Origin of the sequence: Skermanella aerolata KACC 11604, assembly GCF_000936425.1 — a bacterium.
GTDB lineage: Bacteria > Pseudomonadota > Alphaproteobacteria > Azospirillales > Azospirillaceae > Skermanella > Skermanella aerolata.
Genome location: NZ_AVFK01000008.1, coordinates 112,582 through 169,940 on the forward strand (window position 1 = coordinate 112,582; position 57,359 = coordinate 169,940).

Annotated in this window: 52 protein-coding genes (2 of these 52 only partly in view); 34 read left to right on the plus strand and 18 right to left on the minus strand. The window is 63.9% G+C overall.

Going from position 1 to position 57,359, the window contains the following annotated elements:
• The 5 genes from N826_RS12540 to N826_RS12560 all read left to right on the plus strand — a co-directional run.
• A protein-coding gene (locus N826_RS12540; protein WP_147040494.1) for a methyl-accepting chemotaxis protein crosses the window boundary here: on the plus strand, positions 1–210 show its end. The gene continues 1,380 nt to the left of window position 1, outside the view; 210 of the gene's 1,590 nt are visible here — the last part of the coding sequence; its start codon lies off the left edge, out of view; it ends in the stop codon at positions 208–210.
• A 108-nt stretch (positions 211–318) separates the two neighbouring features.
• Positions 319–1,584, plus strand: coding sequence for an MFS transporter (locus N826_RS12545; RefSeq protein ID WP_052831130.1), 1,266 nt, complete (start codon positions 319–321; stop codon positions 1,582–1,584).
• Positions 1,585–1,822: 238 nt separating this feature from the next.
• Positions 1,823–2,296 carry a response regulator gene (locus N826_RS12550; RefSeq protein ID WP_044429175.1) on the plus strand — a complete coding sequence of 158 codons (474 nt, stop codon included), beginning with the start codon at positions 1,823–1,825 and terminating at the stop codon, positions 2,294–2,296.
• A gap of 120 nt (positions 2,297–2,416) precedes the next feature.
• On the plus strand, positions 2,417–5,128 hold the full coding sequence (locus tag N826_RS39935; RefSeq protein WP_052831132.1) for an ATP-binding protein: 2,712 nt from the start codon (positions 2,417–2,419) through the stop codon (positions 5,126–5,128).
• 158 nt (positions 5,129–5,286) lie between these two features.
• Positions 5,287–5,649, plus strand: coding sequence for a DUF2934 domain-containing protein (locus N826_RS12560; protein ID WP_084720703.1), 363 nt, complete (start codon positions 5,287–5,289; stop codon positions 5,647–5,649).
• Between the two features lie 51 nt (positions 5,650–5,700).
• Here N826_RS12560 and N826_RS12565 read toward each other — a convergent pair whose 3' ends face one another.
• From N826_RS12565 to N826_RS12575, 3 genes are all read right to left on the minus strand, one after another.
• Positions 5,701–5,916: a hypothetical protein gene (locus tag N826_RS12565; RefSeq protein ID WP_044429177.1), complete on the minus strand. Its 216-nt coding sequence runs from the start codon at positions 5,914–5,916 to the stop codon at positions 5,701–5,703.
• A gap of 122 nt (positions 5,917–6,038) precedes the next feature.
• Entirely contained in the window at positions 6,039–7,850 is a 1,812-nt protein-coding gene (locus N826_RS12570) for a monovalent cation:proton antiporter-2 (CPA2) family protein (RefSeq protein WP_063772247.1), read from the minus strand.
• A 51-nt stretch (positions 7,851–7,901) separates the two neighbouring features.
• Positions 7,902–8,600: a Crp/Fnr family transcriptional regulator gene (locus N826_RS12575; RefSeq protein ID WP_044429179.1), complete on the minus strand. Its 699-nt coding sequence runs from the start codon at positions 8,598–8,600 to the stop codon at positions 7,902–7,904.
• A gap of 235 nt (positions 8,601–8,835) precedes the next feature.
• Here N826_RS12575 and N826_RS12580 point away from each other — a divergent pair, with 235 nt between their 5' ends.
• The gene (locus N826_RS12580; protein ID WP_063772248.1) at positions 8,836–9,585 is read left to right on the plus strand and encodes a DUF502 domain-containing protein; all 750 of its coding nucleotides are present in this window, start codon (positions 8,836–8,838) and stop codon (positions 9,583–9,585) included.
• 142 nt (positions 9,586–9,727) lie between these two features.
• Positions 9,728–11,527 (plus strand): chloride channel protein, encoded by a 1,800-nt coding sequence (locus N826_RS12585; protein ID WP_169789335.1) that lies wholly within the window; start codon positions 9,728–9,730, stop codon positions 11,525–11,527.
• 279 nt (positions 11,528–11,806) lie between these two features.
• On the opposite strand, the gene recG is transcribed toward N826_RS12585, so the two are convergent.
• Positions 11,807–13,888, minus strand: coding sequence for an ATP-dependent DNA helicase RecG (recG, locus tag N826_RS12590; RefSeq protein ID WP_044429185.1), 2,082 nt, complete (start codon positions 13,886–13,888; stop codon positions 11,807–11,809).
• A gap of 393 nt (positions 13,889–14,281) precedes the next feature.
• On the opposite strand from recG, the gene N826_RS12595 reads away from it, so the two are divergent.
• From N826_RS12595 to hmuQ, 3 genes are all read left to right on the plus strand, one after another.
• Positions 14,282–15,343, plus strand: coding sequence for an efflux RND transporter periplasmic adaptor subunit (locus N826_RS12595; protein ID WP_169789336.1), 1,062 nt, complete (start codon positions 14,282–14,284; stop codon positions 15,341–15,343).
• Between the two features lie 3 nt (positions 15,344–15,346).
• Positions 15,347–18,427 carry an efflux RND transporter permease subunit gene (locus tag N826_RS12600; protein WP_044429190.1) on the plus strand — a complete coding sequence of 1,027 codons (3,081 nt, stop codon included), beginning with the start codon at positions 15,347–15,349 and terminating at the stop codon, positions 18,425–18,427.
• 91 nt (positions 18,428–18,518) lie between these two features.
• Entirely contained in the window at positions 18,519–18,854 is a 336-nt protein-coding gene (gene hmuQ, locus N826_RS12605) for a heme-degrading protein HmuQ (RefSeq protein ID WP_044429191.1), read from the plus strand.
• 168 nt (positions 18,855–19,022) lie between these two features.
• Here the strand turns inward: hmuQ and ccoG are convergent, their stop codons facing one another.
• The 4 genes from ccoG to N826_RS12625 form a co-directional block, all read right to left on the minus strand.
• Positions 19,023–20,492 (minus strand): cytochrome c oxidase accessory protein CcoG, encoded by a 1,470-nt coding sequence (gene ccoG / locus N826_RS12610; RefSeq protein WP_044429192.1) that lies wholly within the window; start codon positions 20,490–20,492, stop codon positions 19,023–19,025.
• A 27-nt stretch (positions 20,493–20,519) separates the two neighbouring features.
• Entirely contained in the window at positions 20,520–20,717 is a 198-nt protein-coding gene (locus N826_RS12615; protein WP_147040492.1) for a YgaP family membrane protein, read from the minus strand.
• Positions 20,718–20,809: 92 nt separating this feature from the next.
• Positions 20,810–21,478 (minus strand): Crp/Fnr family transcriptional regulator, encoded by a 669-nt coding sequence (locus N826_RS12620; protein ID WP_044429404.1) that lies wholly within the window; start codon positions 21,476–21,478, stop codon positions 20,810–20,812.
• Between the two features lie 38 nt (positions 21,479–21,516).
• Positions 21,517–21,873, minus strand: coding sequence for a carboxymuconolactone decarboxylase family protein (locus N826_RS12625; RefSeq protein WP_044429195.1), 357 nt, complete (start codon positions 21,871–21,873; stop codon positions 21,517–21,519).
• 128 nt (positions 21,874–22,001) lie between these two features.
• On the opposite strand from N826_RS12625, the gene N826_RS12630 reads away from it, so the two are divergent.
• Genes N826_RS12630 through N826_RS12640 form a run of 3 tightly spaced genes read left to right on the plus strand, consistent with a single transcriptional unit; the run spans position 22,002 to position 23,281 of the window.
• Positions 22,002–22,427, plus strand: a complete 426-nt coding sequence (locus tag N826_RS12630) for a YeeE/YedE family protein (protein WP_044429198.1) — start codon at positions 22,002–22,004, stop codon at positions 22,425–22,427.
• 5 nt (positions 22,428–22,432) lie between these two features.
• Positions 22,433–22,864 (plus strand): YeeE/YedE family protein, encoded by a 432-nt coding sequence (locus N826_RS12635; RefSeq protein WP_044429201.1) that lies wholly within the window; start codon positions 22,433–22,435, stop codon positions 22,862–22,864.
• 39 nt (positions 22,865–22,903) lie between these two features.
• Complete coding sequence (locus N826_RS12640; RefSeq protein ID WP_044429203.1) at positions 22,904–23,281, plus strand: ArsR/SmtB family transcription factor; 378 nt, start codon at positions 22,904–22,906, stop codon at positions 23,279–23,281.
• Here the strand turns inward: N826_RS12640 and N826_RS12645 are convergent.
• From N826_RS12645 to N826_RS12660, 4 genes are all read right to left on the minus strand, one after another.
• Positions 23,254–25,233: a BCCT family transporter gene (locus tag N826_RS12645; RefSeq protein WP_044429205.1), complete on the minus strand. Its 1,980-nt coding sequence runs from the start codon at positions 25,231–25,233 to the stop codon at positions 23,254–23,256. The two genes, N826_RS12640 and N826_RS12645, sit on opposite strands and share 28 nt — an antisense overlap.
• 87 nt (positions 25,234–25,320) lie before the next feature.
• Positions 25,321–26,208, minus strand: coding sequence for an ABC transporter permease (locus N826_RS12650; RefSeq protein ID WP_044429208.1), 888 nt, complete (start codon positions 26,206–26,208; stop codon positions 25,321–25,323).
• Positions 26,205–27,173, minus strand: a complete 969-nt coding sequence (locus N826_RS12655) for an ABC transporter permease (protein ID WP_044429211.1) — start codon at positions 27,171–27,173, stop codon at positions 26,205–26,207. The genes N826_RS12650 and N826_RS12655 overlap by 4 nt, the downstream gene beginning before the upstream one ends.
• Before the next feature lie 14 nt (positions 27,174–27,187).
• A complete protein-coding gene (locus tag N826_RS12660) occupies positions 27,188–28,870 on the minus strand; it encodes a peptide ABC transporter substrate-binding protein (protein ID WP_147040489.1) in 1,683 nt (560 codons plus the stop codon).
• 161 nt (positions 28,871–29,031) lie between these two features.
• On the opposite strand from N826_RS12660, the gene N826_RS39940 reads away from it, so the two are divergent.
• The 6 genes from N826_RS39940 (at position 29,032) to N826_RS12690 (ending at position 35,040) form a co-directional block, all read left to right on the plus strand.
• Positions 29,032–29,565 (plus strand): invasion associated locus B family protein, encoded by a 534-nt coding sequence (locus N826_RS39940; RefSeq protein ID WP_052831136.1) that lies wholly within the window; start codon positions 29,032–29,034, stop codon positions 29,563–29,565.
• A gap of 86 nt (positions 29,566–29,651) precedes the next feature.
• Positions 29,652–31,340 carry a thiamine pyrophosphate-binding protein gene (locus tag N826_RS12670; RefSeq protein WP_044429213.1) on the plus strand — a complete coding sequence of 563 codons (1,689 nt, stop codon included), beginning with the start codon at positions 29,652–29,654 and terminating at the stop codon, positions 31,338–31,340.
• Positions 31,341–31,458: 118 nt separating this feature from the next.
• Positions 31,459–32,226: a meso-2,3-butanediol dehydrogenase gene (gene budC / locus N826_RS12675; RefSeq protein ID WP_147040487.1), complete on the plus strand. Its 768-nt coding sequence runs from the start codon at positions 31,459–31,461 to the stop codon at positions 32,224–32,226.
• Positions 32,227–32,472: 246 nt separating this feature from the next.
• Positions 32,473–32,772: a DUF2849 domain-containing protein gene (locus N826_RS12680; RefSeq protein ID WP_044429410.1), complete on the plus strand. Its 300-nt coding sequence runs from the start codon at positions 32,473–32,475 to the stop codon at positions 32,770–32,772.
• 32 nt (positions 32,773–32,804) lie between these two features.
• Positions 32,805–34,541, plus strand: coding sequence for a nitrite/sulfite reductase (locus tag N826_RS12685; RefSeq protein ID WP_084720705.1), 1,737 nt, complete (start codon positions 32,805–32,807; stop codon positions 34,539–34,541).
• Positions 34,528–35,040: a DUF934 domain-containing protein gene (locus N826_RS12690; RefSeq protein WP_044429218.1), complete on the plus strand. Its 513-nt coding sequence runs from the start codon at positions 34,528–34,530 to the stop codon at positions 35,038–35,040. The genes N826_RS12685 and N826_RS12690 overlap by 14 nt, the downstream gene beginning before the upstream one ends.
• Before the next feature lie 84 nt (positions 35,041–35,124).
• On the opposite strand, the gene N826_RS12695 is transcribed toward N826_RS12690, so the two are convergent.
• On the minus strand, positions 35,125–36,093 hold the full coding sequence (locus N826_RS12695; protein WP_044429219.1) for a pseudouridine-5'-phosphate glycosidase: 969 nt from the start codon (positions 36,091–36,093) through the stop codon (positions 35,125–35,127).
• 10 nt (positions 36,094–36,103) lie between these two features.
• Positions 36,104–37,039, minus strand: coding sequence for a carbohydrate kinase family protein (locus N826_RS12700; RefSeq protein ID WP_044429222.1), 936 nt, complete (start codon positions 37,037–37,039; stop codon positions 36,104–36,106).
• A 126-nt stretch (positions 37,040–37,165) separates the two neighbouring features.
• On the opposite strand from N826_RS12700, the gene N826_RS12705 reads away from it, so the two are divergent.
• Entirely contained in the window at positions 37,166–38,290 is a 1,125-nt protein-coding gene (locus tag N826_RS12705) for a ligase-associated DNA damage response exonuclease (RefSeq protein WP_084720721.1), read from the plus strand.
• A complete protein-coding gene (locus N826_RS12710) occupies positions 38,287–39,855 on the plus strand; it encodes a cisplatin damage response ATP-dependent DNA ligase (RefSeq protein ID WP_044429223.1) in 1,569 nt (522 codons plus the stop codon). Before N826_RS12705 ends, N826_RS12710 begins: the two co-directional genes overlap by 4 nt.
• Positions 39,856–39,918: 63 nt before the next feature.
• Here N826_RS12710 and N826_RS12715 read toward each other — a convergent pair whose 3' ends face one another.
• Positions 39,919–40,419, minus strand: coding sequence for a YciE/YciF ferroxidase family protein (locus tag N826_RS12715; RefSeq protein WP_044429225.1), 501 nt, complete (start codon positions 40,417–40,419; stop codon positions 39,919–39,921).
• Positions 40,420–40,831: 412 nt separating this feature from the next.
• Between N826_RS12715 and N826_RS12720 the strand changes: the two genes are divergently transcribed.
• A complete protein-coding gene (locus tag N826_RS12720; protein WP_244619529.1) occupies positions 40,832–41,686 on the plus strand; it encodes a transglutaminase-like domain-containing protein in 855 nt (284 codons plus the stop codon).
• A 114-nt stretch (positions 41,687–41,800) separates the two neighbouring features.
• Positions 41,801–43,159, plus strand: coding sequence for a dihydrolipoyl dehydrogenase family protein (locus tag N826_RS12725; protein WP_044429227.1), 1,359 nt, complete (start codon positions 41,801–41,803; stop codon positions 43,157–43,159).
• Between the two features lie 4 nt (positions 43,160–43,163).
• On the opposite strand, the gene N826_RS12730 is transcribed toward N826_RS12725, so the two are convergent.
• A complete protein-coding gene (locus tag N826_RS12730) occupies positions 43,164–44,477 on the minus strand; it encodes a hemolysin family protein (RefSeq protein ID WP_044429229.1) in 1,314 nt (437 codons plus the stop codon).
• A 130-nt stretch (positions 44,478–44,607) separates the two neighbouring features.
• Here N826_RS12730 and N826_RS12735 point away from each other — a divergent pair, with 130 nt between their 5' ends.
• The 7 genes from N826_RS12735 (at position 44,608) to N826_RS12765 (ending at position 52,905) form a co-directional block, all read left to right on the plus strand.
• A complete protein-coding gene (locus tag N826_RS12735) occupies positions 44,608–46,662 on the plus strand; it encodes a molybdopterin-containing oxidoreductase family protein (RefSeq protein ID WP_044429231.1) in 2,055 nt (684 codons plus the stop codon).
• Positions 46,663–46,871: 209 nt separating this feature from the next.
• On the plus strand, positions 46,872–47,588 hold the full coding sequence (locus N826_RS12740; RefSeq protein WP_044429232.1) for a vWA domain-containing protein: 717 nt from the start codon (positions 46,872–46,874) through the stop codon (positions 47,586–47,588).
• 18 nt (positions 47,589–47,606) lie between these two features.
• Entirely contained in the window at positions 47,607–48,338 is a 732-nt protein-coding gene (locus N826_RS45220; protein WP_044429233.1) for a DnaJ domain-containing protein, read from the plus strand.
• Positions 48,339–48,449: 111 nt separating this feature from the next.
• Complete coding sequence (gene galU / locus N826_RS12750; RefSeq protein ID WP_044429235.1) at positions 48,450–49,319, plus strand: UTP--glucose-1-phosphate uridylyltransferase GalU; 870 nt, start codon at positions 48,450–48,452, stop codon at positions 49,317–49,319.
• Between the two features lie 45 nt (positions 49,320–49,364).
• Positions 49,365–50,720: a UDP-glucose dehydrogenase family protein gene (locus N826_RS12755; protein WP_044429238.1), complete on the plus strand. Its 1,356-nt coding sequence runs from the start codon at positions 49,365–49,367 to the stop codon at positions 50,718–50,720.
• The gene (gene pgmG / locus N826_RS12760) at positions 50,717–52,102 is read left to right on the plus strand and encodes a phosphoglucomutase/phosphomannomutase PgmG (RefSeq protein WP_044429239.1); all 1,386 of its coding nucleotides are present in this window, start codon (positions 50,717–50,719) and stop codon (positions 52,100–52,102) included. The genes N826_RS12755 and pgmG overlap by 4 nt, the downstream gene beginning before the upstream one ends.
• A gap of 68 nt (positions 52,103–52,170) precedes the next feature.
• A complete protein-coding gene (locus tag N826_RS12765; protein WP_044429241.1) occupies positions 52,171–52,905 on the plus strand; it encodes an isochorismatase family protein in 735 nt (244 codons plus the stop codon).
• Between the two features lie 12 nt (positions 52,906–52,917).
• Here the strand turns inward: N826_RS12765 and N826_RS12770 are convergent, their stop codons facing one another.
• Positions 52,918–54,180, minus strand: a complete 1,263-nt coding sequence (locus N826_RS12770; RefSeq protein ID WP_052831139.1) for a D-alanyl-D-alanine carboxypeptidase family protein — start codon at positions 54,178–54,180, stop codon at positions 52,918–52,920.
• A 211-nt stretch (positions 54,181–54,391) separates the two neighbouring features.
• Here N826_RS12770 and N826_RS12775 point away from each other — a divergent pair, with 211 nt between their 5' ends.
• Complete coding sequence (locus tag N826_RS12775) at positions 54,392–54,991, plus strand: hypothetical protein (protein ID WP_147040485.1); 600 nt, start codon at positions 54,392–54,394, stop codon at positions 54,989–54,991.
• On the opposite strand, the gene N826_RS12780 is transcribed toward N826_RS12775, so the two are convergent.
• Entirely contained in the window at positions 54,988–55,755 is a 768-nt protein-coding gene (locus N826_RS12780; RefSeq protein ID WP_044429242.1) for a proteasome-type protease, read from the minus strand. The genes N826_RS12775 and N826_RS12780 overlap by 4 nt on opposite strands.
• A gap of 315 nt (positions 55,756–56,070) precedes the next feature.
• Between N826_RS12780 and N826_RS12785 the strand changes: the two genes are divergently transcribed.
• The 3 genes from N826_RS12785 to clpA form a co-directional block, all read left to right on the plus strand.
• Positions 56,071–56,499 (plus strand): phasin family protein, encoded by a 429-nt coding sequence (locus N826_RS12785; protein WP_044429245.1) that lies wholly within the window; start codon positions 56,071–56,073, stop codon positions 56,497–56,499.
• A 268-nt stretch (positions 56,500–56,767) separates the two neighbouring features.
• Positions 56,768–57,094: an ATP-dependent Clp protease adapter ClpS gene (gene clpS, locus N826_RS12790; protein ID WP_044429246.1), complete on the plus strand. Its 327-nt coding sequence runs from the start codon at positions 56,768–56,770 to the stop codon at positions 57,092–57,094.
• Positions 57,095–57,100: 6 nt separating this feature from the next.
• On the plus strand, positions 57,101–57,359 hold the 5' end (the start) of the coding sequence (gene clpA, locus N826_RS12795; RefSeq protein ID WP_044429248.1) for an ATP-dependent Clp protease ATP-binding subunit ClpA. The gene runs 2,042 nt beyond the window's last position; 259 of the gene's 2,301 nt are visible here — the first part of the coding sequence; it begins with the start codon at positions 57,101–57,103; its stop codon lies beyond the right edge, outside the window.

Genomic DNA, 57,359 nt, shown 5'->3' on the forward strand with positions numbered 1-57,359 from the left:
GGTGCGACGACGGAGATCGCCCTCCAGGTCAGCGGTGCGGCGGAAGGCGCCGAAACGGTCGCCGTGACGATCGGCGAGGCTGCCGGGGCGTCCCACGCCGTTTCGACCGCCGCGCGCGAGACCCTGGCGCTGGCTGCCCGGCTCCAGGAGCGATTCGTCGCTCTTCAAGGAGAAGTCAGGCAGTTCCTCGATTCGGTCAAGGCTGCATAGGCGGCGTGCATAGGATGAGATGTTTCCGTTCTCCGGATTGTTTATAACTCGTTGTGGCCCTTGGTCAGCGAGCGAGGGCAGTCCCGAAGCACCGGAGCACTCCTACCCTTGCGCAAGCCTGCTGGTCCCAGCGGCTTCGGCGGTATCGCCCGAGCCCTTCGCAATCCGAACTATGGTCTCTATACCGCCGGCAATGCCGCATCCCTGATCGGCACCTGGATGCAGCGCATCGCGGTAGGCTGGCTCACCTGGCAGTTGACCGGATCCGGCGCCTGGCTGGGCGCCATGGCATTCGCCGATCTGTTCCCGACCGTCATCATCGGTCCCATCGCCGGTGCCGCCGCCGACCGCTGGGACCGGCTCCGCGTCACGAAGATCAGTCAGGCGCTGGCGATGGCGCAATCGGTCGTCCTGTTCCTGCTGACCATCAGCGGCCTGATCACCATCGAGCTGCTGCTGGTCCTGACGGCGGCGCTGGGCGTAATCGCGGGATTCAACCAGCCGGCCCGTCTGGCGCTGATCCCCAGTTTGGTACGGCGAGAGGATTTGCCTGCCGCCGTCGCGATCAACTCGATCATCTTCAACTCGGCACGGTTCATCGGTCCGGCGGTCGCCGGACTCATGATCGTTGCAGGCGGAATTTCCGCCGCCTTTGCCGCCAACGCGGTCAGCTTCATCTTCTTCCTCGCGGCCCTGTCCCGGATCCGGCTGGAACCGGCGACGATCGAACCCCGGATGGAGCGGGGCTCGCTTCTGGGCGATGTCGCCGCCGGCATCCGCTATGCGGCCCATCATCCGGGAATAGCGCCGCTGCTTATGCTGCTGACGATCGTCTGCATCTGTGTCAGGCCGGTGGTGGAACTGCTGCCGGGCTTCGCTGCGGCTGTCTTCGCGTCCGGGGCGGAGGGTCTGGCCGTGCTGACATCGACGGTGGGAGCGGGCGCCGTGCTCGGTGGATTGTGGCTGGCGCGGCGAAGCGGCGATCCCGCCGGACTGACTACCCTTGCACTCGGAAATACCCTGGTGCTGGCGCTCGCACTGCTCGCCTTCGTCGCCAGCGACCGGTGGTGGATCGCCTTGCCGGCACTGGCGGTTCTCGGTGCCTGCATGGTTGTGACCGGCGTCGGAACGCAGACCCTGCTTCAGTTGTCGGTCGATGGATCGATGCGCGGCAGAGTGCTCAGTCTTTACGGCATCATCTTCCGTGGAGGTCCCGCGGTCGGCGCCCTCATCATGGGCATCGCATCCGAACGAGCCGGCCTGCGTCTGCCGCTGGCCGTCGGAGCGGTGGTCGCCGTGCTGGCGTGGTTGTGGACCTGGTCGTCGCGCTCAAGAATTACCGACGCGCTGGAGGAGCCGGAACACGCCGACTGAACCGAACTCGGGTTTGGCAATATAAAATTCTGATGACGGCAAAAAGATTTCAAAATCTAAGAAACTGAATTACCAAACAATTGTTTTAATTTTGGATCGCTCCATTGCAGTCATCACCTCACGCTTTAGTACAGTTCATTCCTTCAATTCCTATTGTTTTCGTCATATTCCATAAGCTATAGTCGCTCATCTCTGATCTCCCAGATTGCTCGGTTTCAGTTAGCGGTGATTGAAAACAATGCAGTTACTTTCGATCCCCTCGTCGATCTTGCCGGTCGTTTCGCCGACCCAGCCGGTCGATCAGGCAACCCGACCTTGCCGTGTCGTCGTGATCGACGATGACTGGGCGGTCGGGCAAGCGTTCGCTTGGGCGCTGGAGGACATGAATTGCCAAGTCATTGCGGCTTCACATGTAGCCGACGCCCTGGCTCAAATAAGGCGTCGGGGGTTCGTTCCGGATGCCGTGATCGTGGACTATCATCTTGACGGTGAAATGTCGGGTTTGAAGGCCATTCACCTGCTTCGTCGCTTGTTGGGTCCGGGTATTCCCGGCGTGATCATCACGGGCGACATATCCGTCAATGAGCTTGTCGAGCCGGCGGCAGAGAATATTCGATGGCTGTACAAGCCGGTCGGTTATTCAACGCTTGCTGCCATGGTCAGCGAGTTCGTGTCTGCAATGAACCGGTCGCAGGTGGCTGCCGATCATTGATACCTGGACTTCCTGGTTCGCCTCCGAACCGTCGCTCGTGAGGAATCGTCGCAAGCCGATAGTCAAATACGGATAGGCTATGCCATACCTTTGGATCTACCGGTCCTGGGAATTGGTTTGATGGCACTGAAGCTAGGCAGGATGATAGTTCGCCTGGGCAAATTACTCGGCATTCTGCGCGGTTTGCGGCTGAGGCTCGTCCTGCTGGCCACCTGCGGGATCGCTCCCCTCACCTTGCTGGTCGGCGAGATCCTGGACGCGCAGCGTCAGGAGGAATTGTCGGAAGCACGTCAGTCGGTTATCCGTCTTACCCGCGAGGCGGGACACCGACAGGCCGATCTCCTGTCGAACGTTGAGAATCTTCTGGGGATCCTGACGTCCATCCCGTCCGTCAGGAATCACGATGCGAGCATTTGCAGCGACATACTTGCCGATATCTTCTCGCACGAAAAAGGTCTGACCAATATTTGGACTGCAAGGCTGGACGGCAGCGTCTCCTGCTCCGACGATCCGGCCGGCCTCCAGCTCAGCATGAGCCAGCGGCAATACTTCCAAGATGCGCTCGATACGGGCGAATTCGTCGTCAGCAACTATATCGTCGGGCGGCTGAGCGGCCGTCCCGTCCTGGCCACGGCGCTTCCCTTCCGGTCCGACGACCGGAGACCGGATGGCGGCGGATTCGATGGCGTCGTATTCGCGAGCATCGATATCGACTGGCTGTACCACCTTGCCGGATACGAGGTCGATGGAACCGAACTGGCGCTCGTGCTGATCGATGCCAACGGCACCATTTTGGCCACGAAACCGCAACGGCCTGATCTCGTCGGCAAATCGATGCCCGATCACTCGCTCATACAGGCAATGCTGGCTTCCCCCGAAGGTCAGGGTGAACTGCCGGATATCGAAGGCGTCCAGCGGATCTTCGCTCATGTTTCCCTGACCGGAACAGGCGCCAAGCTTGCCTTGGGCATCGATCGCGCCGCGATTTTGGAGGAGGTGGATCAGCAGCGTCTGTTGAGTTTCGCCACCTTGCTTCTCGTCGCGTTCGGCTCGATCGTGATAGCGGCGCTTGCCGGCGAATTCCTGATACTCCGCTGGCTGGATGCGGTGAGGGAGGCGGCGGCACGGTTGGGCAGAGGGGACCTTTCCGTCAGGGCGCCGCTGCCCCCCGGTGGCGAACTCCGCGAACTGGCGGGCGCCTTCAACGACATGGCCGACTGTCTTGAGCAACGGGAGCGAAGCCGGATCGAGTCGGAAGCGCGGTTCCGGGACATGGCGGAGGTTTCGAGCGACTGGTTCTGGGAAACCGGAACCGACCACCGGTTTACGTATATGTCTCAAGGTATCCGCATGATCGGTGCCGACAGTTCACGTTTCATCGGGAAAATGCGGCAGGATCTGGCGACCTCCCTGCAAACCGAGGAAGAGCAGGCTGCCTGGGTCGAACTCGCCGCGACGCTGGAAGCGCGCAGGCCGTTCCGCAACTTTATCTACCGGGTCGTCGGGGCCGGCGGTACGGATCATTTTGTCGCCAGCAGTGGAAAGCCGGTCTTCGATAACGATGGCGTTTTCGTCGGCTACCGCGGGGTGGGTCGCGACATGACCGATGCGGTCGAGACATCCCGTGCGATCACCAAGGCCCGTGAACAGGCGGAGGCGGCCAACCGGGCCAAATCAAGGTTTCTGGCGGTGATGAGCCACGAGCTGCGGACTCCCATGACGGGCGTGCTCGGCACCATCGATCTGCTGGGCAGCACGCGTCTTTCAGTCGAGCAGAGCCAGTGGCTCGACATCATGAGGATCTCGGCGAAAACGCTCATGAAGGTCTTGAACGACATCCTCGATTTCTCAAAGATCGAAGCGGATCAGATAAAGTTCGAGTCGATCGACTTTCCGCTCCAGCAAGTCGTCGACGAGGTTGTCAGGCTTTTCGAGCGCTCGGCCCTCAACAAGGGTGTCGTGCTGGAACAGATGAGCGATGGCGTCGAAAACAGGATCGTTCGCGGCGACCCGACCCGCCTGCGCCAAGTGTTGCTGAATCTTGTCGGCAATGCGGTCAAGTTCACCGAGCATGGCCGCATTACGATCAGGGTTGTGGCTCAGTCCGCAGGAAAGGAGACGTTGAGCGTCCGTTTCCAGGTGCAGGATACCGGCATCGGTATCGGAGAGGCTGAACGCGCCAACCTGTTCCAGTCCTTCTCGCAGGCCGACAGTACGACGACGCGCCGATTTGGCGGCACGGGTCTTGGGCTTGCGATTTGCAAGCGCCTAGTGGAAGGCATGGGAGGGAAGATCGGACTGGACAGCAGGCCGGGCGGCGGTTCGACCTTCTGGTTTACCGTGCCTCTGGGGATCGGCAGCGTCGCGGATCGCTCCGACCTCGCCAGGAAGGGCGTTCCTGTTCCGATACCGCGCCGAATACTTCTGGCGGACGACAACGACCTGAACCGCTTGCTGCTGGTCAGCATCCTCAAGCGGGCCGGGCACAGCGTCGTGGCTGTCGAGAACGGTCTGGCCGCGGTCGAGGCTGCCGGCACTGCCCGGTTCGATGTCGTTATTCTCGACCTTCAAATGCCGGTCATGGGGGGGCAGGAGGCGGCGGCCAGAATACGTTCCATGGGCAAGGATGATGATGCAGGAACGTCCTGCGGCATTCCGCTCATCGCCTTGACGGCCGACGCCCGACCGGACGGCGCGGGAGAGGATACGATCGATGGGATTGCCGAATTCGACTGCTGGCTGACGAAGCCGATCGACTCGCTGCAACTGAACAAGGCGATCGAAGAGTGTATCCACAAGGCGGAAAAAGCTGTGCACGCCGCAATACGCTGAGGAACAGCCGCCGCGATGGCCCGTTAGCGTCGGACAGCAAATCGGCTTGGATGGCGTAATCGCGCTGTTATGGCCCGAAGAGCCTAATACGTTGATGATATCGGCGGATGATGCCGTGAACGGTTATCTCGGCTGCCGCTACAGGGGATGAGTGGGAAATGAGCCTGATCGACGACGTTGAAAAGCGGGTGAAGCAACGCGCTTACGAGATTTGGGAGCGGGAAGGGTGTCCCGAGGGGCGGGAAGCCGACCACTGGGCGCTGGCGAAGGAGGAAGTCGCCATCGAGGACAATCAGAGCCAGGCGCTGATGCCCAATCCCTCGCAAGGAGGCGATGATACCGTCGTCCACCCCGAACCGGTGGAGCCGCTGCTTGCCGCTGAAAATCTGGGCGAAGATACCGGCGGGCCGACCAATCAGTCCGAAGAGCAGCCCTTGCCGAAGAAGACGCGGGCGCGGCGGCCATCAGGTACCGAGACGGCTACGACAACGCGGACTAGGAAGGGCAAAGCCAAGGAATAACCGCCCGGCGGATGGGCAGCCTATCGAAGAAGTCCAAGCGGGCGGCGGTGCTCAGGCCGCGTCGCTGACGGCAATCAGACCGCCCAGTGCGCCGTAGGCTTTCCTGTCCGCCCTCATCAGCTCCAGCGTTTCGCGCAGGCTTTCCTGCGCGAAGACGCAGGTCTGGCGGTCAAGCTCGGCGCGGGTCAGTTCAATGAAGCTGTCGAGCAGGCGGGCATGCACGCGGCAGGCAGAACGGAGTTCGGAGGCAATCACGGGGGAACGCATGGCGGCTGGCCCTTCGGCTCATGTTGAACGTAGAGCCATTTAGCGTTTCAGCTGTTAAAGACTGGTAAATGAACGCGTTAACAAGTTCTTTGCAGAAGAACTACCTCTTTTGAGTAATCTGCTTACTCCACCATCCGTTTCTTGCCATCACTTTCCGTGTGTGAAGTAGCCGGCCCATTTAGCCCTTCATTTGGGCTCGGACCAGACGCTCCGGCTTTCGGCTCCGGCCGGGGCGGTATCAGCCCGGTAAGCCGCGCATATGCGGCTCCACGAAATTCCTCCATGACACCGGCGACTTCTTCCTGTGAGCGGCCAAGCGATCTCAGCAGCGTCCCGGCGAGGTGCAGACTACCCTCCATCATCTCGGGTACGACATGGGTGGCGCCGGCCTCCTGGAGATGGATCTGGTGCTCGTGATCGCGAGCACGGGCATGGATGTCGAGCAGAGGACACAGCCTGCGGATCGCCGCGACGGCGCGCTCGGCGGCCAACGGCTGGTCGAGCGTCACCACGGCCGCACGGGCACGGCCTATTCCAGCGGCCTTGAGGACTTCCACCCGGCTGGCGTCGCCGTAGTAGATGGGAAGGCCGCGCGCGCGGCCTTCGGCGATCCGCGAAGGTTCCAGGTCGAACGCCATATAGGGGAGCCGCTGCGCCTCCAGCAGGCGGGCGACGGTCTGGCCGACCCTGCCAAAGCCGGCGATGATGACGTGGCCCTTGAAATCGCGGGCGTCCTGTTCGGTCCTGCGCAGTTCCGCCAGTTCGTTCCTGGGAGTCAAAGCAACAGCCAGACGCCGTCCAGCCGTCATCAGGAACGGGGTCAGCGCCATGCTGAGGGCGACCACGGCAAGCATCATCTGTCCGGTTTCCATCGACAGGATGCCCAGCGTCATGGCGAGACTGAACAGCACGAAGGCGAACTCACCGCCCTGTCCCAGGCTGAGGCCGACATGGGTGGACACCGCCATCGGAAAGCCGAAGGCGCGGCACAGGCCGGTCATGACGAGTGCCTTGCCAGCCACCAGCGCCGTCACCAGCATCACGACGACGGCCGCATGCTCCACGACGAGGGAGAGGTCGATCGACATCCCGATGGTCATGAAGAACAGGGCCAGAAGGATGCCGCGGAACGGTTCGATGTCGCCTTCGACCTGGTGGCGGTACTCGGTCTCGGCGATCAGGAGACCGGCCAGGAAAGCTCCCAGGGCCATCGACAGTCCGGCCATCTCGGTGAGATAGCTGACGCCAAGGACCACCAGCAGGGTGACGCCGGTGAACAGTTCCGGCGACTTTGCCGAGGCGACGATCCGGAGAGCCGGGCGGAGGAGCAGCCGTCCGACGATCAGGATGACGACCAGGGCTCCGACCGCCTTGAGCGCCGCCAGCCCCAGCGCCCCGGCGAGGCGAGTGTCGTGGGAGGCCAGCAGCGGCACGAGCGTCAGCAGCGGCACCACCGCCAGATCCTGGAGCAGCAGGATCGCGAAGGAGACGCGGCCGTGGCGGGTCGGCAACTCGCCCCGTTCGACCAGGATCTGGAGAACGATGGCGGTCGAAGACAAGGCAAGTCCGCCGGCCAGGATTACGGCGGCCTCCCGGGGCTGGCCCAGCCAGCGCGCCGCCAGCCAGAACAGGCCGGCCGTCAGGACGACCTGCAAGGTTCCCAAGCCGAAGACGTGGCTGCGGATCGCCTTCAGGCGCTCGATCGAGAGTTCGAGTCCGATGGTGAACAGCAGGAAGACCACGCCGAAATTGGCGAGGATCGTCACGCCGGAAATGTCGGAAACGATCCCGAGGGCCGAAGGCCCGATCAGCGTTCCGGCGACGAGGTATCCGAGCACGGGGCTCGAGCGCAGCCGCTGGAAGATCGGCACGACCAGAACGGCGGCGGCAAGAATGATCAGGACATCGTGCAGGTCTTGACTGGAGGGGTGCATGCTCGCGCGCTCGGATCGGAATTCGGATGAAGAGCCGTATCGAGGAGATGCTTACTCGCCCCGGACCTCCTCCACCATATCGACCAGACGCGTATAATCCTTTACGACCAGGGTGTGGCCGCGACGTTCGACAAGGCCGCTGCGGGCGAGGTCGCTCAGGACCCGTGCAACCGTTTCGCGTGTCGTGCTGACCCGGCTGGCGATGTCGCCATGAACGGGGATCGGGGTGATTTCCGCCGTGTTGTCAGGGCGGAGGCCCGGCTTGGCGAGCCGGACGATCTCGGCATGGACCCGGTTGTTGGCACCGAGCGTGCTCAGGTCCATGATCCTTCCAGTTGCATTACGGATGACTGCGGCCATTCGCTGCATGACGATCAGCGCCACGCGCGGATGGGTCGTCACGATCTCCTGGAACAAGCGCGGCGGTACGAAGGCGATCAGCGTATCGGTCAGGGCGATGACGGTCGCCGAGCGGCGGCCACCGTCCAGAGCCGACAACTCGCCCATGTAGCCGCCGGCGGAAACGTCGTCGAAGCTGATCTCCCGGCCCGACATTGAGAACATGACGACGCGCACGCGCCCTTCCACCACGAGACAGGCGTCCCTCGTATCGCTCAGGTGATCGATGATCTGCTCATCTTCCTTGTACCGGCGCCACCGGCACTGCCGGACGATGGTCGCCCGCTCTTCCGGCGTCAGGGACGCAAACAGATCGATCTGATCGAGCGAGGCGATCTGCGCTTCCGACACTGTTGAATTCTCCTGATGAACATCGATTGGGTCGGAGGATACCTCACGCGGACCGCCGCCGCGACCCTCCAGAATTCCCCTCGAATAAGCCGCGCAGCACCGTACGGAGTTGTTGCATGCGGCTATACTCGACCGATTTATAGCAGGACGGGAAACAAGCCATTGTGCCGCAGCTTGCGGCGGCCCATCATCCGTTCCTTTGTCAGTCCAAGATTTGGAAAGTCAGGTTCAGCCCTTGCTCCCCAGCGATCCCGTCAAGACCACCGATCCAGCGGCCCTCGAAGCGGGCAAGACCGGCAAACCGTTGCGGATCGGCCTTCTGGCCCGCATCCGCGCCTATTTCCTGGCCGGCATCCTGGTAACGGCGCCAGTCGCCATCACGCTCTATCTAGCCTGGGCGGTCATCGATCTGATCGACAATTCCGTCTCCAGGCTGCTGCCGGCGCAGTACAACCCGGAAAACTACATGCCGTTCAGCGTGCCCGGACTTGGCGTGCTGATCGTCATCCTGACGCTGACGCTGATCGGCGCCTTTACGGCAGGGGTGATCGGGCGTCTGGTGATCCGCATGGGCGAGGGCGTACTGGCCCGCATGCCGATCATCCGGAGCGTCTACGCCGCCACCAAGCAGATCATGGAGACGGTGCTGGCCAACCAGTCCGCCGCCTTCCGCGAGGTCGTGCTGCTGGAGTATCCCCGGCGCGGGATCTGGACGCTGGGTTTCATCTCCGGCCAGACCCATGGCGAGGTGCGGGACCTGAGCGCCGACGATGTCGTCAACGTGTTCGTGCCGACCACGCCGAACCCGACCTCGGGCTTCCTGCTGTTCGTCCCGCGTTCCGAGCTGCACGTACTGTCTATGACGGTCGAGGAAGGCATCAAGATGGTGGTTTCCAGCGGTATCGTGACTCCGCCGGAACGGCGCAAGGTGGAAGGGGAGGCGGTAACCGAAGCGCCGGTACGGGCTGCGGCGACGGTCGAGTAGGGCGGCTCACCGACCGTTTTGTCCCGGCTGCTGGGGCCGATGACGGAATTCAGGCGTTACCACCCTGAAATCCCGCCGCCGCGAGCCGCCTGTCCGTATGTCCCAGACTGTCGATCAACTTCCCCGCGGCGAGCCGCGACGCTTGACCTCGACGCTGCGGAGATACCTGGCGCGTCTGAGGAACGTCATTCCGACGCGGCGGCTGCGGAACAGCGAAACGGTGCTGATCCTTATCAGCGCCGGGATCGGAGCGGTGGTGGGATTGGGCGTCGTGCTGCTGCACGATTTCGTAGGATATCTCCACCGCGTCGTCTTCGGTCTGGGCGAGGGCCGCTACCTCAGTGAGGGAGTGGGAATAGCCACAACCACCATGGTGATGGCGCCTGCTCTCGGCGGGCTGCTCGTGGGCACGCTGATGTACTTCGTCCGGCGCTGGCGTCCGGGAGATATCGTCGATCCGATCGAGGCCAATGCGCTGTTCGGGGGCAAGATGTCCCTGATCGACAGTTTTCGACTGACGGTGTCGACCGTGATTTCCAATGCCTGCGGCGCTTCCGTCGGGATGGAGGCCGCCTATACCCAGACCGGGTCCGGGTTGTCGTCCGCCTTGGGGCAGTTGATCCGGCTGCGCCGGGGCGATTTGCGGATCCTGACGGGGTGCGGTGCGGCGGCAGCCATCGCCGCCGCTTTCAACGCGCCGCTGGCAGGGGCTTTCTACGCCTTCGAATTGGTGATCGGCAGCTATACGCTGGCGGCGCTGGCTCCGGTCGCGGTCGCTGCCCTTACCGCGACCGTCGTCGCACGGGCAACGATCGGGGTGGCGCCCATCTTTTCCGTCGATGCCTCCACCGTCGGCGTCAGCGCACTGGACTATGTGGCCTTCGCGCTGGTTGGGTTCGCGTCCGGCTGGCTCGGTATCCTGACGATGCAGGCTGTAACGGTCGCGGAGCGGGTTTTCCGGAAGATCGCGCCGCCGATCTGGCTGCGCCCGGCGCTGGGAGGCTTCTGCGTCGGCCTGATCGCGCTGTGGGTGCCGCAGGTTCTGGGTAGCGGCCACGGTGCGCTTCAATACATCCTCGACATGAGGCTGGCGATGCCGCTGCTGTTTGCCATGCTTGCGGCGAAGATCCTGGCGTCGGCGGTGTCCCTGGGAGCGGGGTTCAGGGGCGGCCTGTTCAGTTCGTCGCTGTTCCTCGGCAGCCTGTTCGGCGCCCTGCTGGCGGATATTGCCGGCACGGTCTATCCGGCGCTGGAGGTTGCGGATACGGCGTTCATGCTGGTCGGCATGGGGTCGGTGGCGGCCGCGATCATCGGCGCGCCGGTGACCATGGTCATGCTGGTGCTGGAAAGCACCGCGGATTTTCCTGCGACCGTCGGCGTGCTGACAGGCGTCGTCGTGTCCAGCGTGGTGGTGCGGAAGGCGTTCGGCTACTCCTTCGCGACATGGCGCTTCCACCTGCGCGGCGTGCCGATCCACGGCGCCCATGACGTGGGATGGATCGACGACCTGACCGTCGTCCGGGTGATGCGGCGGGACCAGAAGACGGTGCCGGAGTCGATGACGGTCAGCGGCCTTCGCAAGATCTTTCCGCTGGGCAGCGTCAAGCTGGTGTTCGTCACCGACGAGGGCGGCCAATACAAGGGGCTGCTCGACATGGCGGCCGTCCACAATCCCGAACTGGACGAGCAGGCCGAGGAAACGCGGGTGCGCGACCTGAGCCGCAACGCCCGCTATTTCCTACTGCCGCGTACCAATGTCAGGACGGCGCTGCGGCAATTCAGCGAAGCGGAGGAGGAGAGCCTGCCCGTCCTGGACAATCCGACGAGCCGGAAGGTCGTCGGCTACCTGACGGAAGCCTATGCGCTTCGCCGCTACAACCAGGAACTCGAGCGCCAGCGGAGCGACGAGTTGGGGACCAAGTACCTGTACGGGTCGGACTGATACCAGGAGCCGAAGAGTTTGACCTGTGGTCGGCAAGTGTTGGGCCACGGCCCAACCTACGAAGCAGCAGCCTGTAGGTTGGGCCGTGGCCCAACAAACACCGTCCCAACAGGTCAATGTCTTCGGCCCTCGGTATGAACCCAGCGGCAGTGAAGCATGACCGGTCCGGAACGTTAAATGTCGGGCTGAAGAGGCCCGACCTACAAATGCACACTTGGGCAGAAGCACGCTGCCGTAGGTCGGGCCACTTCAGCCCGACACTAACGATCCTTATTGGCCTCAGCCGGAGCGCAGGTACTTCACCGCCTGATCGCGTTCGAACAGGTAAAGCAGGACGCGGAGCGCCTTGCCGCGTTCCGATTGCAGCTCTGGATCGCGGTCCATGATCAGCCTCGCGTCGTCGCGGGCCGCCGCCAGCAACTCGCCATGGACGGCAAGGTCGGCAAGGCGGAACTCCGGCATGCCGCTCTGCCGGGTGCCGAGAACTTCGCCGGCTCCCCGCAGACGGAGGTCTTCCTCGGCGATCAGGAAGCCGTCCTCGGTCCCCTTCATGATCGCCAGCCGCGCCTTGGAGGTCTCACTCAGGGGGCTGTCGTAGAGCAGGATGCAGGTGGATGCCGCCGTGCCGCGCCCGATCCGGCCGCGCAGCTGGTGCAACTGGGCGAGGCCGAAGCGCTCGGCGTGTTCGATCACCATGACGGAGGCTTCCGGCACATTGACGCCGACTTCGATGACGGTGGTCGCCACCAGCACGTCGAGATCGCCGGCGGCGAAGGCCGCCATGACGGCGTCCTTGTCGGTCGGCTTCATTTTGCCATGGACCAGCCCGACGCGCTCGCCGATCATGCTGCGCAGCAGAGCGTGGCGTTCGGTCGCCGCCGCGAGGTCGACCACTTCCGACTCGTCCACCAGCGGGCAGACCCAGTAGACGCGAGCACCCTCGGTGATCTTGCGCTGGATGCCGGCGATGACTTCCTCAAGGCGCTCGAGCGGGATCGTGATGGTGGTGATCGGCTTCCGTCCCGGCGGCTTCTCGGTCAGGCGGGAGACGTCCATGTCGCCATAGGCGGTCAATGTCAGGGTACGGGGAATGGGAGTTGCGGTCATGACCAGCACGTCGACGCTTCGGCCCTTGGCCGAGAGCTGAAGCCGCTGGTGGACGCCGAACCGGTGCTGCTCGTCGATCACCGCCATGGCGAGGTCGCGGAAGGCGACGTCATCCTGGAACAGCGCATGGGTGCCGATTGCGATGTCGATCTCGCCCGACGCCAGCCTCTCGTAAATGGCGGCGCGCGCCTTGCCCTTGTCGCGGCCGGTGAGGATGCCGAGCCGCACGCCGGCCGCATCCGCTAATGGGGCGAGCGTTTCGAAGTGCTGGCGGGCGAGGATCTCGGTCGGGGCCATCAGGGCCGCCTGCGCGCCGGTTTCCACCGCGTTAAGCATCGCCAGCAGTGCCACGACGGTCTTGCCGCTGCCGACGTCGCCCTGGAGCAGGCGGAGCATCCGCCTGTCGGCGGCCATGTCGGCATAGATTTCCTTCAGCGAGCTTGCCTGGGCGCCGGTGAGGGCGAAGGGCAGGGCGTCAGTCACGCGTTGACGCAGACGGCCGTCGCCGCCGATCGAGCGCCCGGACAGCTTCCGCTGGTGCTCGCGGATCATGGCGAGTGCCAACTGATTGGACAGCAACTCGTCGAAGGCCAGCCGGCAGCGCGGCGGCGACATCGCAGACAGATCGGCGTCGTCACGCGGGTTATGGACGGATTGGAGCGCTGCGCGCCATGTCGGCCAGTCGCGCCGCGCCAGCCACGCGGGGTCCTGCCATTCCGGCAGTTCCTTCGCCGCCGACAGGGCCGACGCCATCGCTTTCCGCAGCACCTTGGATGCCAATCCGGCGGTCATCGGGTAGACCGGCTCGACCGGGTCGAACTCCCCCTTGGCGTCGGCTGGTACGATATGGTCGGGATGCGCCATCTGGGGCATGCCGTTGAACCACTCGACCTTGCCGCTGATCACGACGGTATCGCCGACCGGAAGCTGCTTCACCAGCCAGTCGCCACGGGCATGGAAGAAGATCAGATCGATCTGGCCGGTCTCGTCGGAGCAGCGGACCTTGTAGGGATGGCGCGGGTTCGCGGGGGCAGAGTGGTATTCCACGCGCACCGTCAGGGTCGCGATGAAGCCATCCGGCGCTTCCGCGACATGGGGGGCGAAGCGGCGGTCGATGATCCCGGTCGGCAGGTGCCACAGCAGGTCGGCGACATGGGGACCGACCAGTTTTTCCGTCAGTTTTCCAAGCTTGGGACCCAGGCCCTTCAGCGTCGTGACGGGGGCGAATAGGGGGAAGAGAATATCTGGCCGCAAAGGGCACCCTCGTCAGGGAATATTGGGGCAGGAAATCGGGGCCGGAAGAGTACCAGCGGTGTAGCCTCAGCCGGGCCGATGCCGCAAGCCTGACGAAGGGGTGGCTGCATTCCTCCCTGCCGATGCGACTCCAATGTGCTGCGCTTTCATGCCGGCTTGGCGCCGATCACGAACAGTATCCAATTGGATACGACGAAATTGTAACAGATTGTAACAGGTGTGCATCTGGACACAGTCTGTTGCAGAGCTAAGTCTGTTCGACATATTCCAGTCACCATTATTTGGTTTAATGCTTGTATCGGCATGCATTTGCTGATTGGGGTTAATCAGTAATTTTATCCTTATTAGATGCATCAGGCAAGGGTTGGCGTTTACATGAAGAAGGCTGGGGTCTTGGCTCTGCTTGTCGCCGTCGTGCTGGCGGCGGCTGGCGTGACGTGGTGGCGCACCGATGGAGCGCAGCCGGCGCAGGCTCAGCAGGAGGGACGGCGTCAGCCGCCGCCAGCTGCCGTGGAGGCGGCGACGGTCAAGGTCGACCGCGTCACGGTCCAGATCGACGCGGTCGGGACGCTCGAACCCGCGGAAGCCGTCAGGCTGGCTCCCGAGATCGACGGCATCCTGGCGGAAATCCTGTTTCGTGAAGGCGCCCAGGTGAAGGCCGGCCAGATCCTGGTCCGGCTGGACGACGCCATCCTGAAGGCCGAACTGGCCCAGTCGCGCGCCGAACTCACCCTGGCGGAGGCCAATTTCGAGCGCGCCGATACGCTGCTCAAGCAGCGCTCCGGCACTCAGCGCGCCCGTGACGAAGCTTTCGCCGCCCTGATGACATCCCGCGCCGCCGTCCAGCTTGCCCAAACCCGGCTCGACAAGACGGTGCTGCGCGCTCCGTTCGACGGCATTCTTGGGCTGCGGTCGGTCAGCAAGGGTGGATACGTCAACAGCGGCGATACGCTCGTCACGTTGCAGTCGATCGATCCGCTGAAGGTGGACTTCCGGGTTCCGGAAACCCTGCTGTCGAGCATCCGGGAGGGCCAGAAGATCGGGCTGAGGACAGATGCCTTGCCGGACCGGACTTTCGAGGGGGAGATTTACGCGATCGACCCGCAGCTCGACGTCAATGGCCGGGCGCTCAAGCTGAGGGCGCTGGTGGACAATCCCGACCAAGTCCTACGGCCCGGCTTGTTCGCCCGAGTCGGTATTTCCGCCGAGAACCGCGACAACGCCATCCTGATCCCGGAAGCGGCCGTCGTGCCGGAGGGCAACAGCCGCTACGTGTTCCGGATCAAGGACGGCAAGGCCGAACGTGTGGACGTCAAGCTGGGCCTCCGCCGGAACGGCGCGGTCGAGGTGACCGAGGGACTGGTTCCCGGTGATGTCGTGATCACCGGTGGTCAGCAGCGGGTCCGCAACGGCGGGCGGGTCGAGGTGATCAACACCGTCGCTCCGGGCGTCTGATCGATGCGCATCTCAGACATCTGCGTCCGCCGTCCCGTCTTCGCGACGGTGATGAGCCTGATCCTGATCCTGCTCGGCATCGTCAGCTACGACCGCCTGACGGTTCGGGAATATCCCAATATCGACGAACCGGTCGTTTCCGTCGCCACGGCCTATATCGGCGCTTCGGCCGAGATCATCGAAACCCAGGTGACGCAGGTCCTGGAAGGCTCGATCGCGGGAATCGAGGGCATCGACGTTCTGTCCTCCGTCAGCCGTCCGGAAAGCAGCCGGATTACCGTCCGCTTCCGCCAGAACATCGACCCGGACGTAGCGGCCAGCGACGTGCGCGACCGGGTCGGGCGCGTCCGGGGGCGCCTGCCGGACGAGATCGACGAGCCGATCATTGCGAAGGTCGAGGCCGACGCCCAGCCGATCATCGTCATGCCGTTCACCAGCGACCGCCTGTCGTCGCTGGAGATCACCGACTTCATCGACCGCTACGTGGTCGACCGGTTCAAGAACCTGCCGGGCGTCGCCGACGTCCAGATCCTGGGCGAGCGCCGCTACGCGATGCGCCTGTGGATCGACCGCGCGCGGCTGGCTGGCTACAACCTGACCGTCCAGGATATCGAAACGGCATTGCGCGGCCAGAACATCGAGGTTCCGGCCGGAAGGGTCGAGAGCAACGACCGTGAGTTCACCGTGCTGTCCCGTACCGGCTTGGTCGAGCCGGAGCAGTTCGGCAACATCGTCGTCAAAATGGCGGACGGCTTCCCGGTTCGGGTGCGCGACGTCGCGACCGTGGAATTGGGCGCCGCCGACGAGCGGCGCGTCAGCCGATCGAATGGCCAGAACTCCATCGCCATCGGCATCATCAAGCAGGCGACCGCCAACCCGCTGGACGTGTCGTCCGCCGTGCGGACGACGCTGCCCCGCGTGCTTGAGGACCTGCCGGAAGGCATGCGCGGCGAGGTCGTCAACGACAGCTCCGTCTTCATCGAACGCTCGATCGAGGCGGTCTTCCATACGATCCTGGAAGCAGTCGTCCTTGTCGTTCTGGTGATCCTGTTCTTCCTGCGGACGGGCCGCGCCTCCATCATCCCGGTGGTGACGATCCCGGTTTCGCTGATCACGACCTTCGCGCTGATGTATGCGGTCGGGTTCTCGATCAACACGCTGACCCTGCTGGCGATGGTGCTGGCGATCGGGCTCGTGGTGGACGATGCCATCGTCGTTCTGGAAAATGTCTACCGGCACATCGAGATGGGCAAGCCGCCGTTCAAGGCGGCCTTGATCGGCACGCGGGAGATCGGCTTCGCCGTCATCGCCATGACGCTGACGTTGGCGGCAGTCTACGCGCCGGTGGCCTTCGCGCCGGGGCGGACGGGACGGCTGTTCCTGGAATTTGCGCTGACCCTTGCCAGCGCCGTGCTCGTCTCCGGCTTCGTGGCGCTGACGCTGACGCCGATGATGTGCTCAAAGCTGCTGAAGCCGCACGAGAAGCATGGCCGCATCTACAACCTGCTGGAACGTTTCTTCGTCGGCATGGGCAATGGCTACGACCGGCTGCTCAAGGCCAGCCTTCGCATGCGTCCGGTGATCGTGGCGCTGGCGCTGGTGGTGGCGGCGGGTAGCGTCGTGCTGTTCCTGTCGCTGAAGTCGGAGACGGCTCCGGTCGAGGATCGCGGCGTCATCATGGGCATGGGCGTTGCGCCCGAGGGCTCGACCATCGACTACAACGCCCGCTACGGGCTTCAGCTGGAAGAGGTCTATAAGAGCATCCCCGAGATCCAGAGCTACATCGTGATCTCCGGCAGTCCGGAGGTCACCCGCACCATGTCGTTCGCCCGGCTGAAGGATTGGGACGAGCGCGAGCGCAAGCAGCAGGACATCGTCGCCAAGCTCCAGCCGGAGCTGTCGAAGATCGCCGGCATCAGCGTCTTCGCGGTCAACCCGCCTTCGCTGGGCCAGAGCCGCGGCAGCAAGCCGGTCGAGATCGTCATCCAGACTTCCGGCACCTACAAGGAGCTGGAAGGCCATGTCAATCGCATGCTGGAGCGGATCGCCGACAATCCCGGACTGATCAACGTCGATAGCGATCTGAAGCTGAACAAGCCGCAGCTTGACGTGATCGTCAACCGCGACAAGGTGGCCGATGCCGGCATTCAGGTCGATGCCGTGTCCCGCACGCTGGAGAGCCTGCTGGGCGGACGGCAGGTGACCCGGTTCGAGCGCAATGGCGAGCAGTACGACGTCTACGTCCAGCTTGGCGAGAGCGACCGGTCCACGCCGCGCGACCTCAGCCAGATCTATGTCCGGGGCGGCGACGGCGCGATGATCCAGCTTTCCAACCTCGTCGAGGTCCGGGAGGTCGTGGCGCCCAAGGAACTCAACCGCTTCAACCAGCTTCGCGCCGCCACCATCAGCGCTACGCCGGCCCCCGGCGTCTCGCTGGGCGAAGCCATCGGGTTCATGGAACAGGCGGCGGAGGAAGTGCTGCCGCCGGAAGTGCAGATCGACTATTCGGGCCAAAGCCGCGAGTTCCGCGACGCCGGTTCCAGTATGATCTTCGTCTTCGTGCTGGCGCTGGGCTTCATCTATCTGGTGCTGGCGGCGCAGTTCGAAAGCTTCCTGGACCCCTTGGTGATCATGCTGACGGTCCCGCTGTCGATGACCGGCGCGCTGCTGGCGCTGTATCTGGCGGGAGGGACGCTCAACGTCTATAGCCAGATCGGTCTGGTGACGCTAGTCGGCCTTATCACCAAGCACGGCATCCTGATCGTGGAGTTCGCCAACCAGCTTCAGGACGAGGGAAGGTCGAAGCTGGACGCGGTGATCGAGGCCGCCGTGCTCCGCCTGCGCCCGATCCTGATGACGACAGGCGCCATGGTGCTGGGAGCGCTGCCGCTGGCCCTGGCGACAGGCGCTGGTGCGGAAAGCCGTCAGCAGATCGGCTGGGTGATCGTCGGCGGCATGTCGCTGGGGACGCTCCTGACGCTGTTCGTCGTGCCGACGATGTATACGCTGCTGACCCGGACCCGGCACCTGATCCACGAGGACGACGACGAAGTGGCCGGCGCACATCCCGCCCCGGCGGAGTAGCGAGCGGAGCGTGCGACAGCGTGAGGGCTTGCCTTCGAGGCGGCATGTACGACATTTGGCTGGTCAGCCGTATTGAAAGAGGAGCAACCCGATGTTCATCGCCATGAACCGCTTCAAGGTATTGCCGGGAGCGGAGGCCGATTTCGAAGCGGTCTGGCTCAACCGGGAAAGTCACCTGCACAAGGTTCCCGGTTTCGTCGAGTTCCACATGCTGCGAGGTCCGCAGCGCGACGACCACCGTCTCTACAGCTCGCACACCGTCTGGCAGTCGGAGGAGCATTTCCTCGGCTGGACCCGGTCGGAAGCCTTCCGCAATGCCCATAAGGGCGCCGGTGGGAACAAGCCGCTGTATCTGGGGCATCCGGAGTTCGAGGGCTTCGAAGTCATCCAGACGGTGACGAACCCGGTGTCGGCGTCGGCGTCCTGAGGGATAGGGGGGAGTTGATGAACTGCCCCTCACCCTAACCCTCTTCCGGAGGGAGAGGGAACTGTCGTCGGTTTTGGATCGTAGCTTAAGGCTTTGAAAGTAGACAGAAAACTCCAGAGCAAGATCCCCTCTCCCTCCGGAAGAGGGCTCGGGTGAGGGTGCAAGGCGTCACTTCCCGGTGCCGTCCGGTGCCATGAACACCGTCTCGTACTTGGCGGTTTCACCGCCGTGCAGATCCGTCAGCTCGAACTTCAGCGGCGTGGACGCAACCTTCACCGAAGAAGCCGGCGCTTTGACATAGATGCGGTAGGTCGTCACGGTATCTGCCTTCGCCGACAGCACCGGCTTCAGGTGCTCGTCTCCTTCCAGGCCGACCACACTGACATCTGCCCCGGCGACGCCGGAGAAGGTCAGGCCGTAGTCCTTCCGCTCCCGCGTCATGTTGCTGATCTTGAACGTGTAGCCGTTGCGGATGTCGCCGGTCGACAGGACGACGAACAGCGGCGCCCGGTCGCGCAGGACGGAAATGTCGAGGCGGGGCCGCAGGACCAGGGCCGCGAACATGGCGCTGCTGACCACCAGCAGGACCAGGGCGTAGACGATGGTGCGCGGGCGGACCAGCTTGGTCCGCGCCGGGTCGCCATTGGCACGGGCGAGTTGGTTGTTGTGGGTGTCGAAGGTGATCAGCTCGCCCGGCCGGCCGATCTTCGCCATGACCTCGTTGCAGGCATCGACGCACAGGCCGCAGCCGATGCATTCGAGCTGGTTGCCGTCGCGGATATCGACGCCGGTCGGGCAGACATGGACGCAATGGCCGCAGTCGATGCAGTCGCCGCCGCCGGACGCGATCCGGTCGTCCCATGACTCGGACCGCTTCAGATGCCGGCGCTGCTCGCCCCGCATGCCTTCATAGGTCACGATCAGGCTGTCTTCGTCGATCATGGCGCTCTGGAAGCGCGGCCAGGGGCACATATAAGTGCAGACCTGCTCCCGCGCCCAACCGGCCAGCAGATAGGTGAAGCCGGTGAACAGGAAGATGAAGAACGTCGCCTGCGCCGTGACCTGGAAGTGGAGGATGTCCGATATCAGCGTCGGCGCATCGTAGAAGTACAGCGCCCAGGCGCCGCCGGTCGCCAGGCTTATGGCAACCCAGGCGGCGTGCTTGGCGACCTTCTTCCGGAGCTTGGGCATGCTGAGCTTGCCGTTGTCCAAGCGGATGCGATCACCCCGGTCGCCCTCGATCTTGCGCTCGACCCACATGAAAAGGTCGGTCCAGACGGTCTGCGGACAGGCATAGCCGCACCAGACGCGGCCGAACAGGGAGGTCGCGAGGAAGAGACCGATCGCGGCAACGATCAGAATGCCGGTCAGGAAGTAGACCTGCTGCGGCCAGATCTCGATGAAGAAGAAATAGGCTCGCCGGCCGGTCATGTCGATCAGGATGGCCTGATCGGGCGCGTCCGGTCCACGGTCCCAGCGTATCCAGGGCGTGATGTAGTAGATCGACAGCAGCAGGATCAGCGCCGTCCACTTCAACGTCCTGAATCTGCCCTTGACCGACTTCGGATAGACCTTGTCCCGTTCCTTGAACAGGGCGCGTCTGGTGATTTCCGGTTCATCCGGTGTCGCGAGCGCCATTCTCAGTCTCTCCCAGGCTCCGAAAAACTACTTGTTGCCGATCGGGCAGGTGCGGATGCCGATCAGCGTGTAGAGGGGGCAGAAGCTGATGGCGGCGGTCAGCAGCGGGACGACCCCGATCCAGCCCCAGGGGGTCTGCGGACCGACGAAGACCAGGGAAATCAGGCCGAGGCCCACGACGATCCGGAGAATCCGGTCGATCGATCCGACATTTTTCGACAGCATGACATGCATCCTTTTGCATTTGAGGAACATGCCGGAGTCTTGCGCCGATGATGCGCCTTCCTCAGTGACTAAGTCACACTACATCCAGCGCCTTAAGGGGATGCGGCAAGATCTCGCAGCCCGGAGACGTTCCGCACTTCCAGATGGCCCCGGCCCAGATCGACCAGACCGCGCCGCTGGAAATCCTTCAGGTGACGGCTGATGACTTCGCGGGCGGTTCCCAGTTCGACCGCCAGTGCCTGATGGGTCAGGGCGATCGGACCGCCCTGTGGGGTGTGGCTGACAAGCGCTTCCGCCAGCCGGCAATCGATCCGGCCGAACGCCACTTCGCTGACCAGCTTCATCAGGTCGGTAAGCCTGGCGCCGAAGCTGTGGAAGACGAAGTCGCGGAACGCGGTCGAGCATGTGATCAGCCTGTCGAAGCTGTCCTTTGGCAGGGCCACGGCCGATACGGCGGTTTCCGCAATGCCTTCCGCGCCATAGCCCTCGTTGCCGATCAGGCAGGATGTCGTGAGGACGCAGGTGCTCCCCGTTCCGACCCGGTACAGGACGATCTCCCGCCCGGCTTCCGACAGCAACTGCACGCGGACGGAGCCGGTCAGGACGATCAGGAAGCTGGAGCAGGCGTCTCCTGGCCGGAACAGCACCGTACCGGCCTTCACGTCCACCTTCGTGGCCGCCTTAGCCAGCAGGTCGAACGCTTCCGCGTCGAGGGAGGCCAGGGCCGGAAGCGAGTGCAGCCAGTCGGGTGCGGTGGACATCGTGATCATCACTCCAGGCGGGAACCAAGGTGCCCATACTATGCCGATGTCTTGCTGTCCTGGAATTGATCGAAAGCCTCGAGCGCCTGCGCCGCGTACATCACGCTGGGGCCGGCGCCCATGTAGATCGCCATTCCCATCGTCTCCAGCACTTCTTCCCGGCTGGCGCCCTGCTTGACGGCGGCTTCGGCGTGGAAGGCGATGCAGCCGTCGCAGCGGGTAGCGACCGCGATGGCCAGCGCTATCAGCTCCTTGGTCTTGGTATCCAGGGCATTGGCCTTCAACGCCGCCTGGGCAATGGCCGAAAAGCCCTGCATGACGGCGGGTGCGCCGCCCCGAAGCTGCTTGAGAGCGGCTGACATATCCTTCGTCGTTTGTACCCAGTCCTTGTTCATGACGCTTCTCCGGTGAGGGACGGTTCAAATCTTCGTTTGCAATCCTGTGCCAAAATCGTATATGAGTCAATTATCAATTATGAATGAGTAATGTTTAAAGCTGAAACGGTCATGGAAGGGACCCCGCGATGGAGAACTTCACCCCTGTAGCATCCGCCGTCGGCGGCATGCTGATCGGCCTTGCCGCGGCGCTGCTCTGGCTGGGTCTGGGCCGGATCGCCGGCATCAGCGGGATCGTCGGCGGCATCCTGCCGATCCGGCGCAAGGAAACCGCCTGGCGCGCGGCATTTCTTGCAGGCTTGCTGGCGGCTCCGCTCCTGCTCGGGGCGGTGGCCGGTTATTCGACACCGGCACCGGTATTGAAATCAATGGACTTGCTGGTCGTGGCGGGATTGCTGGTGGGCTTCGGCACGCGGCTCGGCAGCGGCTGCACCAGCGGCCACGGTGTCTGCGGCATCGCCCGGCTGTCGCCGCGATCTCTGATCGCAACCGGAGTCTTCATGGCGACTGCGGCAGCCACCGTCTTCCTTGTCCGCCACGTGATCGGAGCCTGACCGCCATGCGCGCGCGTTTCGTCGCCTTCGCTTCCGGCCTTGTGTTCGGCCTGGGCATCATCGTGTCCGGGATGGTCGATCCCGCGAAAGTCCTGGCTTTCCTGGATATCGCCGGCGACTGGGACCCCAGCCTCGCCTTCGTCATGGGCGGGGCCATTCCGGTCGCGGCGGCAGGCTTCATGCTGGCTGGCCGCCGCCAGCGCCCGGTTTGCGATGGCCGGTTCCTGGAACCCTCGAAGACCGGCATCGATGCGCGGCTGGTTCTGGGCGCCGTGCTGTTCGGCGCCGGGTGGGGGCTTGCCGGCTACTGTCCTGCCCCGGCCTTGGTGGCGTCCGTTTCGGGGCAGGGCGGTACGCTGGTTTTCGTGGCGGCGATGCTGGCCGGGATGGTCGTCTTCGACCTATATCAAAGGCTGCTGTCGGGCTCCCGGCGCTAGCCGCGTGCCCGTACGGCCTCTTCAGGCTATGGTTCCAGAATGACAGTCAGTTCATCCGCATCCAAGACACCGGAAAACCATCTCGACCCGGCGGCGCTGGAAGCGAGTGCGGCGGAGGCGGAAGCCTTTCTCCGCTCGCTCGCCAGCCGTCACCGGCTGATGATCCTGTGCCGCCTTGTCGACGGCGAAACCTCCGTCGGCGAAATGCTCCAGACGCTCGGCCTCAACCAGTCCAACCTGTCGCGCCATCTGGCGCTGCTGCGGGAGGAAGGACTGGTGGCGACTCGGCGCGAGGGAACGGTGATCCATTACCGTATCGCCTCGGACCGGGTCAGGCCCTTCCTTGCCGAGTTGCAGAGGTTGTTTTGTCCTCCTCAGGCCGGGTCGTCTCAGGCCGGGTCGGGCGACGTGATGTAAAGGGCGGTCGCCTTCGACTGGGTCAGTGCCTGATAGCGTTCGTACTGCGCCACCACGTCGCTGATGATCTGGTCGCGGGAGAACCCCATCACGTCGTAGCCCCGGCTGCCGTCGGAGAAGAAGGTTCGCGCCACCCAACTATGCGGGCGCTTCTCCTCGCTCGATGCCGCCTCGGCCGCCGTGAAGGCGGGCAGGAGGTGGCGGACCGGGTGGACGCCGTAGACGAAGCTGCGCACTTCGACCGCCGGGATGGTCAGGGCCACGCCGTCGTCTCCGTCCGGTTCGACCGTCGCCGTCAGGCCGCGTCCGCGCATCTCCTTCGCCACCGTCTCCAGCGCCGGCTTGACGGCATCGTCGATGAAGCGCCGGACATCCGTCCGCTGGGGCGTGTGCAGGATCAGCTCAAGCCTGCGGGTCCAGGAGATCTCGGTCGAGGGGACCGCCGTGCTGGTCGCCGCCTGACTGCTGGCGACGTCGGCCTGCATGCCCCGGATCAGGCCCACGGTCAGCAGGATCATGATGAAGGTGAAGGGCAGGGCCGAGATCAGCGTCACCGTCTGAAGGGCGGTTAGCCCGCCCGCCATCAGCAGCAGGGCGGCAGCCAGTCCTTCCAGGCTGCACCAGTAGACCCGCTGCCAGACCGGCGTCGTCTCCGCACCGCCCGCGGCGATCGTGTCGATCACCAGAGAACCCGAGTCGGCCGACGTCACGAAGAAGATCGCGACCAGCAGCACCGCCAGACCCGACGCCACGGCACTGAACGGCAGGTAGGTGAAGAACTGGAACAGGGCGACGGACACGTCCGCCGACACCGCCTCCGCGATCGCGCCGGACGCCTTGTTCATGTCGAGCCAGATAGCGGTATTGCCGAACACGGTCATCCAGAGGAACGAGAAGCCGCTGGGGATGAACAGGACGCCGCCGATAAACTGGCGGACCGTCCGACCGCGCGAGATGCGGGCGATGAACATGCCGACGAAGGGCGACCAGGCGATCCACCAGGCCCAGTAGAACAGCGTCCAGGAACTCAGCCAGCTTTTCGGCTCATAGGCGTACAGGTTGAAGGTGCGGATGAAGAAATGGTCCAGATAGGTCCCGATATTCTGGACGAAGGCCTTCAGCAGGAACGTCGTCGGCCCGACCGCCAGCACGAACAGCAGCAGCAGGATCGCGCAAAGCAGGTTCAGTTCCGACAGGCGGCGGATGCCGACATCCAAGCCGCTCAGCACCGACGCCATGGCGAGCAGCGTTATCACGACGATCAGCGGGATCTGCACCCAAAGCTCGTTCGGCAGGCCGAACAGGTAATGCAGCCCGGAATTGATCTGGAGCACCCCGAACCCCAGCGACGTGGCGATGCCGAACAGGGTGCCGCAGATCGCGAAGATATCGACCGCGTCGCCGATCGGGCCGTTGATCCGGTTCTTGAACAGGGGATAAAGGCCGGAGCGTATCGTCAGCGGCAGGTTGTAGCGGAAGCTGAAATAGGCCAGCGACAACCCGACGATGCCGTAGATCGCCCAGGCATGGACGCCCCAGTGGACGAAGGTGATGACCATGGCCTCGCGAGCCGCCTCCATCGTCAGCGGTGCGGCCTCCGGCGGCTTCGCGTAGTGCTGGATCGGTTCGGCCACCGCGAAGAACATCAGGCCGATGCCCATGCCGGCGGCGAACAGCATGGCAATCCAGGACGGATAGCTGAAGTCCGGCTCCGAATCGTCGGGACCCAGCTTCAGCCGGCCATAGCGGCTCAATCCCAGGAATAGACAAACAAAGACGAAACCGGCGACCGAAAGAATATACAGCCAGCCGAAGCCTTCGATGATCGAGGACTGGACAGACGCGAATATTTCTTCCGACTCATGCGGAAAGACAACCCCAAGCGCCAGCAAAGCGCCGACGATGAGGCTGGCCCCCCAGAACACCGGGGGATTTATGGTTTTTTGCCTCATGGCTGGTCGTCTCCTTCTCGCACCCAGCTCTGGCCTGACACCGGAGCTTCAGGCGGGACAACACACAAGATGGCGGAAAGGTGTCAATCAGCGGCGCTGAGGGCCCGATCTTGGGTCGAGTGCGTCCTGCAAGCCGTCGCCGACGAAGTTGAAGGCGATCACGGTGACGAAGATCAGCAGGCCGGGATATATTGCCAGCAGGGGCGCCGACCAGATCAGTTCCTGAGCGTTGGTCAGCATGTTGCCCCAGCTCGGCAGCGGCGGCTGGATGCCGAGGCCGAGGAAGCTCAATACCGATTCGAGCAGGATGATGTTGCCGATCGACAGCGTCGTCGCGACCACGATGGGGGAGGCGACGTTGGGCAGGATATGGACCAGCATCAGCCGCGCGTTGCCGGCCCCAAGCGCTGTAGCCGCCAGGACGAATTCCCGCTGGCGGACGCTGAGCGCCGCGCCGCGCACCAGCCGCGCCACGGTGGTCCAGCCAGCCAGCGAGACGATCACGATGATCCTGTAGAGGCTGACCTGATCGGACTGCGCCAGAGCAGCCGGAAGTCCCAGCTTTCCCAAATCGACGGCCGCCAGCACGATCAGCAGCGGCAGCAGGGGCAATGCGATCACGCCGTCGGTCAGCCGCATCAGGAAATCGTCCAGCCGCCCGCCGTAGAACCCGGCGATCAGTCCGACGATGGTGCCGATCACGGCGGAAGCCAGCGCGGCGGCGATCCCGACAAACAGCGAGACCCGGCCACCGTAGAGCAGCCTGACCAGCACATCGCGGCCAAGCTCGTCGGTTCCCAGCCAGTTCTCGGCCGAGGGCGGACCGAAGCGGTTGAACAGGCTGACGGCGTTGGCATCGACGCCCAGCCAGCCCTCGACCAGCGGAGCCGCCAGGGCGGCCGCTCCCAGCAGGACCAGCACGATCAGGCTGAGCACCGATATGGGGTGGCTCAGGAAGCGCCGGCCTGCGCTCAAGTCCTGGTCTCCGTGAAGCTGATGCGGGGATCGAGTGCCGCGTAGCCAAGGTCGGCCAGCAGGTTGCCGGCCAGCGTCATCAGCGTCGCCAGCAGCAGCCCGACCAGGGCGATATTGTAGTCGTTGCCCAGAATCGAATCGTAGATCAGCTTGCCCATGCCGAGATAGGCGAACATCGTCTCGGTCACGAGCGCTCCGGAAAACAGGGAGCCGAACCCGAGCGCCACGATCGTCACGACCGGGATCATGGCGTTTCGCAGCGCATGCCGCCAGACGACGCTGCGTTCCGATACGCCCTTGGCTCGCGCGGTCCGGATATAGTCCTGCCGCAACTGCTCCAGCACGGCGGCCCGCACGAAGCGGGTGTAGCCGCCGATGCTGACCAGCGTCAGGGTCGCCACGGGCATGACCAGATAGGGCAGGCGCTCAGCCAGACCGCCGTCGCCGCCGATGGGCGCCATGCCGCCAGCCGGCAAGATGCCCAGCGTGACCGAGAACAGGATGATGAACAGCAGCGCCAGCCAGAACGGCGGCACCGAGATCCCGGCGAAGCACAGCAAGTTGACGGCGGTGTCCGTCACCGAATTGGGCTTCCGCGCGGCGTGGACGCCCAGCGGGATCGCAATGGCGAGTGCCAGCACAAGCGAGATGCTGAGCAGCAGCAGCGTGTTCAGCAGGCGCGGCTTCAGCACGTCCAGCACCGGCTGGGAAATCAGGCGGGAATAGCCGAGGTCGCCCTGAAGGGCGGCGGCCAGCCAGTTCAGGTAGCGGGTCCAGATCGGCAGGTCGAGCCCGTAGAGCGCCCGCAGCCGCGCCGCGTCCGAGGGCGACAGGTTGGGGTTGGCGTTGATCATCAGGTCGATCGGGTCGCCCGGCATCAGCCCGATCAGGCCGTAGATCAGGAACGACATGACGAGCAGGACGATGAGCGCCTGGAGCAGCCGGACCGCGACGAACCGCAGCATCTATGCCGGCCGCGTCACTGCTTCGACCGCCACTGCTCGACCCACAGGCTGGACGCGTACTGGTGGCCGGTCGGCCTGACGCCTTCCAGCCAGGGCGGCATGATGTAGCTGTCCGACCGGAAATAGAGGGGCAGGGAAGGCAGCTGCTCGGCGTAGATCTGTTGCAGGCGGGTCCACAGCGGCCTCGCGTCGTCCTCCTTACAGGTGACTTCCAGATCGTCGATCAGCTTGTCGGCCTCCGGGTTGCTGAAGCCGACATAGTTCTGGCCGGAAAATCCGTTTTCCGGCGTCGGGATCATGGTCGAATGCAGGATCGTCCGGGGAATGTTCTCCGGAGCGCTCAGCCACGCGAACATCGCCATTCCCGAAAACTGCCGCTCGCGCATCGTGGAGCCGAACAGCACGCGGGCCGGCTGGTTGTTGATCTTCACTTCGATGCCGGCCTTCTGCCACTGTGCCTGAAGGACCTGCTGGACCAGTTCCCGCGTCCTGTTGCCGGCGGTGGACTGAAACTCCAGGCTGAGCCGGCGCCCCGAAGCATCGTGCCTGATGCCGCCGCGAAGCTCCGTCCAGCCCGCTTCTTCAAGCAGCTTGACGGCGGCTGCCGTGTCGAACGGGTATTTCGGAAAATCGTCGGAGTAGTAGCGGTCGAGCGGGTTGACCTGCCCATGCGCCACCGGCTGCTTGCCCTCGAACAACTGACGGGAGATCGCGTCGCGGTCGATCGACATCAGGAGTGCGCGCCGGACCCGCACGTCGGCCAGGATCGGGTTGTCGAGCTTCAGGTCGATATGCTCGAAGAACAGCCCCGGCTTGTAGACGACGTTGAAGCGCTTGCCGTTGCGCTTCTCGAACGCAATCGCCTGCTCGATCGATAGCCCGACCTCTCCGGCGACGAAATCGACCTCGCCGGAGAGCAGGTTGGCTTCCATCGCGGAGGTGTTCTCGATCGTCCGCACCACGATCCGCTTGAAGCTGGGCTTCTCGCCCCACCACGACGGGTTCTGTTCGAGCACCACATAGGCGCCGGATTCAACCCGCGTTATCCTGTAGGGACCGAAGTAGAGGCCGGGATTGGTCCGATCGGTATCGTAGAGCGTACGGGTGCGGTACTGGGACGGATCGGCTTCGAAGACCGGGCGCTCCAGGTGCTCGGGCAGCAGCAGGAAGTCGTTGATCGAGTCGTAGCTGCACCTGAACTTGTCCCAATGGATGGTGAAGGTCTTGTCGTCGATCGCCGTGATCCCGGCGATGTCCTTCGCGAACATCTGGCTGTTGGTGATGCCGCTCTGCGGGTGCTTGCCGACTTCCCAGGTGAACAGCACGTCCTTGGTCGTGATAGGAGTACCGTCGCCCCAGGCGGCGCCGGGCTGGATCGTGAAGGTCGCGTCTATCGCCCTGGTGCCGTCCGGTCTTGTGACCTCGACGGCGGTCCCTTTCTCCAGGCTCGGCAACTCGGTGCAGAGCATGCAGATCAGTTTCCAGTCCTGGTCGAAGGTGGTGAAGGGCCGCCGGGCCATGTCCAGGATGTAGTTCTTGGTCGCCATCGCATCGATGCTGGGATGGAACGTACCGGGGAATTGGATCGCGCCGATCACCAGATCGTCCTTCGCGAATGCCGGTCCGCTTATCAAGGTACCGGCCAGCGCGCTCGCCAGCGCTACCGCGGCGCATCCAAGCCTTAAGCCTATTCCCAACAAAGTCCGATCCTTCGCCACCGGCTGCTCACCTTATACGTTGCGTGCGGTATGTCCGTCGAACTATGGGTTCTGACCAGCCTGGGGTCCAGCACCGATGACACCCACGGGTACGGCAAAATACGCAGCCGCCGCGAAGGCGTCTTCAAGGAGGAGTTTTCATGCTTTCCAACGCTCGGCTTTCTGGGATTCGATCAGGTCTAGGGGCTGCACTGATCGCTTTCGCCGCACTGGCCGCCGGCCCGGCCGCAGCCGCCGACGAAACGAAGCGCTACGACGACTGGGAACTGCAATGCAGGGACAGAGTGCCGGAAGGCGCCCCGAAATGCATCATCACGCAGAACGTGGTCGCCGAGGAGAGCAAGCTGGGTCTGCTGAGCGCCGCGATCTACTTCCGCCCCGGCGTCAACACGCCGTCGCTGGGCTTCAACCTTGCGCCGCAGGCGGTCAAGGAGGCAGGCATGGTGCTCCAGATCGATACCAAGCCGGCGCTCGAACTGCCGATCCAGTCCTGCAATCCCAATGTCTGCCTTGTCCGGGCGACGCTTCGCGATCAGGTGCTCAACATGTTCCGCAGCGGCAACCGGGGCATCGTCGGCTTCAAGATTCCACCGGACCAACGGATAGCGGCCCAGCTTTCCCTGAAGGGATTCGGCAATGCCTACAAGGCGTTGGAGCAGCGCAAGGGCAACTGATCGGGGCCACTGATTGACATACCGGGCGGTGCGTCGGAAACTCCGCCCGGTCTATAAGTTGCTCAGCAAATAATCCGGGAAACGTCATGTCAGGAACATCCAAGCCCCGCTCAGGTGGGCAGATCCTTGTCGATTCGCTGCGCGTCCATGGCGCTGACTTGGCATTCTGCGTCGCGGGGGAAAGCTATCTGGATGTGCTGGACGCCTTCCATGACGCCCCGGACATCCGCTTGATCACCTGCCGGCACGAGGGCGGCGCCGCCAACATGGCGGAGGCCGCCGGCAAGCTGACCGGCCGCCCCGGCATCTGCTTCGTCACGCGCGGCCCCGGCGCCTGCAACGCATCGATCGGCGTCCATACCGCCATGCAGGACTCGACGCCGATGATCCTGTTCGTAGGGCAGGTGGCGCGCGATCAGGCGGAGCGGGAGGCTTTCCAGGAGATCGACTACCGCCGCATGTTCTCGCCCGTCGCCAAATGGGCGGCCCAGATCGACGACGCGGCGCGCATCCCGGAATTCATCAGCCGCGCCTTCCATGTGGCGACCTCGGGCCGGCCCGGTCCGGTCGTGCTCGCGCTGCCCGAAGACATGCTGCGCGACCGGGTGTCGGTTGCTCCGACCGGCCGCTACACGGAGGTCCAGGCTCATCCCGGAATGGCCGACCTCAAGCGCGTGGCCGAGCTGCTGGCCCTGGCGGACCGGCCGCTGATCCTGGCGGGCGGCAGCGGCTGGACCGATGCGGCCTGCGAGGACCTGCGCCGCTTCGCCGAGTCCTGCAACATCCCGGTCTGCTCGTCCTTCCGCCGGCAGGACGTGGTGAACAACGACAGTCCGGCCTGGATCGGCGATCTCGGCACGGGACCCAACCCAAAGCTGCTGGCGCGGGTCAAGGAAGCGGATCTGCTGCTGGTGATCGGCGCCCGGCTGGGCGAGATGACGACCCAGGGCTACGAGCTGATCGACCTGCCGGAAACCCGCCAGACCTTGATCCACGTCCATGCCTCCGCCGAGGAACTGGGCAGGGTCTTCCGCCCCGACCTGCCGATCCAGGCGGGCTCGACCGCGTTCGCCTCGGCGCTCTCCAGCCTGCCCAAGTTCCATGACCTGCGCTCCGACCGCTGGCGCGACTGGATGGAGGCCGGGCGGCGCGATTTCCTGGAGTGGCTGGAGCCCGCGGCCTATGACGGCGCGCTCGACCTTGGCGCCATCTCGGTCTGGCTTCGCGACCGTCTGCCCGCCGACAGCATCGTCACGATCGATGCCGGCAACTTCAGCGGCTGGGCTCAGCGGTTCCTTAAATACGGTAGGCCTGGGCGGCAGTTGGGGCCGACCAGCGGTGCCATGGGCTATTCGGTTCCGGCGGCGGTTGCGGCCAAGATCGTCCATCCCAACCGGCTGGTGGTCAGCTTCGTCGGCGACGGCGGCTTCCAGATGACGGGGCAGGAACTGGCGACCGCCATGCACGCCAAATCGGCCCCGATCATCCTGGTGTTCAACAACGGCATCTTCGGCACGATCCGGATGCATCAGGAGAAGCGCTATCCCGGCCGCGTCAGCGCCACGGACTTGACCAACCCCGACTTCGCGGCGCTTGCCCGCAGCTACGGCGCTTTCGGGGCGGCGGTGGAGCGCACCGCCGAGTTCGCCCCGGCGTTCGAACAGGCGGTGGAGTCGGGCTTGCCGGCGGTGATCGAGTTGCGGATGGATCCCGAGGTCATCACCACCCGCACGACGCTGTCGGCGCTACGGGCACAGGCGCTCGGCCAGAAGTAGGCTGGGGCCGCCGCGCATCGCAGCTTCCCGCCGGGAACCGCAACGGAAAGCGTCGTCAACCATTGTCCGGGAAAGGGCCGCCTTGATGGGCGGCTCCCACAACCCGGAGAATGCTGCCATGAGCGAACGTTTCAAAGACAAGGTCGTCATCGTCACGGGCGCCGGCTCGGGCATCGGAGCCGCCACTGCCCGCCGTTTTTCCGACGAAGGAGCGTCGGTCGTGCTGTCGGGCCGTACCGAATCCAAGTTGAAGGACGTGGCGAAAGACCTGGACGTCGGGCGGACGCTGGTCCATGTCGCCGATGTGGCGGACCAGAAGTCGGTGGAAGGATTAGTTGCAGCGGCGGTCGAGAAGTTCGGCCGGCTCGACGTACTGGTCAACAACGCCGGCATTGCGCCGACCGGGCCGGTGACTGAAGTTCCGGTGGAGGACTGGCACTCCGTCATCGCGACCGATGTCAGCGGAGTCTTCTATGGCTGCCGGGCGGCGGCGCCGCATCTGCTCAAGACGGGCGGGTCTATCGTCAACGTGTCCTCCGTCTCGGGCCTTGGCGGCGACTGGAACATGAGCTTCTACAACGCGGCGAAGGGCGCGGTGTCGAACTTCACCCGGTCGCTGGCCCTGGAACTTGGCGGCAAGGGCGTGCGAGTCAACGCCGTCAACCCCAGCTTAACCTTCACCGACCTGACGCAGGACATGAAGGACGATCAGAAGCTGATGGACAAGTTCATGGAACGCATCCCGCTGGGCCGCGCCGCCAACCCGGAGGACATCGCTCCGGTCATCGCCTTCCTCGCCAGCGACGATGCCCGGTTCGTCAACGGGGTGAACTTGCCGGTGGACGGCGGCCTCAGCGCTTCCAACGGCCAGCCGCCGCTGGCATAAGGGCGTAAAGACATTATTGTCATGTGAAATCTGCCGGCTATATCTACCCGCGACGCATTGCGCATGTGCAATTAATCTCATTGCACATGCGTGGTCGCCCACTATAAATTTTCGCCGCTTCGCTTAGCTAGTAGACGGTATGTGGAACTGTGGCGCTCCCGGATCTGGAACACGGTCTTTCGTGATCCGCATCGGCCATGAATTTCAGTCAGCCGGCTTGTACGAGAGATGTTTAAGGGGATCGCCATGAGTTTCCGCGCCATCACTGGCAACCGGCTGCGCGACGGCGCCGTCGTCTTCTATAACGACGAAGCGGGCTGGGTCGAAAGGCTGACCGGCGCCAGCCTTTACGAGGACAAGGCGACCGCCGAAACCAAGCTGGCATCCGCCAAGGCCGAGGCTGAGAAAGAGCGTCTCGCCGTCGATATCTACCTGTTCGAGGTCCTTGTCGAGGACGGCAAGCGGGTCCCGGTAACGATCCGCGAACGTATCCGGTCGCTTGGTCCCACCGTTCGAACCGATCTCGGCAAGCAGGCCGCGGCCTGATCCTCGTCGCGCAACATTCTGGAACCTGTACAATGACTGCCACCGCTTTCCGCGCCGATCCTGGCATCCCTGGTCCCGGCACCTTCGGTTCCGAGCCGGACGACCACGCCGGTATCTACCGCTACGACGACCTCGACCGCCGCTTCGTCGCCGAGCGCGTGGAGCAGTTCAGCAAACAGGTGACGCGCCGTCTGGCCGGCGAACTGACGGAAGACGAGTTCAAGCCGCTGCGCCTGATGAACGGCCTGTATCTCCAGCTTCACGCCTATATGCTGCGCATCGCCGTCCCCTACGGCGTCCTGACCACGACGCAGTTCCGCAAGCTGTCCGAGATCGGCCGCAAATACGACAAGGGCTATGGCCACTTCACGACGCGCCAGAACCTTCAGTTCAACTGGATCAAGCTGGAAGACACGCCAGCCATCCTGGGCGAACTGGCCGAAGTGGACATGCACGCCCTTCAGACCAGCGGCAACTGCGTCCGCAACGTGACCACCGACCAGTTCGTCGGGGCTTCCGCCGACGAGATCGTCGATGGCCGGGTCTATGCCGAGATCCTGCGCCAGTGGACCATCGCGCACCCGGAATTCACCTATCTGCCGCGCAAGTTCAAGATCGCGATCATGGGCTCCGACAGCGACCGCGCCGCGATCCGGACCCACGACGTCGGCGTGATCGCCAAGCGGAACGAGGCCGGCGAGACCGGCTTCACCTTCTATGTCGGCGGCGGCCTCGGCCGTTCCCCCTTCGTCGGCAAGCTGGTTCGCGAATGGGTGCCGGAGCAGGACTTCGCGGCCTATCTGGAAGCGATCCTGCGCGTCTACAACCAGTACGGACGGCGCGACAACATCTACAAGGCGCGCATCAAGATCCTGGTCCACCAGCTGGGCATCGACAAGTTCAAGGCCGAGGTCGAGGAAGAGTTCGCCCGCCTGCCGCGTCCCAAGTTCACCCTGGCGCCCGAGATCGTCGAGGGTATCCGCGCCCGCTTCGCTTCGCCCGGTCTGGAGAGGCTGCCGGCCGAATCAGCCGAGTTCGAGCGCAGCAAGGCCGAGAACGTCGAGTTCGCCCGCTGGTCAACGGTCAACCTTGCCGCGCACAAGGCGCCTGGCTATGCCATCGTTTCCGTCTCGCTGAAGCCGGCCGGCGGCATCCCCGGCGACATCACGTCGGAGCAGATGGACACGCTGGCCGATCTGGCCGACCGCTACAGCTTCGGCGAGATCCGGGTCACGCACGCCCAGAACCTCGTCCTGGCCCATGTCCGCAAGGATGACCTGTTCGACCTGTGGCGGCAGCTCGACGCGATCGGTCTGGCGACGGCCAATATCGGCCTGATCGGCGACATCATCGCCTGCCCCGGGCTGGACTACTGCGCGCTGGCGAATGCCCGCTCGATCCCGCTGGCGCAGGCCATTTCGGCGCGCTTCGCCGATCCGGCGCGGCAGCAGGCCATCGGCGAACTCGGCATCAAGATCAGCGGCTGCATCAATGCCTGCGGCCACCATCACGTCGGGCATATCGGCATCCTGGGCGTCGATAAGCGCGGCGAGGAACGCTACCAGATCACCATCGGCGGCGATGCGACCCTGACGACGGCCATCGGCGACATCATTGGCCCGGCGGTCACGGAAGAGGCGGCGGTGGACGCGATCGACACCATGGTGGAGATCTATCTCGCCAACCGTACCGAGGGCGAACGCTTCCTCGACACGATCCGCCGCATCGGCCACGGCCCCTTCAAGGAGAGTATCTATGCCGCTGATTGAAGATGGCCGTCCGGCCGAAGATAGCTGGACCAGCGTGCCGGACGGCGAACCCGTCCCCGGCGACATCCCGGCCATCATCAGCTTCGAGCGCTGGCAGGCGGAGCGCGATAGCTTCGCCGGCCGCAATACCAAGCTCGGCGTCCGCCTGAAGGGCGGCACGTTGGCCCCCGCCATTGCCGAGGACCTGGACCGCTTCGCGCTGGTCGCGGTGGAGTTCCCCAAGTTCCGCGATGGTCGGGGCTTCTCGACCGCGCGCGAGTTGCGGGAGCGCTATGGCTACGAGGGCGAGATCAGGGCCGTCGGCCATGTCCTGCCAGACCAGTACCTGTTCCTGAAGCGCACCGGCTTCACCTCGGTCGAGGCTCCGGAAGGCACCAACCTGGAGAGCTGGGTTAACGCGCTGAGCGAAGTCAGCGTCGTCTACCAGCCGGGCCTCGGCAAGGACGATCCGAATCCTCTCATCAACCGCTGGCTGAAGTCGGAAGCCGTTCAGGGCTGAGGGGCAGGGCAGACGAAAGCAAAAGCGGCGGCAAGTATCACTTGCCGCCGCTTTTGCTTTTCATGGAGGGTCATTTCTGCTCCCTCAATACCAGGGCCGCGTCCGTGTCAGGTGCGGCTTGGGCGGCAGCGCCGTTTCGGTGTTCAGTTCCGCGTAGGCATGGGCGATCGACGCCGCTACGGCCGCGTTGCTGCGGACCAGGGCGATGTTCGCTTCCAGGCTGGCGCCGCCGGTCAGTTCTTCCATCCGTGACAGCAGGAATGGCGTCACCTCCTTGCCGGAGATGCCTTGTTCGTCGGCGTCGGTCAGGGCTTGGGCGATGGCGCCGTCGATCATGCCCTGGTCCAGCGCGGCGGACTGCGGGATCGGGTTGGCGATTACGACGCCGCCCTTCAGCCCCAACTGCCACTTGGCGCGCAGAATTCGCGCCACCGTCAACGGGTCGTCGCAGCGTGACGCCAGCTTGATGCCGCTGCTGCGCGTGTAAAAGGCCGGCAACTCGTCGGTGCCGTAGCCCAGCACCGGAACGCCCCGCGTTTCCAGGTACTCGACCGTTTTCGGCAGGTCGAGGATGGCCTTCGCCCCAGCGCAAACCACGGCGACGTTGGTGATGGCCAGTTCGTCCAGGTCTGCCGAGATGTCCAGCGTGCTCTCGGCTCCGCGATGGACGCCGCCGATGCCGCCGGTGGCAAAGACCGGGACTTCGGCTAGTGCGGCGCAGATCATCGTCGCGGCGACCGTCGTGGCGCCGTCGGCACGGGTCGCCAGCGCTACGGGAAGGTCGCGGCGGCTGACCTTGATCACGGACTTGCTGGTGGCAAGGTGCTCCAGATCGTCGTCGGTCAGGCCGATGCGGATGCGCCCATCCAACACTGCAATGGTCGCCGGGACGGCGCCGCCGTCGCGTAAGGTCTGTTCGACCAGGCGCGCGGTCTCGACATTGCGGGGATAGGGCATCCCATGGGAAATGATGGTCGATTCGAGGGCAACCACGGCCTTCCTGGCCTGGAGCGCCTCGGCGACCTCGGGATGAATGGCAAGGTAATCGTGCATGCGGGGGAGTTTAACCGGTTTTCAGCAAAAGTCCCGCGCGTTCGATCACCCTGTCGGCACTGAGCGAGGGATTGACCGTCGCCTCCGTCTCGACCGCCCAGGCGGCGCAGGCGAGACCGAGACTCATCGCTTCAGCCATGTCATGGCCGCTGATTCGGCCGAAGATCACGCCGGCGATCAGGGCGTCTCCCGCCCCCGTCACCTCGTTGACATCGACCGGCGGCGGCATGAAGAAGTCGTAGTCGAAGGGCGATGCCACGAAGGCGCCTTCCTGGCCGCGCGTGATCACGACGCTGCCGACCCCGTTGCACATCAGGCGGTAGCCGGCTTCGCAGACGTCCAGTGGTGCCCGGATCGGAATATGAGACAGATAGCTGGCCTCGTCGGCATTGGCGAACAGTGTGTCGATGCCGCCCAGGATACCCTGGAGCCGGGCGGTCTTGGCGACCGACACGCAGTCGACGTAGATCTTGCAGTCCTTCGGCTTGCGGCGCAGCAGGAAGCGGAGAGACTCAGCGGGCAGGTTGCAGTCGATGAACCAGACCGGGATATCCTCCAATCGGGGGAGAAGCGGTTCCAGGACGTCTACGGTCAGCTCGTCGTAGATGCCCATATCGGCAAGACCGATCGCCAAGTCGCCTGTTTTGTCCAGCAGCGCCGTGTAGGTGGCGGTCGGCGAACCGACCGAGCGGGTGACGAGATCGAAGCCGATCCCGGCTTCGCCCAGGCTGTCGAGAACCGCGTCGCCTTCCCGGTCGTGGCCGACCCGGCTCACCATGGTCACGGACAGTCCCAGACGTGCCAGATTCTCGGCTACGTTGCGCGCCACGCCGCCTGCGCCGACCCGCATGGTAACCGGGTTGGAACTGCCGGGAACGATCGGTCCGGCGGCTGTCGCCTTTCGATCGATGTGAGCGGCTCCGATGCAGGCGACCGTTCGTTCCATGGGATTAGCCTCTCTCGGGCACCAGATGCTTCCTATGATCAGGATGCACTTTAAACGGGTGGCCCCGCAAGAGGCGGCAGAGTTCAAGGTTTGGCTTTTTTGGTCGACATCACCCATATGACACACATGACCAGTACGACCCCTGCCGCGCCCTCGGCCAATGTGGCATCCGCTTCCATCCCCGTCCCGGAGTCCTGGATCAAGGTGCTCCCGCAGGGACTGTACGTCGAGCCAGGAGATTTCTTCGTAGATCCGGTCCGTCCGGCGGCGCGCGCCGTCATCACGCACGGCCATGCCGACCACGCTCGTCCCAACAACGAAAGGGTGTTGGCGACGCCGGATACGCTGGCGATCATGCGCGCCCGCTACGGCGATGCGGCGGGTGCATCGCTGCAAGCGCTGCCCTATGGCGAGCGTCTGCGGATAGGGGAAGTCAACGTCACCTTCGTACCGGCCGGCCACGTGCTCGGCAGTGCCCAGGCCGTGATGGAATACCGTGGCTGCCGCATCGTCGCTTCCGGTGACTACAAGCGGCGCGCCGACGCGACCTGCGCGCCGTTCGAGCCGGTGCCCTGCGACGTCTTCATCACCGAGGCGACTTTCGGCCTGCCGGTATTTCGCCATCCGCCTGATGAGGGCGAGATCGCCCGGCTGCTCCATTCGGTCGAACTCTTCCCGGAGCGCAGCCACGTGGTCGGGGCCTACGCGCTCGGCAAGTGCCAGCGGGTGATAGCGCTGCTGCGCAAGGCCGGTTACGACAAGCCGATCTTTCTCCACGGTGCGCTCATTCCGCTGTCCAACCTCTACCAGGAACTGGGCGTGGATTTGGGAGACCTGCGGCCCGCCACGGGGCTGAAAAAGGATGCCTTCGTCGGACAAATCGTCATGGCGCCGCCCTCGGCGGTGGCCGACCGCTGGGCGCGCCGGCTGCCGGACCCTGTTGTCTGCATGGCCTCCGGCTGGATGACGGTGCGCCAGCGAGCCAAGCAGCGCGGCGTCGAACTGCCGCTGGTGATCTCGGACCATGCCGATTGGGACGAGCTTTGCCAGACGATCGACGATGTCGGCGCTCCGGAAATCTGGGTCACCCATGGGCGGGAAGAGGCGCTGGTCCACCACGCGACCAGCCGGGGCATCCGCGCGCGGGCACTGGCAATGGTCGGGTTCGACGAGGAAGGGCAGGGTGAGATGCCCGAACCGCCCGAAGTGCCGGTTCGGGGCGGATCGCCGACGCAAGGGGAGCTGCTGTGAAGCGTTTTGCCGAACTGATCGACGGGCTGATCTTCACGCCGTCCCGCAACGGCAAGATCCGGCTGATGGGCGATTACTTCAGCCACACTCCGGACCCGGAGCGGGGCTTCGCCTTGGCGGCCCTGACGGGAGGACTGAGCTTCACCGACGCCAAGCCGGCCGCTCTCCGCAACCTCGTCATGACCAGGGTCGATCCTGTTCTCTACGGCTGGTCGTACGATTTCGTCGGCGATACGGCGGAGACGATCTCGCTGATCTGGCCGCCGCGTCCAGGGGCGAACCGCGAACCGGATCTGAGCGAAGTGGTCGAGACTCTGGCCGAGACCCGCCGCGTCGATGTGCCGAAGGTGGTCGAGCGCTGGCTCGACGCGCTGGATGCCCAAGGACGTTATGCCCTGATCAAGCTGATCACGGGATCGCTCCGCATCGGCGTGTCGGCGCGGCTCGCGAAGACGGCGCTGGCCGAATGGGGCAAGTGCCCGGTCGATGAGATCGAGGAAGTCTGGCATGGGCTTACTCCCCCCTATCGGCCGCTGTTCGACTGGCTGGAAGGCAAGGCGGAGCGGCCCGCCGTCGGCGAAGGGGCGGGCTTTCGACCATTGATGCTGGCCTCTCCGCTGGAAGACGACGACATCGCAGCGCTTGACGCTTCGATCTACCGGGCGGAATGGAAGTGGGACGGCATCCGCGTCCAACTCGTGGCGAAGGGCGGCGAGTGCCGCATCTACTCGCGCACCGGCGACGATATCGGTCCGGCTTTCCCCGACATACTGGAAACGATGGACTTCGACGCCGTCCTGGACGGTGAGCTGCTGGTCACCCGTGACGGCGTGGTGGCGCCGTTCAACGACCTTCAGCAAAGGCTGAACCGAAAGGCGGTCACCGCGAAGATGCTGCTGGACTATCCGGCCTATGTCCGGCTTTACGACATCCTGTTCGAGGGACCGGAAGACCTGCGCCAGTTGGGATTCGAGATCAGGCGGAAGCGGCTGGAGGATTGGTACGGCAGGGCGAAACCGCAGCGGATGGACCTGTCGCCGATGCTGCCGTTCACGACCTGGGGCGAGCTGGCGGAGTTGCGCAACGGCGCCCGTGAGAACTCCATCGAAGGCCTGATGCTGAAGCGGTTCGACAGCGCCTATGTCGCCGGCCGGCCCAAGGGGCCGTGGTTCAAGTGGAAGCGCGGACCGCTGACCATGGACACCGTGATGATGTATGCGCAACGCGGGCACGGCAAACGGTCGTCGTTCTACTCCGACTACACGTTCGGCGCCTGGAAGGGAGATGAGCTTGTGCCGGTCGGCAAGGCCTATTCCGGCTTCACCGACGAGGAGCTGGTACGGCTCGACAAGTGGGTGCGCAACCACACGACCAAGCGCTACGGTCCCGTGCGGGAGGTCGAGCAGGGGCTGGTGCTGGAAGTGGCTTTCGACAGCGTCCACCGCTCCACCCGGCACAAGAGCGGCGTCGCGATGCGCTTTCCTCGCGTCGCCCGCATCCGCTGGGACAAGCCGCCGCACGAGGCCGACCGGCTGGAGACACTGGAGAAGCTGATCGTTGAGTGAAGCTGGGTGTCGGACAAACAAAAACCCCCGCCCGAAGGCGGGGGTTCAAGGCATCGGTCCGGGTTATGCGGCGGCCTTCATGGCCTTCTTGTTGACGTCGCTGATGGCGAGCTTGTTCAGAAGCTCGTCGGTCTTCTTCTCTTCGTTCAGCGTCTGCTCGAGAAGCTGAGCGACTTCGTCCAGGCCTGAGGCCTGCGCCAGGGCATGCAGGGTGCCATAGCCCGCGATCTCGTAATGCTCGACCTTCTGGGCCGCCGCGATCAGCGCGACGTCCAGAAGCTCAGGCGCCAGACCCATTTCCATGACTTCCTTGGCCTCTTCGATCAGGCCTTCCATGGCATGGCAGTGCTTGCCGCGGGTGCGCGTATCGAGCTTCTCGAATACCTGTTCGAGGCGCTCGATCTGGCCCTGAGTTTCTTCGAGATGCTGGGTGAAAGCCTGCTTGAGCTTCTCGTTGGAAGCGGCTCGCGCCATCTTCGGCAGCGCCCGAGTCAGTTGCTTTTCGGCGTGATAGATGTCGCGAAGTTCTTCGATCAGGAGGTCCTGCATGTTCTTGACAGCCATCATATGCTCCGTTGGCGAAGGTGGTTAATTTTATTGTCGCAAGGGTTGTCCCATTGCGATTGCCACCCTCCAACAGGCGCCGTTCAGGGGAGTTCCGTGATGTTTTTGCTGCGACGCTCGATGCGCCGGAATCCAATCGCGTAACCCAACCGCCGAGCTGCTTCCCTCCAAACGCTGTCGCGTCCTAGCCTATCGTGGTAAGAGCACGATCAATATAATGAAGTAGAAATTTTTTGGCGTCATGGGATCGTCAAATCTGTTTACAGGATAGATGATCGCCTAAACAGAAGTCTCTTGCAAAATTTTTAGTCAACTTCCCCGAAAAGCCGAGGGCTGCTATTCGGTTCACGCATTTGACTAATTGAGGTGGCATCCTCAAGTACTGGCAAACAATTAGGGGAGACTTCTGAACGTGTCGATCATCGCATCATCCAACTGGGTCGGGCAGACCGATCCGGGCATCCTCATCAAGGCCGGCTACGAGTTCTCCATCGAAGTTTTTCAGCCGACTACCGTCGTGCTGCTGCTGGGCATTCATCCCAGCCGGGAACACTTGCTGATGAAGTACGATGCCATCGAGACGTATCCGGAAGCTCCCGGCGATCATTTCATCGATACTTACGGCAACCGATGCTCACGGTTCCGTCTCGAGCCCGGCACCACGGTGTTCCGCTCGGTAGGGCTTGTGCGCGACAGCGGGTTGCCCGACTTCAAGCAATTCGGCGCACGCCAGCATCCGGTCGCCGAACTGCCGCCCGATGTCCTGCCCTTCCTATACGGCAGCCGGTACTGCGACACCGATCTGCTGGCCAACGATGCCTGGAACCTGTTCGGCTGGACGACTCCTGGCTTCAGCCGTGTCCAGACGATCTGCGATTGGGTGAACGCCAACGTCCAGTTCGGCTATCAGTTCGCCCGCAACACTCGGACGGCGTCGGAAACCTTCCAGGAGCGCCGGGGGGTCTGCCGCGACTTTGCGCATCTGTCGATCGCCCTGTGCAGGGCGATGAACATTCCGGCGCGGTACGTCAACGGCTACCTGGGCGACATCGCGATCGAGCCGAACCCGTCGCCGATGGATTTCAACGCCTGGTTCGAGGCGTATCTCGATGGACGCTGGCACCTGTTCGATGCTCGCCACAATCAACCGCGCGTTGGACGCATCCCGATTGCGAAAGGACGCGACGCCGCCGATGTCGCCATGATTACGACCTTCGGGCCGCATATCCTGAAGAGTTTCGAGGTCTGGACCGAACAGGTCGCCTGATTTCCCCTCTAGCGGCATGATGACAAGATGCCGCAACAGGTGTTGTCCCAGGACGTGGCATTGCCGGACCGGCATGCTTGCGGCATGAGGGCGGCCCTAGGGGAGAGGACCGGAATGAGTCGACGTTTTGATATCATCGTGGTGGGAACCGGTGTCGCCGGATCCGCCATCGCACGTCGATGCCGGGCAGCGGGACGCAAGGTTGCCATCGTCGACGAACGCCCTTTTGGCGGTACCTGCCAGCTTCGCGGATGCGACCCGAAAAAGGTCCTCCGCGCCATGGCGGAGCCGCTGGCCGCGATGGAGCGGCTGGCGGAACCGGATATCGGCGTCTTCTCCGATCTACCGGTCCCGGACTGGCGCAGCCTGATGGCCTTCAAGCGCCGGTTCACCGATCCCGTCCCCAAAGCGAAGGAAACGGCTTTCGCCGAAGCCGGCATCGTCATGGTCCACGGTACCGCACGGTTCGTCGGCGCCGACGCCCTGGATGTCGGCGGCGAGGTTCTGGAAGCCGACAACTTCGTGATAGCCGCCGGATCGAAGCCGGTCCCCCTGCCCATCCATGGGGCCGATCTGGTCGCCTCCAGCGAAGACTTCCTGAACCTCGACGACCTGCCGCGCCGTATCGTCCTGGTGGGCGGCGGCTATATCGCGATGGAGTTCGCCCACTTGGCATTCCGCGCCTCTTCGGAGGTCACGGTGCTTCAACGCGGTGAGCGTCTGCTTGGGGGCTTCGATCCCGACTTGGTCGACCTCCTGGTCGAGCGGACCCACGACCTGCCGGTCGATATCCGCCCCGGTACCGCCGTGACCGTGGTGGAGCGAACCGAGTCCGGCTTCCGAGTCCATGCGGATCAGGAGGGAAGGCACCTCCGATTCGATGCCGACCTCGTGGTCCATGCCGCCGGCCGCATGCCCAACATCCAGGGACTCGATCTGGAAAAGGCCGGCGTCCGCACCGGCAAAAGCGGCGTCGAAGTCGACGCCCATCTCCGCAGCGTCAGCAATCCGCGTGTTTTCGCCGCCGGAGACGCGGCTGCGTCCGGCATGCCGCTGACTCCCAAGGCTAGCCACGACGCCGAGGTGATCGCCGCCAACATCCTGGCGGGCGAGGCTTTGCGGCGGACCGACTACGCCGGCATGCCGAGCGTCGTCTTCTCAGTACCTCCGCTGGCGCGGGTAGGCTTGCTGGAGGAGGAGGCACTGGCCCAAGGCCTGCTTTTCCGCGTCAACCACGCGGTGACCGACGACTGGTTTTCAGCCCGGCGGCTCAACGAGACCTGTTCGGGCCACAAGGTCCTGATCGAGGAAGGCAGCGGCCGAATCCTCGGCGCGCATCTGGTCGGCCCCCATGCCGACGAGGTCATCAACCTGTTCGCACTGGCGATCCGCCACGGCATTCCCGCCAAAGCGCTGGCCGAAACGTCGTTCGCCTATCCGACCGGCGGCTCCGACGTGTCCGCGATGGTCTGATGCCTCAGCCGTCGTAGTCTTCGTCGTCGCCGACCGGAGCGGGCAGGGTGATCAGGACCTTGTCCACCCGGCGCCCGTCCATATCAACGACTTCGAACCGGCTGCCCTGCCAGACGAAGTGCTCGCCGGCACGCGGCATATGGCCCAATTCCGCCAGGATAAAGCCCGCAAGCGTGTGGAAGTCGCGGTCGCCGAGCAGTCCGCGCAGGCCCAGCCGGTGCTCGACCTCATCGACCGGCAGCATGCCGTCCACCAGCCACGATCCGTCGTCGCGGCGGACGGCGCCCGCGTCTTCCTCCCCCTCGTCCGGGAAGTCGCCGGCGATCGTTTCCAGGATATCGGTGACCGTCGCGATACCCTCGATGCTGCCATATTCGTCGACCACGATGGCCATATGAAGGCCTGCCTGCTTGAACAGCTCCAGCACCCGAAGCACCGGCGTCCCGTCGTGGATGATCAGCGGCTTGTGCAGGCAGACCTGGAGGTCCAGCGTCTTGCCGCTCAGCAGCAGGTCGAGCAGGTCCTTGCTATGGACGATTCCGACGATCTCGTCCAGGTCGCCCCTGCCGACCGGGAAGCGCGAGCGGCCGCTTGCCGCGATCTCGCGCCGGATGTCTTCCGGCTTGTCGCCGATGTCCAGCCAGACGACGTCTGGCCGGGGCGTCATGATCGTGCGCACGCTCCGGTCGGCCAGCCGCAGGACGCCTTCCAGCATCTCGCGCTCCGCCGGGTCGAAGACGCCGGTTCGGGCACCCTCCGCGATCATCGACTTGACCTCTTCCTCGGTCACTTCCGCTTGGCGGACCTTATCCAGCCGCAGCAGGCGCAGGACGAGGTTGGTGGAGACGCCGAGCAGCCAGACCAGCGGTGCGCCCATCGTGGCGATGACGCCCATAGGCCGCGCGACGAACGCCGCGATTCGCTCGGCGTTGACCAGGGCGATCCTTTTGGGGACCAGTTCGCCGACAATCAGGGACAGATAGGTAATGGTCATGACCACGACGGCGATGGCGACGCCGTCGGCATAGGGTGCGACCGCCGGGATCTCGCGAAGTTCGACCGCGAGGTAGCCGGCGAAGGTGGCGCCGCCATAGGCACCGGCCAGAATACCGATCAGCGTGATGCCGACTTGGACGGTGGACAGGAACTTGCTCGGGTCTTCTACGAGCCGGACGGCGGCCCTGGCTCCGCGATGTCCCTCGTCCGCCATCTGTTGAAGTCTTGCCCGCCGGGCAGAAACTACCGCCAGTTCCGACATGGCGAAAAAGCCGTTCAGCAGAATCAGCAGAACGACTACGATCAGTTCCCAGGCGAGCATCGACTCCTCGGTTTGAAATTTCGGTAAGGGACGTTATCACAAGCGGAGGGAGGTACGGTAAGGCGGATTGCCGGGAGAGCGTCGAGTGGCTAAGTTTGGTTGCTCAGCAGTCCTTCTGAAAGTTCGTCCGGTGCCCGATTCGATCTTTGTCCCGTCCGTCTGCCCCCATGACTGCCCCAGCACCTGCGCGCTGGAGGTAGAAAAGCTGGCGCCGGACCGCATCGGCAAGGTGCGCGGAGCCGCAGCCAACAGCTACACCGACGGCGTCATCTGCGCGAAGGTGTCCCGCTATGCCGACCGGGTCCATCACCCGGAGCGGCTGCTGAAGCCGCTCCAGCGCGTCGGACCCAAGGGCTCTGGCCAGTGGCGGGAAATCTCGTTCGAGGCGGCGCTTGACATCGTCGCCGAACAGTTCGCGAAGGTTGCGCGGGAATATGGACCGGAGGCGGTCTGGCCCTATTATTATGCCGGCACCATGGGCCATGTGCAGCGCGACGGCATCGAGCGTCTGCGCCACGTCATGGGCTATTCAGGACAGGCGAACACCATCTGCATCGCGCTGGCCGATGCCGGCTGGCTGGCCGGGAACGGCGTCAAGCGCGGCGCCGACCCGCGAGAGATGGCGAAGTCGGACCTGATCGTCGTGTGGGGAGGCAACCCGGTAGCGACGCAGGTCAACGTGATGACCTGGATTTCCAAGGCGCGTAAGGAGCGCGGCGCCAAGCTGGTGGTGGTCGATCCCTACCGGACGGGCACGGCCGAACGGGCCGACCTGCATCTTGCGCCGCGGCCCGGCACCGACGGGGCGCTCGCCTGCGCCGTCATGCACGTGCTGTTCGCCGAGGGCTACGCCGATCGCGAATACATGGCGCGGTTCGCCGATGCGCCGGAGGAGCTTGAAAAGCACCTGAGGACGCGGACGCCCGCTTGGGCCGCCGCGATCACCGGTATCGACGAGCAGCAGATCGTCGACTTTGCCCGTATGTACGGTGCCGCCAAGCGCAGCTTCCTGCGGCTCGGCTATGGTTTTTCCCGTTCCCGCAATGGGGCGGCGCAGATGCATGCGGTCAGTTGCCTTCCCGTCGTCAGCGGCGCCTGGTCGCATGAGGGCGGTGGAGCCCTCTACAGCAACTCCGGCATCTACCGGCTGAACAAGACCCTGATCGAGGGACGGGACCGGTTCGACCCCGCGGTCCGGATGCTCGACATGTCCAGGATCGGTCCCGTCCTGGTCGGCGAGCGCGATGCGCTGGGCGACGGGCCGCAGGTCCACGCGATGCTGATCCAGAATACCAACCCGGCGGCGGTCGCTCCGGAGAGCGCCAAGGTGCGGGAAGGGCTACTGCGCGACGACCTGTTCGTCTGCGTCCACGAGCAGTTCATGACCGACACGGCGCAACTGGCCGACATCGTGCTGCCGGCGACCATGATGATCGAGCACGACGATCTTTATACGGCGGGCGGCCAGATGCATCTCCAGATCGGGACGAAGCAGATCGAGCCGCCGGGCGAGTGCCGGGAGAACCATGCCGTGATCTGCGGCCTGGCAAAGAGGCTGGGCGCAATCCATCCCGGGTTCGACCTGACGGCCTGGGAACTGGTCGATGCGACGCTGAAGGCATCAGGCTGGCCCGGTGCCGGAGTACTGAGCGAAGCCCGCTGGCTCGACTGCATCGCAGGGACCGACACGCATTTCGAAAAGGGCTTCGGCACGCCCGATGGGCGCTTCCACTTCAAGCCGGACTGGTCTCGCGTCGGGCCGAACTTCTCGGACATGCCGGCTTTGCCGGACCACTTCGACGTGATCGAGAAGGCGACGCCGGAACACCCATTCCGCATGATAGCGCCGCCCGCGCGTCAGTTCCTCAACAGCAGCTTCACGGAAGTCCCGGCGTCGCGTGCGAGGGAAGGGCGCCCGACCGCGCTGATCCACCCCAAGGACTGTGCCGCCCTTGGCCTGACCGATGGGGGTGTCGTCCGGATCGGAAACCGACGAGGGACCGTGCTGATCCATGTGAAGCCCTTCGACGGGCTTCAGCCCGGCGTCGTGGTAGTCGAGGGTATCTGGCCCAACGGCAGCTTCATCGAGGGGATCGGCATCAACGTCCTGACCGGCGCCGATCCCGGTCCGCCTTTTGGCGGAGCCGTCTTCCATGACACGGCCGTCTGGCTGAAGCCGGAATAGGAAGTCCGGCCGGCGCGGCTAGAATGTCGCCTTCGGTGTGGGTATACGATTCGGGTGTTTGCCGCCACCGGGCGTGGCGGCGTTTCCCAAACTCGTTTAGGTTCACCAAATGGATGACGGAGCCACCCTGGACAGGGCGGCTTTCGCCTCCATCTCTGAAATAGGTGGGACGCCGCTGTAGGTTACCATTTCCGCAGGAGGGGTACGCCATGGCAGACGATGACCGCACACTGCCGACCGCCAAAGCTACGCGAAGCGATGTGGACGCCTTTCTGCGCAAGGTGGCGGCCACGCCCAGCCTGAGACAATCCGGCCGGCGCGGGCGGCTGATGTTCGCGATGGACGCGACGGCGAGCCGGCAGGCATCCTGGGACAAGGCCTGCCAGATCCAGGCGGAAATGTTCGAGGCGACGTCGGCGCTCGGCGGTCTCGACGTCCAGTTGGTGTATTACCGTGGCTTCCGTGAGTGTCAGGCGAGTCCCTGGGTCGGCGGCGCCAAGGACCTGCTGAAGCGGATGACGGCGGTCACCTGTCTCGGCGGTCAGACGCAGATCGGCCGCGTCCTGAAGCACGCGCTTAAGGAAAGCCATCGCGAAAAGGTGAATGCCGTCGTCTTCGTCGGCGACTGCATGGAAGAGGATGTCGACAGGCTCTGCCATCATGCCGGCGAACTTGGGTTGCTCGGCGTGCCGGTCTTCATGTTCCACGAGGGCGGCGAGGCGGTGGCGCGGCGGGCGTTCGAGCAGATCGCGCGCCTCAGCGGCGGGGCCTATTGCCCATTCGACGCTTCCAGCGCTCAGCAATTGAAGGACCTGCTGAGTGCAGTCGCTGTTTTCGCCGCCGGCGGCAGGCCGGCGCTTGCCGACTACAGCCGGGGCAAGGGTGAAGTGGTCCGCCAACTCTCGTACCAGGTCGGCAACAGGTAGGGGGAAAGACGACGCCAGATGTTTCCGCTGTTCCTGCTCGGCATCGCACTCCTGATCGGTTTCTTTCTGCTGGCGCGGGCCTTCGTGAATGCGGACCCGAAAAGCCTTGCGCGGGGCGTGCGCTACACGACCATCGGCGTCACGGTCGTCGTCGTGGTGTTTCTGGCGGTGACCGGGCGTCTGGGGGCCGCGATGGCGATCGGCGCCTTCGTGCTTCCGATGGTGCTGCGCTGGCGATCGATCATCAACCGGGTCCGTGCTGCGGCCGGTCCTTCGGACGGCCAGACATCGACGGTCGAGACGATGTTCCTCCGCATGTGGCTCGACCATGATTCAGGCGCCATGAGCGGTGAGGTATTGCGCGGCGCGTTCGAAGGGAGGATGCTCAACGACATGCCGCTGAGTGACTTGCTGGCCCTGCTCGACGAATGCCGGGCCGGCGATCAGCAGTCCGCCGTCGTCCTTGAGGCCTATCTGGACAGGACCCAGCCGGACGACTGGCGTGCCTCCGGGTCAGGTGATGACAATTCCGGAGAACGCGAGAGTGGAGGAAAGGGAGCCCGCTCCGGGAGCGGTGCTATGACAAGTGACGAAGCTTACGAAATTCTAGGGCTTCGGCCGGGTGCTTCGGTGGAGGAAATAAAAGAGGCGCACAAAAGACTTATGCTGAAGATGCACCCCGATCAGGGCGGTTCGACATACCTCGCGGCAAAGATCAATCAGGCGAAAGATCTGCTGATGCGTTCATAATGCGTGGGTTGCGTTGCAGCGTGTCCTTGTGGCAGAAGATTCCGGGCGTAGACAATGCCGCTTCGGTTACGGGTTATTCCCACCATCCACGCGTAGCGAAAAGAGATATCCATGCGTAAAGCAGTGCGAAAGGCGGTTTTCCCGGTTGCTGGACTGGGCACCCGGTTTCTGCCCGCGACCAAGGCAATTCCAAAGGAAATGCTGCCGCTGGTCGACAAGCCGCTGATTCAGCACGCCGTCGAGGAAGCCCGCGCTGCCGGGATCGAAGACATCATCTTCGTGACCAGCCAGGGCAAATCGGCCATCGAAGACCATTTCGACATCAATGCCGACCTTAACAAGACTTTGGAAACTCGCGGCAAGCTCGACATGCTCGATGCGGTGCGGGCGACCGAGATCGGGTCGGGCAAGCTCTTCTACACCCGCCAGCAGCAGCCCCTGGGGCTTGGCCATGCCGTCTGGTGCGCCCGGAAGCTCGTCGGCGACGAGCCCTTCGCCGTGCTGCTGCCCGACGACGTCGTGCTGGCCGGCACGCCGTGCCTGAAGCAAATGGTCGAGGCCTACGACGAAGTCGGCGGCAACATCGTTGCCGTGGTCGATGTGCCCCGCGAGCACACCAACCGCTACGGCATCCTCGACGTCGAGTCCGACGATGGCCGGCTGGCATCCGTCAGGGGGCTGGTCGAAAAGCCGAAGCCGGACGTGGCGCCCTCGACCTTGTCGATCATCGGCCGCTACATCCTTCAGCCCGAGCTGTTCGGTCACCTGGACCGCCAGGAGCGCGGCGCGGGCAACGAAATCCAGCTTACCGACAGCATGGCCCGTCTTATCGGGACCCAGCCGTTCCACGGCCTCCGTTTCCAGGGTACCCGCTACGATTGCGGCGACCGGGTCGGGTTCCTGGAAGCCAACATCGCGTTCGCCCTCGAGAACCCGGACCTTGGGCCGAAGGTGCGTGAAGCTCTCGCCAAGATATTGTAAACGACCCCCCGCTGCATTTTCGGCAAGTTAAAAGAAGGCACATCTATGCGTATCGCAATGATCGGCACTGGCTATGTCGGCTTGGTTTCGGGCGCCTGTTTCTCAGAATTCGGCGTCACCGTCACCTGCGTCGATAAGGATGCGGGCAAGATCGATCGGCTCAACCGGGGAGAGATCCCGATCTACGAGCCGGGCCTGGATGAGCTGGTCGCCAAGAACGTCAAGGCAGGCCGGCTGTCCTTCAGCCTCGATCTGGCAGCCTCTGTCGCCGATGCCGATGCGGTGTTCATCGCCGTCGGGACCCCGTCGCGCCGGGGCGACGGCCATGCCGATCTGAGCTACGTCTATGGCGCCGCCGAGGAAATCGCGCGCGGCATCAACGATTATACCGTCGTCGTGACCAAGTCGACGGTCCCGGTCGGCACCGGCCGCGAGGTCGCCCGGATCATCCGCAAGACACGCCCGGACGTCGAGTTCGGTGTCGCCTCCAACCCGGAGTTCCTGCGCGAAGGGTCCGCCATCGGCGACTTCCTGCGTCCGGACCGGGTCGTGATCGGCACCGACAGCGATCGCGCCCGCGCCGTCATGCGTGCCCTGTACCGGCCGCTCTACCTGATCGAAACGCCGATCGTCATGACCAGCCTGGAAACGGCCGAGCTGATCAAGTACGCGGCCAATACCTTCCTGGCGACCAAGATCACCTTCATCAACGAGATCGCCGACCTGTGCGAGAAGGTCGGCGCCGACGTTCATGACGTCGCCAAGGGCATCGGCCTCGACGGGCGCATCGGCAAGAAGTTCCTGCATCCGGGTCCGGGCTACGGCGGGTCGTGCTTCCCAAAGGACACGCTGGCGCTGGTGCGCACCGCGCAGGACTACGGTTCGCCCCTGCGGATCGTCGAAACCGTCGTGGACATCAACGACAAGCGCAAGAAGTCGATGGCCGACCGGATCGTTGAGGCGTGCGGCGGCGACGTCGACGGCAAGACCATCGCCGTGCTGGGCGTGACCTTCAAGCCCAACACCGACGACATGCGCGACAGTCCGTCGCTGGACATCATCCCGGCGCTCCAGGCCAAGGGTGCCGTGATCCGCGCGTTCGACCCGGCCGGCCAGCACGAGGCCGAAAAGCTTCTGCCGGGCGTGACGTGGTGCGGCGATACCTATGAAACGCTTGAAGGCGCTTCCGTGATCGCCTTGCTGACGGAGTGGAACGAGTTCCGCGTGCTCGACTTCAAGCGCGCACGGGAGTTGATGAAAACTCCGGTTCTGGTAGACCTTCGCAACGTCTACAATCCGGACGATATGGAGATGGCCGGGTTCGCCTATACCTGTGTCGGCCGGCCGTCGCGTTATCGGATCAGCAACCGTGATCTGCGTGAGAAGGTTCTCGAAGCATGAGTGAAGCCCATCAGTTCCACAGCACCGTTCTGCGTGAGTATGACATCCGCGGCATCATCGGCAAGACGCTGACCGCCGCCGATGCGAAGGCCATCGGGCGCAGCTTCGGTACCGTAGTGGTCCGGGGTGGCGGCAAGCGCGTATGCGTCGGCTACGACGGTCGGCTCAGCTCCGTGGAACTGGAAGAGGCTCTGGTCGAAGGCTTGGTTTCGACCGGCCTGCATGTCGAGCGGATCGGCCTCGGGCCGACCGGCATGCTGTACTTCGCGGTCCGCGACCGCGAAGCCTCGGCCGGCGTCATGATCACCGGCTCGCACAACCCACCGGATTACAACGGCTTCAAGATGATGATGGGCAAGGCTCCGGTCTATGGCCCCGCCATCCTGGAGCTGGGCGAAATCGCCTCCAAGGGCGCCTACGCGGTCGGCGACGGAACGTCCGAGAAGATCGACATCCAGGACCACTATGTCGAGCGCCTGCTGAAGGACTACGACGGCGGCAAGGAACTGACAGTGGCCTGGGATGCCGGCAACGGCGCCGCCGGCGAGATCCTGAAGCGTTTGACCGCCAAGCTGCCGGGCAAGCACATCCTGCTGTACGAGGACATCGACGGCAACTTCCCGAACCACCATCCGGACCCGACGATGCCGGAGAACCTGGTGGACCTCCAGAAGGTGGTCGCCGAGAACAAGTGCGATCTCGGCATCGCCTTCGACGGAGACGGCGACCGGATCGGTGCGGTGGATGCCGGCGGTCGGATCGTCTGGGGCGACCAGCTCGTCGCGATCTATGCATCCGAAGTGCTGAAGACTCATCCCGGGGGCACTATCATCGCCGACGTCAAGGCCAGCCAGACCCTGTTCGACGAGATCGAGCGCCTGGGGGGCAAGCCGCTGATGTGGAAGACCGGCCACTCGCTGCTCAAGGCCAAGATGGCGGAGACGGGCTCGCCACTGGCTGGCGAGATGAGCGGCCATATCTTCTTCGCCGACAAGTGGTACGGCTTCGACGATGCGCTGTATTGCGGCGTCCGGCTGGTTTCGCTGGTGGCGAAGTCCGATAAGCCGCTGGCCGACCTGCGCGACGTCCTGCCGGAAGTCTTCAACACTCCGGAAGTCCGCTTCCAGGCCGACGAGGAACGCAAGTTCGCCGTCGTCAAGGAGGTCAAGGCCCGGCTGGCAGCCAGCGGCGCCACCGTCAACGACATCGACGGCGTCCGCGTCAACACTGAGGACGGCTGGTGGCTGCTGCGCGCATCCAACACTCAGGACGTTCTGGTTGCCCGCTGCGAGGCTTTCAGCCCTGAAGGGTTGAAGCGGCTGAAGGCGCTGCTGGTCGAACAGTTGAGCGCCAGCGGCATCGAAGCTCCGGCTGACTTCTGATCTGTCTTGCGTCCCGCGATTGCCGTGTCCACTGTGATGGAATGCGGCAATCGACGGGGATGCGGGATATGCCAGACACTATTTTTGTCGACACCTCTCTGGATGTCGTCGAGCAGACTTTTCCCATTGCTCTAGGCCGGTTCGACCCGGCCGCCAAGCCGACCGGCCTCGTCATCGTGGACGAGGTAAACGGGTTCTGCACCGTCGGCGCCGGCCCTTTGGCTCCTGCTTCACCGAATGAGCAGGTCAGCCGCATGATCGCGGAAACCGTGGCTCTGGCCCGGCGCTTCGAGGCTGCGGAATGGCCGATCCTGGCCTTCCTCGATACCCACATCCCCGGCAAGGCGGAGCCTCCCTATCCGCCCCATTGCGAAATCGGCACCGGACAGGAAAACCTTGTTGCGGAACTGGAATGGCTCGGTGCCGCTCCGAACGCCACCCTGGTCCGTAAGGACTGCATCAACGGCTTCATCGGCGCCATCAAGCCCGACGGATCCAACCTGCTGCTCGAATGGATCGCCGGCAATGGCCTGAAATCCGTTCTGGTCGTCGGGATTTGCACGGATATCTGCGTCATGGATTTCGTGCTGACGCTGCTGTCGGCTCGCAACCATGGCATGGCGGCAAGTCTTGAGGACGTCGTCGTATACGAGCCGGCTTGCGCGACCTATGACCTGCCGCCACAGGTCGCCTGCGACCTCGGCCTGCCGGAAACCGCCGCTCATCCTCAGCGGCAGGCGCACCGCGTAGGCCTGTACCTCATGGCCTCACGCGGTGCGCTGCTGGCCGGCGAACTGGCATAATCGCGAGCTTTTTTATGGTGCTACGGTCAGGCAGTCTTCTCCCGTCTGCGCGAGACTGCCGCAAACCGTACGCGCCATCGATTCGTCCAGGCCCATCAGGCGCGCACGGAACAGTCGACCTGAACCGGTGGTGATTGGGAGCATCTGGGGATAGGCGGAGGCCAGGAGCGTCGGCATCCGGCGGGCCACGTCGGCAAGTGCCCGCCGGCCTGCATCGGGATCTCCGAAGGCTCCGATTTGAACGCCCCAGCCAGCGGTATTCGGCACTTCCGCCGCTGCGGCGCTGCTGCTCAGGCTGGCGGAGGTCGGGGCGAGATTGGCGGTCAGGGCGGCTATCTGGTCGCCATCAGACAATTCCTCGATGTTCGCGACCTCGATCCCGGTTTCCGGCTTGCGGGTCGGCAAGGCCGGCGCCCGACGTGAGGCTACCAGGGGGGCAGGCGTACGGGGCGTTGCGAAGCCCTGGTCCATCAGCTCGGCCATGTGTTCGTCGCGCCAGCCCGGCGTGTCACCGCCCATGACAATGGCGATCAGCCGGCGGCCGTCTCGTACCGCCGATGCGGCGAGGTTGAAGCCCGAAGCGCGGATATAGCCGGTCTTCAGGCCGTCCATCCCCTGGTAGATTTCCATCAGGCGATTATGGTTGGGGTGCTGGACGCCCTGATAGGTGAAATTGGCCCGGCTGAAATAGGGATAGAACTTCGGATAGTCGCGGATCAGCGCATTCGCCAGCGTCGCCAGATCGCGCGCGGTCGTCACCTGGTCGCTATCCGGAAGGCCGGACGGGTTGCGGAAGGTCGTCCGCATCATGCCGAGTCGCTTGGCTTTCTGATTCATCATCCTGGCGAATCTGGCTTCGGACCCGCCGATACCCTCCGCCAATACCATCGCCGCGTCATTGGCCGACTTGGTCACAAGCCCTAGAATGGCGTGCTCGACCCTGATCTTGCGCCCGGCCTTCAAGTTGAGCTTGGTGGGAGGCTGCGACGCCGCCTTGCGCGAAATCGTGAGATACTGCCCCAGCTTGATCCGCTTCTTCTGAAGCGCTTCGAAGGTCAGGTACAAGGTCATCATCTTGGTCAGGGATGCCGGATACTTGGGATCGTCGGCATTGGCCCGGTACAAGACCTCGCCATTGCCGGCATCGATCACGATCGACGCATATTTCGACTGAGCCGATGCTGGGGTGCCGCCGAGCGCGCACAAAGCCAGCACAAGCGCTACGGTCATGAACCGGACCAGAACGCGTGCCGGCCTGTACGATGATAAGTGCATGGCGGAACCCCCTCGCGCCCATAAGAGTTAACTTTCGATAGGATGGTAATTTCGTGGAGAATCAATGTCTACCACCCTTTCGTTAATCGGGTATATCGGCCGCCACCTGAGATAAACCCCGAACGGGTGAGGGAGCGACGCTCCGGAAGATTATCGGGAGATCGTCTCGTCTAGTGTGCGGCGCGGTGATATATTCTCTGGTATGCGCCTCTTGCCGATCGGATTAGCCGCTGCCTGGGTTTCCCTGCTGTCCGGTTGTGCCTCCCTGGGGCCGGCGGGAGAGGAGGACGCCCGTAAGCTGACATGGTTCAGCTACGTCAACGGCGAGGATCTCCGGGCAAAATGCTCCAGCGACGAGCCCGACCGCTATCGGCTGATCTACAATTCCAAAGCGAACGCGCAGCTTCGCACATATGAAGTAAGGGGCGCCGACGCGCGGGTGGGCGGCGAAGCCGGTGCCGAAGGCGGAGCGGGTGTCGGTGGGGCAGTTGTGGAGGCGCGGATCATACCGGCCGATGCTATTTGGCGGCACGATCCGGAAGACACGCTGGCCGCGGAGCAGTCCGCAAGCATGAGGCTCTATCTGTCGCCCGATCAGTTCGGAAAGCTGACGTCGAGGCTCGCCGAGAGCGGTGTCTTCGACGGGGCGTCCATGGAGCTTCATTCCAAGCGGGGCGGAGTCTTCTGGCTCGCCAGCGGCTGTCATGAAGGATCCTACTTCCTCACCGCGTTCTCGAACCCGTCGGACAGGTTCGAGAACATCGGCATGGACACCGATGGCATGGGTGCCGGCGGCGAACGCGCTGACTAATCGCTGTCGTCGCCCCGCACCACGGCCAGCGACGGCTGGGCATTGGGCATCAGCTTATCGATCCACGGACCGTCGGGCATCCGGGCAGCCAGATCGGTGATGTTCCGGTTCCACCACTGGCGCTGATCGACCAGATCATCGTAGTCGAACTGAGTCTGTCTCCAGGCGTTGTCGGAGTTGTTCATTACGACCATGTCGATCGGGAAGCCGACATCGGCCGAGCTGAACCGAGTCGAGTCGAACGAAAGATAAGCCAGCTTGAGCGCCGTCTGCATCGACGTGTCGTAACGCAGGGCACGGTCCAGGATGGGCTTGCCGTAAGCGGTGGCGCCGATGGACAGGTAGGGCGTGCGTTCGTCCACCTCGATCCAATTGCCTTCCGGGTAGACCAGGAACATCGTCGGCTCGCGATCGTCGGACAGCCGGCCGCCGATGATGGCGTGCAGGTTGAACGTCAGCTTGCTGGCTTCCAGCGCTTCCTTATCCTCTGCGGCTACCTGCCGCAGGCAGTGGGTGAACGCATTCACCGCGTCGAGCATGCTGGCGAAGCTCTCGGTCGGGCGCTTGGTCATGTCCCGGCGCAAATAGGCCAGCGTCTTGTCGCGGACGCTGCGCAGGCCGGAGTTCATGATGAAGAAGCGGTGAGCTCCCGATCCCATGATGGTGACCTTGCGCGCTGCCGATAGCTGCGAACCACTGGTGATCCGGCCATCCGACAAGCCGATCAGGCCGTCACGGATCTTGATGCCAAGGCAATAGGTCATATCGATAAAATCCAAAGGCGGGCGGGCAGGGGTATCCTGTCATGCCGGGCAGGCTGCCACAAGCGCGCTACCCAGCGTGTTCCGACAATCCGGCTTTTCGGTGAAAGGGGACTTAACGGGCCCGGCGGAACGGCGGCATCGAGCTCTGGACGACTTATTGTGCAGTGCACAAAAAACCATTGACCTCCGGTCCGAAATGCTTATAGTAAGGGCATTGCTGCACTGCAGCATAAGAGTTCAAGCCGCTGAATACCGATGCACTTCGCCGTGACCCTCCGCTGGAGTTGGTGCGGCGCCAAACCAGGAGAAGATCACATGGCCACGACCCCCAACTACGCGCAGTTCGTCTCCACCGCCAAGGATCAGGTCGAGAAGTCCACCTCGCAGTTCCTCAAGGGCTTCGAGAGCCTGAACGCGCTGACCAAGCAGAACCTCGACGCCTTCGTGAAGTCCAGCTCGATCCTCGCCAAGGGCTTCGAGGACATTAGCAAGAGCACCGTCGCCTATACCCAGAACACGCTGGAAAGCGGCGCTGCCGCCGGCAAGCAGGCGCTGGCCGTCAAGACCATCCGCGATCTGGTCGACCTCCAGTCCTCTTACGCCAAGAAGAGCTTCGACAGCGCCATCGCCGAGAGCACCAAGGTTTCCGAGCTGTCCGTCAAGGTCGCCAACGAGGCTTTCCAGCCGATCAGCGCCCAGATCAACGCGACCCTCGGCAAGCTGACCAAGCCGCTGGCGGCGTAATCACCCTTGTCGATCCGGCGGCGGGATAATCACCGCGCCGTCGATATTTTTGATCGGGACAGGCCCGGCGGTCCAAGACGACCGCCGGGCCTGTCTTTTTTTCCACCAAGGACATCCCGTTTATTGCGCGAAAAGGCGGGTGAGAGAGCGATCCGCTGAAATACGTCATAGCCGACACGCTTTGACGCAACACGCCTCTTCCAAGCGCGTCCGGAAATCTCATATGATTGTCGGAGGATGTCCATCGCGATGAATGCTAAATTTACCCATGGCCGACAACGACAAGCACGGGGACGAGGGGACCGTGACGGGAGTGGTCGTCAAGGCCAAGCCCCAGACGAAGAAACCCTCGATGTACAAAGTTCTGATGTTGAACGACGACTATACTCCGATGGAGTTCGTCGTTCTCGTGTTGGAGCGATTCTTCAACAAGAACCGCGAGGAAGCGACGCAGATCATGCTGCACGTGCATCGGCGTGGCGTCGGCATCTGCGGGGTCTTCACTTACGAGGTAGCCGAAACGAAGGTAACCCAGGTGATGGACTTTGCCCGCCAACACCAGCATCCTTTGCAATGCACTCTGGAGAAGGATTAGCCCGGCATGCTCTCGCGTAATCTCGAGCAATCCCTGCACCGAGCCCTAGCCTACGCCAACGAGCGCCGTCACGAATACGCCACGCTTGAGCACTTGCTGCTCGCGCTCACCGAGGATCAGGATGCCGTAGCGGTCCTGAGAGCCTGTGGCGTCAACCTCGACAAGTTGCGCTCCGAGCTCGGTGAATACCTCGACAACGAACTCTCCAACCTGATCACCAATCGTCCCGAAGACGCGAAGCCGACTGCCGGCTTCCAGCGGGTGC

Excerpts from the sequence above, each read along its gene's own strand:
- pgmG (WP_044429239.1), top strand. The coding sequence starts at position 50,717 with ATGAGTGAAGCCCATCAGTTCCACAGCACCGTTCTGCGTGAGTATGAC.
- N826_RS12780 (WP_044429242.1), bottom strand. The coding sequence starts at position 55,755 with ATGACCTATTGCCTTGGCATCAAGATCCGTGACGGCCTGATCGGCTTG.
- N826_RS12770 (WP_052831139.1), bottom strand. The coding sequence starts at position 54,180 with ATGCACTTATCATCGTACAGGCCGGCACGCGTTCTGGTCCGGTTCATG.
- ccoG (WP_044429192.1), bottom strand. The coding sequence starts at position 20,492 with ATGGCGCTCGCGACACCGGATGAACCGGAAATCACCAGACGCGCCCTG.
- N826_RS12685 (WP_084720705.1), top strand. The coding sequence starts at position 32,805 with ATGACTGCCACCGCTTTCCGCGCCGATCCTGGCATCCCTGGTCCCGGC.
- N826_RS12740 (WP_044429232.1), top strand. The coding sequence starts at position 46,872 with ATGGCAGACGATGACCGCACACTGCCGACCGCCAAAGCTACGCGAAGC.
- N826_RS12755 (WP_044429238.1), top strand. The coding sequence starts at position 49,365 with ATGCGTATCGCAATGATCGGCACTGGCTATGTCGGCTTGGTTTCGGGC.
- N826_RS12600 (WP_044429190.1), top strand. The coding sequence starts at position 15,347 with ATGCGCATCTCAGACATCTGCGTCCGCCGTCCCGTCTTCGCGACGGTG.
- N826_RS12730 (WP_044429229.1), bottom strand. The coding sequence starts at position 44,477 with ATGCTCGCCTGGGAACTGATCGTAGTCGTTCTGCTGATTCTGCTGAAC.
- N826_RS12670 (WP_044429213.1), top strand. The coding sequence starts at position 29,652 with ATGTCAGGAACATCCAAGCCCCGCTCAGGTGGGCAGATCCTTGTCGAT.
- N826_RS12615 (WP_147040492.1), bottom strand. The coding sequence starts at position 20,717 with ATGCTGTCGAAAAATGTCGGATCGATCGACCGGATTCTCCGGATCGTC.
- N826_RS12690 (WP_044429218.1), top strand. The coding sequence starts at position 34,528 with ATGCCGCTGATTGAAGATGGCCGTCCGGCCGAAGATAGCTGGACCAGC.
- N826_RS12705 (WP_084720721.1), top strand. The coding sequence starts at position 37,166 with ATGACCAGTACGACCCCTGCCGCGCCCTCGGCCAATGTGGCATCCGCT.
- galU (WP_044429235.1), top strand. The coding sequence starts at position 48,450 with ATGCGTAAAGCAGTGCGAAAGGCGGTTTTCCCGGTTGCTGGACTGGGC.
- N826_RS12565 (WP_044429177.1), bottom strand. The coding sequence starts at position 5,916 with ATGCGTTCCCCCGTGATTGCCTCCGAACTCCGTTCTGCCTGCCGCGTG.
- N826_RS12570 (WP_063772247.1), bottom strand. The coding sequence starts at position 7,850 with ATGCACCCCTCCAGTCAAGACCTGCACGATGTCCTGATCATTCTTGCC.
- N826_RS12640 (WP_044429203.1), top strand. The coding sequence starts at position 22,904 with ATGACAGTCAGTTCATCCGCATCCAAGACACCGGAAAACCATCTCGAC.
- N826_RS12645 (WP_044429205.1), bottom strand. The coding sequence starts at position 25,233 with ATGAGGCAAAAAACCATAAATCCCCCGGTGTTCTGGGGGGCCAGCCTC.
- budC (WP_147040487.1), top strand. The coding sequence starts at position 31,459 with ATGAGCGAACGTTTCAAAGACAAGGTCGTCATCGTCACGGGCGCCGGC.
- N826_RS12630 (WP_044429198.1), top strand. The coding sequence starts at position 22,002 with ATGGAGAACTTCACCCCTGTAGCATCCGCCGTCGGCGGCATGCTGATC.
- N826_RS12680 (WP_044429410.1), top strand. The coding sequence starts at position 32,473 with ATGAGTTTCCGCGCCATCACTGGCAACCGGCTGCGCGACGGCGCCGTC.
- N826_RS12620 (WP_044429404.1), bottom strand. The coding sequence starts at position 21,478 with ATGTCCACCGCACCCGACTGGCTGCACTCGCTTCCGGCCCTGGCCTCC.
- N826_RS12725 (WP_044429227.1), top strand. The coding sequence starts at position 41,801 with ATGAGTCGACGTTTTGATATCATCGTGGTGGGAACCGGTGTCGCCGGA.
- N826_RS39935 (WP_052831132.1), top strand. The coding sequence starts at position 2,417 with ATGGCACTGAAGCTAGGCAGGATGATAGTTCGCCTGGGCAAATTACTC.
- clpS (WP_044429246.1), top strand. The coding sequence starts at position 56,768 with ATGGCCGACAACGACAAGCACGGGGACGAGGGGACCGTGACGGGAGTG.
- N826_RS12785 (WP_044429245.1), top strand. The coding sequence starts at position 56,071 with ATGGCCACGACCCCCAACTACGCGCAGTTCGTCTCCACCGCCAAGGAT.
- N826_RS12550 (WP_044429175.1), top strand. The coding sequence starts at position 1,823 with ATGCAGTTACTTTCGATCCCCTCGTCGATCTTGCCGGTCGTTTCGCCG.
- hmuQ (WP_044429191.1), top strand. The coding sequence starts at position 18,519 with ATGTTCATCGCCATGAACCGCTTCAAGGTATTGCCGGGAGCGGAGGCC.
- N826_RS12655 (WP_044429211.1), bottom strand. The coding sequence starts at position 27,173 with ATGCTGCGGTTCGTCGCGGTCCGGCTGCTCCAGGCGCTCATCGTCCTG.
- N826_RS12700 (WP_044429222.1), bottom strand. The coding sequence starts at position 37,039 with ATGGAACGAACGGTCGCCTGCATCGGAGCCGCTCACATCGATCGAAAG.
- N826_RS12635 (WP_044429201.1), top strand. The coding sequence starts at position 22,433 with ATGCGCGCGCGTTTCGTCGCCTTCGCTTCCGGCCTTGTGTTCGGCCTG.
- N826_RS12560 (WP_084720703.1), top strand. The coding sequence starts at position 5,287 with ATGAGCCTGATCGACGACGTTGAAAAGCGGGTGAAGCAACGCGCTTAC.
- N826_RS12765 (WP_044429241.1), top strand. The coding sequence starts at position 52,171 with ATGCCAGACACTATTTTTGTCGACACCTCTCTGGATGTCGTCGAGCAG.
- N826_RS39940 (WP_052831136.1), top strand. The coding sequence starts at position 29,032 with ATGCTTTCCAACGCTCGGCTTTCTGGGATTCGATCAGGTCTAGGGGCT.
- N826_RS45220 (WP_044429233.1), top strand. The coding sequence starts at position 47,607 with ATGTTTCCGCTGTTCCTGCTCGGCATCGCACTCCTGATCGGTTTCTTT.
- N826_RS12715 (WP_044429225.1), bottom strand. The coding sequence starts at position 40,419 with ATGGCTGTCAAGAACATGCAGGACCTCCTGATCGAAGAACTTCGCGAC.
- N826_RS12625 (WP_044429195.1), bottom strand. The coding sequence starts at position 21,873 with ATGAACAAGGACTGGGTACAAACGACGAAGGATATGTCAGCCGCTCTC.
- N826_RS12695 (WP_044429219.1), bottom strand. The coding sequence starts at position 36,093 with ATGCACGATTACCTTGCCATTCATCCCGAGGTCGCCGAGGCGCTCCAG.